45 protein-coding genes, 2 pseudogenes and 2 CRISPR repeat arrays are annotated in these 51,577 nt (G+C 36.6%); of the genes and pseudogenes, 26 read left to right on the top strand and 21 right to left on the bottom strand.

The annotated features are described in order from the left end of the window. Nucleotides 1-686: pseudogene (locus A9G24_RS12450) on the bottom strand (transposase); the annotation flags it as partial. 156 nt (nt 687-842) lie between these two features. Further along, nucleotides 843-1,607 carry a triose-phosphate isomerase gene (gene tpiA / locus A9G24_RS03920; protein WP_065637858.1) on the bottom strand — a complete coding sequence of 255 codons (765 nt, stop codon included), beginning with the start codon at nt 1,605-1,607 and terminating at the stop codon, nt 843-845. A 100-nt stretch (nt 1,608-1,707) separates the two neighbouring features. On the opposite strand from tpiA, the gene zapB reads away from it, so the two are divergent. The 4 genes from zapB (at nt 1,708) to A9G24_RS03900 (ending at nt 5,180) form a co-directional block, all read left to right on the top strand. Continuing rightward, nucleotides 1,708-1,953 (top strand): cell division protein ZapB, encoded by a 246-nt coding sequence (gene zapB / locus A9G24_RS03915; RefSeq protein WP_065637857.1) that lies wholly within the window; start codon nt 1,708-1,710, stop codon nt 1,951-1,953. A 78-nt stretch (nt 1,954-2,031) separates the two neighbouring features. After that, nucleotides 2,032-3,339, top strand: coding sequence for a DUF2868 domain-containing protein (locus A9G24_RS03910; RefSeq protein WP_065637856.1), 1,308 nt, complete (start codon nt 2,032-2,034; stop codon nt 3,337-3,339). 1 nt (nt 3,340) lies between these two features. After that, nucleotides 3,341-4,699, top strand: a complete 1,359-nt coding sequence (locus tag A9G24_RS03905; protein WP_065637855.1) for a DUF3482 domain-containing protein — start codon at nt 3,341-3,343, stop codon at nt 4,697-4,699. Then, nucleotides 4,647-5,180 carry a C40 family peptidase gene (locus tag A9G24_RS03900; protein ID WP_081303071.1) on the top strand — a complete coding sequence of 178 codons (534 nt, stop codon included), beginning with the start codon at nt 4,647-4,649 and terminating at the stop codon, nt 5,178-5,180. The genes A9G24_RS03905 and A9G24_RS03900 overlap by 53 nt, the downstream gene beginning before the upstream one ends. An 83-nt stretch (nt 5,181-5,263) precedes the next feature. Here A9G24_RS03900 and A9G24_RS03895 read toward each other — a convergent pair whose 3' ends face one another. Continuing rightward, entirely contained in the window at nt 5,264-6,451 is a 1,188-nt protein-coding gene (locus A9G24_RS03895; protein WP_081303070.1) for a pyridoxal phosphate-dependent aminotransferase, read from the bottom strand. Between the two features lie 258 nt (nt 6,452-6,709). Beyond that, nucleotides 6,710-10,252, bottom strand: a complete 3,543-nt coding sequence (nifJ, locus tag A9G24_RS03890; RefSeq protein WP_065637854.1) for a pyruvate:ferredoxin (flavodoxin) oxidoreductase — start codon at nt 10,250-10,252, stop codon at nt 6,710-6,712. Between the two features lie 606 nt (nt 10,253-10,858). On the opposite strand from nifJ, the gene A9G24_RS03885 reads away from it, so the two are divergent. Further along, entirely contained in the window at nt 10,859-12,463 is a 1,605-nt protein-coding gene (locus A9G24_RS03885; RefSeq protein WP_065637853.1) for a hypothetical protein, read from the top strand. 176 nt (nt 12,464-12,639) lie between these two features. Here the strand turns inward: A9G24_RS03885 and purM are convergent, their stop codons facing one another. From purM to rsmE, 6 genes are all read right to left on the bottom strand, one after another. After that, on the bottom strand, nt 12,640-13,677 hold the full coding sequence (purM, locus tag A9G24_RS03880; protein ID WP_065637852.1) for a phosphoribosylformylglycinamidine cyclo-ligase: 1,038 nt from the start codon (nt 13,675-13,677) through the stop codon (nt 12,640-12,642). Between the two features lie 100 nt (nt 13,678-13,777). Beyond that, a complete protein-coding gene (ruvX, locus tag A9G24_RS03875; protein ID WP_065637851.1) occupies nt 13,778-14,188 on the bottom strand; it encodes a Holliday junction resolvase RuvX in 411 nt (136 codons plus the stop codon). Between the two features lie 3 nt (nt 14,189-14,191). Beyond that, nucleotides 14,192-14,749: a YqgE/AlgH family protein gene (locus A9G24_RS03870; protein WP_065637850.1), complete on the bottom strand. Its 558-nt coding sequence runs from the start codon at nt 14,747-14,749 to the stop codon at nt 14,192-14,194. Nucleotides 14,750-14,770: 21 nt separating this feature from the next. Further along, nucleotides 14,771-15,223, bottom strand: a complete 453-nt coding sequence (locus A9G24_RS03865) for a GNAT family N-acetyltransferase (RefSeq protein ID WP_065637849.1) — start codon at nt 15,221-15,223, stop codon at nt 14,771-14,773. A 3-nt stretch (nt 15,224-15,226) separates the two neighbouring features. Continuing rightward, a complete protein-coding gene (gene gshB / locus A9G24_RS03860; protein ID WP_065637848.1) occupies nt 15,227-16,183 on the bottom strand; it encodes a glutathione synthase in 957 nt (318 codons plus the stop codon). 178 nt (nt 16,184-16,361) lie between these two features. After that, nucleotides 16,362-17,087 carry a 16S rRNA (uracil(1498)-N(3))-methyltransferase gene (gene rsmE / locus A9G24_RS03855; protein ID WP_065637847.1) on the bottom strand — a complete coding sequence of 242 codons (726 nt, stop codon included), beginning with the start codon at nt 17,085-17,087 and terminating at the stop codon, nt 16,362-16,364. 97 nt (nt 17,088-17,184) lie between these two features. Here rsmE and folB point away from each other — a divergent pair, with 97 nt between their 5' ends. The 4 genes from folB (at nt 17,185) to A9G24_RS03835 (ending at nt 19,290) form a co-directional block, all read left to right on the top strand. Beyond that, nucleotides 17,185-17,556, top strand: a complete 372-nt coding sequence (gene folB, locus A9G24_RS03850) for a dihydroneopterin aldolase (RefSeq protein ID WP_065637846.1) — start codon at nt 17,185-17,187, stop codon at nt 17,554-17,556. 28 nt (nt 17,557-17,584) lie between these two features. Continuing rightward, nucleotides 17,585-18,589 carry an MBL fold metallo-hydrolase gene (locus tag A9G24_RS03845; protein WP_065637845.1) on the top strand — a complete coding sequence of 335 codons (1,005 nt, stop codon included), beginning with the start codon at nt 17,585-17,587 and terminating at the stop codon, nt 18,587-18,589. A 64-nt stretch (nt 18,590-18,653) separates the two neighbouring features. Next, complete coding sequence (locus A9G24_RS03840; protein WP_065637844.1) at nt 18,654-18,860, top strand: hypothetical protein; 207 nt, start codon at nt 18,654-18,656, stop codon at nt 18,858-18,860. Nucleotide 18,861: 1 nt separating this feature from the next. Then, nucleotides 18,862-19,290 carry an EamA family transporter gene (locus A9G24_RS03835; RefSeq protein ID WP_065637843.1) on the top strand — a complete coding sequence of 143 codons (429 nt, stop codon included), beginning with the start codon at nt 18,862-18,864 and terminating at the stop codon, nt 19,288-19,290. A gap of 51 nt (nt 19,291-19,341) precedes the next feature. Here A9G24_RS03835 and A9G24_RS03830 read toward each other — a convergent pair whose 3' ends face one another. Both A9G24_RS03830 and A9G24_RS12445 read right to left on the bottom strand, forming a co-directional pair. Continuing rightward, nucleotides 19,342-19,575 (bottom strand): integrase core domain-containing protein, encoded by a 234-nt coding sequence (locus A9G24_RS03830; protein ID WP_065637842.1) that lies wholly within the window; start codon nt 19,573-19,575, stop codon nt 19,342-19,344. Between the two features lie 417 nt (nt 19,576-19,992). Next, nucleotides 19,993-20,326: direct repeats of the CRISPR family, unit length 29 nt; unit sequence CTGTTCCCTATGCACATAGGGATAAACCG. A gap of 71 nt (nt 20,327-20,397) precedes the next feature. Further along, a pseudogene (locus A9G24_RS12445) lies at nt 20,398-20,601 on the bottom strand (IS3 family transposase); the annotation flags it as partial. A 1,130-nt stretch (nt 20,602-21,731) separates the two neighbouring features. Between A9G24_RS12445 and A9G24_RS12655 the strand changes: the two are divergent. Further along, the gene (locus tag A9G24_RS12655) at nt 21,732-22,148 is read left to right on the top strand and encodes a hypothetical protein (RefSeq protein WP_141673051.1); all 417 of its coding nucleotides are present in this window, start codon (nt 21,732-21,734) and stop codon (nt 22,146-22,148) included. Nucleotides 22,149-22,441: 293 nt separating this feature from the next. Here the strand turns inward: A9G24_RS12655 and moeA are convergent, their stop codons facing one another. The 3 genes from moeA to rsmI all read right to left on the bottom strand — a co-directional run bounded on the left by moeA (nt 22,442) and on the right by rsmI (nt 26,579). Continuing rightward, entirely contained in the window at nt 22,442-23,668 is a 1,227-nt protein-coding gene (gene moeA, locus A9G24_RS03820; RefSeq protein ID WP_065637840.1) for a molybdopterin molybdotransferase MoeA, read from the bottom strand. A gap of 165 nt (nt 23,669-23,833) precedes the next feature. After that, the gene (ychF, locus tag A9G24_RS03815; RefSeq protein ID WP_065637839.1) at nt 23,834-24,925 is read right to left on the bottom strand and encodes a redox-regulated ATPase YchF; all 1,092 of its coding nucleotides are present in this window, start codon (nt 24,923-24,925) and stop codon (nt 23,834-23,836) included. 826 nt (nt 24,926-25,751) lie between these two features. After that, on the bottom strand, nt 25,752-26,579 hold the full coding sequence (gene rsmI / locus A9G24_RS03810; protein WP_065637838.1) for a 16S rRNA (cytidine(1402)-2'-O)-methyltransferase: 828 nt from the start codon (nt 26,577-26,579) through the stop codon (nt 25,752-25,754). A 410-nt stretch (nt 26,580-26,989) separates the two neighbouring features. Here rsmI and nlpD point away from each other — a divergent pair, with 410 nt between their 5' ends. From nlpD to A9G24_RS03770, 8 genes are all read left to right on the top strand, one after another. Beyond that, nucleotides 26,990-28,075: a murein hydrolase activator NlpD gene (gene nlpD / locus A9G24_RS03805; RefSeq protein WP_065637837.1), complete on the top strand. Its 1,086-nt coding sequence runs from the start codon at nt 26,990-26,992 to the stop codon at nt 28,073-28,075. Nucleotides 28,076-28,195: 120 nt separating this feature from the next. After that, entirely contained in the window at nt 28,196-28,948 is a 753-nt protein-coding gene (gene gpmA / locus A9G24_RS03800) for a 2,3-diphosphoglycerate-dependent phosphoglycerate mutase (RefSeq protein WP_065637836.1), read from the top strand. Nucleotides 28,949-29,063: 115 nt separating this feature from the next. Then, nucleotides 29,064-29,642 carry a thymidine kinase gene (locus A9G24_RS03795; protein WP_065637863.1) on the top strand — a complete coding sequence of 193 codons (579 nt, stop codon included), beginning with the start codon at nt 29,064-29,066 and terminating at the stop codon, nt 29,640-29,642. Nucleotides 29,643-29,822: 180 nt separating this feature from the next. Then, nucleotides 29,823-31,031: an aldose 1-epimerase family protein gene (locus A9G24_RS03790; protein WP_065637835.1), complete on the top strand. Its 1,209-nt coding sequence runs from the start codon at nt 29,823-29,825 to the stop codon at nt 31,029-31,031. A gap of 266 nt (nt 31,032-31,297) precedes the next feature. Beyond that, complete coding sequence (locus A9G24_RS03785; protein ID WP_065637834.1) at nt 31,298-31,906, top strand: UbiX family flavin prenyltransferase; 609 nt, start codon at nt 31,298-31,300, stop codon at nt 31,904-31,906. Continuing rightward, the gene (locus A9G24_RS03780) at nt 31,890-32,354 is read left to right on the top strand and encodes a hypothetical protein (RefSeq protein WP_081303068.1); all 465 of its coding nucleotides are present in this window, start codon (nt 31,890-31,892) and stop codon (nt 32,352-32,354) included. The genes A9G24_RS03785 and A9G24_RS03780 overlap by 17 nt, the downstream gene beginning before the upstream one ends. A 942-nt stretch (nt 32,355-33,296) precedes the next feature. Continuing rightward, entirely contained in the window at nt 33,297-35,519 is a 2,223-nt protein-coding gene (gene dnaX, locus A9G24_RS03775) for a DNA polymerase III subunit gamma/tau (RefSeq protein WP_065637861.1), read from the top strand. A gap of 32 nt (nt 35,520-35,551) precedes the next feature. After that, on the top strand, nt 35,552-35,890 hold the full coding sequence (locus A9G24_RS03770) for a YbaB/EbfC family nucleoid-associated protein (protein ID WP_065637833.1): 339 nt from the start codon (nt 35,552-35,554) through the stop codon (nt 35,888-35,890). Nucleotides 35,891-35,955: 65 nt separating this feature from the next. Here A9G24_RS03770 and A9G24_RS03765 read toward each other — a convergent pair whose 3' ends face one another. Then, entirely contained in the window at nt 35,956-36,762 is an 807-nt protein-coding gene (locus A9G24_RS03765; RefSeq protein ID WP_065637832.1) for a cold-shock protein, read from the bottom strand. 270 nt (nt 36,763-37,032) lie between these two features. On the opposite strand from A9G24_RS03765, the gene ruvA reads away from it, so the two are divergent. Both ruvA and ruvB read left to right on the top strand, forming a co-directional pair. Continuing rightward, entirely contained in the window at nt 37,033-37,641 is a 609-nt protein-coding gene (gene ruvA / locus A9G24_RS03760; RefSeq protein ID WP_065637831.1) for a Holliday junction branch migration protein RuvA, read from the top strand. Between the two features lie 13 nt (nt 37,642-37,654). Beyond that, nucleotides 37,655-38,659, top strand: coding sequence for a Holliday junction branch migration DNA helicase RuvB (gene ruvB / locus A9G24_RS03755; protein ID WP_065637830.1), 1,005 nt, complete (start codon nt 37,655-37,657; stop codon nt 38,657-38,659). 94 nt (nt 38,660-38,753) lie between these two features. On the opposite strand, the gene cysK is transcribed toward ruvB, so the two are convergent. After that, entirely contained in the window at nt 38,754-39,719 is a 966-nt protein-coding gene (gene cysK, locus A9G24_RS03750; RefSeq protein WP_065637829.1) for a cysteine synthase A, read from the bottom strand. 595 nt (nt 39,720-40,314) lie between these two features. On the opposite strand from cysK, the gene A9G24_RS03745 reads away from it, so the two are divergent. Both A9G24_RS03745 and A9G24_RS03740 read left to right on the top strand, forming a co-directional pair. Next, nucleotides 40,315-40,533, top strand: a complete 219-nt coding sequence (locus A9G24_RS03745; protein ID WP_065637828.1) for a DUF7710 domain-containing protein — start codon at nt 40,315-40,317, stop codon at nt 40,531-40,533. 107 nt (nt 40,534-40,640) lie between these two features. Next, entirely contained in the window at nt 40,641-41,027 is a 387-nt protein-coding gene (locus tag A9G24_RS03740; RefSeq protein ID WP_065637827.1) for a hypothetical protein, read from the top strand. A 309-nt stretch (nt 41,028-41,336) separates the two neighbouring features. Here A9G24_RS03740 and priC read toward each other — a convergent pair whose 3' ends face one another. After that, nucleotides 41,337-41,843, bottom strand: coding sequence for a primosomal replication protein PriC (priC, locus tag A9G24_RS03730; RefSeq protein ID WP_065637826.1), 507 nt, complete (start codon nt 41,841-41,843; stop codon nt 41,337-41,339). 5 nt (nt 41,844-41,848) lie between these two features. Further along, complete coding sequence (gene yfbV / locus A9G24_RS03725; RefSeq protein WP_065637825.1) at nt 41,849-42,310, bottom strand: terminus macrodomain insulation protein YfbV; 462 nt, start codon at nt 42,308-42,310, stop codon at nt 41,849-41,851. Between the two features lie 193 nt (nt 42,311-42,503). Between yfbV and A9G24_RS03720 the strand changes: the two genes are divergently transcribed. Together A9G24_RS03720 and pta are read left to right on the top strand one after the other, a co-directional pair. Then, a complete protein-coding gene (locus A9G24_RS03720) occupies nt 42,504-43,709 on the top strand; it encodes an acetate kinase (RefSeq protein WP_065637824.1) in 1,206 nt (401 codons plus the stop codon). A gap of 66 nt (nt 43,710-43,775) precedes the next feature. Beyond that, nucleotides 43,776-45,926, top strand: a complete 2,151-nt coding sequence (gene pta / locus A9G24_RS03715; RefSeq protein ID WP_065637823.1) for a phosphate acetyltransferase — start codon at nt 43,776-43,778, stop codon at nt 45,924-45,926. Nucleotides 45,927-46,149: 223 nt separating this feature from the next. Here pta and A9G24_RS03710 read toward each other — a convergent pair whose 3' ends face one another. Together A9G24_RS03710 and A9G24_RS03705 are read right to left on the bottom strand one after the other, a co-directional pair. Further along, the gene (locus tag A9G24_RS03710) at nt 46,150-46,617 is read right to left on the bottom strand and encodes a MarR family winged helix-turn-helix transcriptional regulator (protein WP_065637822.1); all 468 of its coding nucleotides are present in this window, start codon (nt 46,615-46,617) and stop codon (nt 46,150-46,152) included. Between the two features lie 3 nt (nt 46,618-46,620). Then, nucleotides 46,621-47,052: a hypothetical protein gene (locus A9G24_RS03705; RefSeq protein WP_065637821.1), complete on the bottom strand. Its 432-nt coding sequence runs from the start codon at nt 47,050-47,052 to the stop codon at nt 46,621-46,623. 257 nt (nt 47,053-47,309) lie between these two features. Between A9G24_RS03705 and guaA the strand changes: the two genes are divergently transcribed. Continuing rightward, entirely contained in the window at nt 47,310-48,893 is a 1,584-nt protein-coding gene (guaA, locus tag A9G24_RS03700; protein WP_065637820.1) for a glutamine-hydrolyzing GMP synthase, read from the top strand. 391 nt (nt 48,894-49,284) lie between these two features. Further along, nucleotides 49,285-49,679: a CRISPR direct-repeat array (repeat unit 29 nt; unit sequence CGGTTTATCCCTATGTGTATAGGGAACAG). Between the two features lie 587 nt (nt 49,680-50,266). Further along, nucleotides 50,267-51,577 (top strand): type VI secretion system Vgr family protein (locus A9G24_RS03695; protein WP_141673050.1); only part of this gene is annotated, 1,311 nt, incomplete at its 3' end.

Genomic DNA, 51,577 nt, shown 5'->3' with positions numbered 1-51,577 from the left:
CTGTGACATAGGTATCGGTAATTAAATTATGTTTGCCATCAACCGTTCGGTGATCTAAGTAGAAGAACCCTTTAGGCTTGCCTTCCCGATGCATAAAGCCACTGTCTGGATCTGTTGTACTGACTTTAACCTCCTTGTATTTCTCTACCGTCGATGGCTTTAAGGCTTTTTTCCGTTTAATTCTCTTTCTGCGTTGATGGCTTGATTAAGCGCATCAATATATTGACTGGGCTCAACAATACGCTGCTCATTACGTGCTTTGCCTTTATTGGCATTTGCTTTTAGGTGAGTACTGTCCGTATATAAAACCCGACCACTTATCAACCCTTTGGCAATGGCCTGCTCAACAATATTATCAAAAATCTGTTGATAGATTTCACTGTCATTAAACCGACGGCGACGATTTTGGCTTCAATCACTTTTTCGGTTAATCCCATTCCCAGAAACCAGCGGTAAGCTAAATTGACCTGAATTTCCTGAACCAGACGACGTTCACTGGGGATACCGAAAAGATACCCCAATAGCATGATTTTAAACAGTCTGACCGGATCTTCTGCCGGACGACCGTTATTCGGGCAATAAAGTGGTGCTACCGCTTCTCGAATAAATTCAAAATCAATGACTTTAGCTATTTTACGAACAAGATGATTTTGAGGGACAAGCGCATCTAGCGAGATTTGCTCTATTTTTTCTGGTGTCGCTGGAGTTGGTTTTTTAGCATAGAAGAACTTCTCTTATAATGGACTCCTCTCTATTAGATCAAAGAACTCGCCAAAAAGCGAGTTCTTTGTCATCAATCTGACGCTAATAAGCGTCTTTTTATTATTGGTTATGTTTGTGATTTATTTTTTAGCTTGTTCAGCAGCTTTAACGATTGCGGCAAAAGCATCGGCTTTTAATGATGCTCCACCAACTAATGCACCATCAATGTCTGGCTGAGTAAATAGTTCGGCAGCATTTTTATCGTTAACAGAACCACCATATTGAATGATCACTTGTTGTGCTACCTTTGTATCTTGTTTGGCAATATGATCGCGAATAAATTTGTGGACTGCTTGCGCCTGTGCTGGAGTTGCTGATTTACCAGTTCCAATAGCCCAAACTGGTTCATAAGCAATAATAGCACAGTTAAATGCTTGAACGCCAAGCGCTTTAATAACTGCATCAATTTGGCGCGCGCAAACAGCTTGTGTTTGACCGGCTTCGTTTTCGGCTTCGGTTTCACCAATACATAATACAGGTACTAAACCAGCCTCTTTAATTACACCAAATTTTTTAGCAATAAATTCATCAGATTCTTTGTGATAAGTGCGACGTTCAGAATGACCAATGATAATGTGAGTTACGCCAACTTCTTTGAGCATATTGACTGATACTTCACCAGTAAAAGCACCCGATAAGTTAACTCCTACATCTTGTGCACCTAAAATAATATTAGATTTACCTAATTGATGTTTGATAAAGTCTAAATAAACAACTGGTGGGGCAATGGCAATATCGCATTGAGTATTGGTTGATAGCTCATTTTTTAGCTCTGCCACTAAGTTTTTTGCCATTTCAATACTACCATTGAGTTTCCAGTTACCCATAACGAGAGGTTTTCGCATAATTTTCTCCAACTTAAGATTTAAAAAGGTGTTGATTTCAGAATGAATTGGTTATAATACTATCTATTATACATCAAATAAATTGAGCTTGAGGAAAAATATGTCATTAGAAATATTAAATCAATTAGAAAGTCGAATCCAACATACAATTAATACTATCACTACATTACAACAAGAGATTGCTACTTTAAAGCAAGGTAATCAAGAGTTGGAGCAACTGATTAATGATAGTTCTGATGAAATGAAAGCGTTACGCGACGAAAACGAAAAACTGAAACAAGATCAGCAAGTATGGCAACAACGTATTCAAACTTTACTAAGCAAGATTGGTGAAATAACACAGTAATTGATTCGATTTTTTTAACGCGACTTAGGTCGCGTTTCTTTTATATTATATTCATCATAATGGCGAAGATTAAATCTAATGCGACAAAAGCTAAAATCTCTCTGGCTGACCGAAACCATCCATTTAATTGAAACTGAGTCTGGACGATTTGCCGACCAAGATATTAACCGACAAGTAAGAGCAGAACAAATATCGCTTACAGATCGAATTGTGATGCGAGCAACCATGTTGTCTAAACAAAATGGGCTATATTCGGCGCAAAAAATACTGTTGCGATCTGTTAAATTCTCTTTTGTGCTATTACTGTTGTTATCTGTGTTTTTGGGGAGTTCTTTAGCATTGGGGGCGTTAAGCCAAAATCCAATCAATTTGTATTGGGTACTTTTTAGCTTATTAGGTGTGCATCTAATTACATTATCTATTTGGTTTGGTTCGTTCTTATTTTTTGCTAATTTTGGTGGAAGTTTATTGATTCATTGTTGGTTATGGTTAGCTAAAAAGCTTTCTCAAAAAAAGACAGTGCAGCAACTTATACCGGCGTTTGTTGAGCTGTTTGGATCGCGCATTCGTTGGCTTATCGGTTTTGTGCTTAATCTGTTTTGGACTGTGATCTTAAGTAGTTCGTTATTGGTGTTAGTTGTGCTATTTTCAACCAAGCATTATAGCTTTGAATGGCAAACAACGCTGCTTAGTTCTGATACTGTTATTGCTTTAACTCACTATTTAGGTTACTTACCATCATTATTTGGTTTTGAAATTCCTAAGGACGAAGTCATAAAACTAAGCGAACATGCGCTAAGCGCTGGTGAAGTACGTTCATCATGGGCTGTTTGGTTGCTTGGCGTGTTTATTGTCTATGGATTGGTGGTACGATTTTTATGTATGGTATTTTGTGGTGTTAATTGGTTGGTTAGTTGCCGTCGAATTACGCTAAATACTACACACCCTGATTATCAGATATTAGCAAATCAATTACAGCCACTGTCTGTTAAGATTGAGGATGCAGATCAATTTGGCAGTACTAGCAATCAATGGTATTTACCAATACATTCAATTGAAAACGGCGAGGGTGCATTTTTGGTTGCAATAGATGTGCAAGAAAGTTGGCATTATCCAGAATCTGTTTCATTTTTAGGTTTTTTAAATACTCGTGAGCAGCGTAGCAAGATTTTAGATTATTTACAATTGACACCAGCCAAAAAACTGTTAATAGCGATTGATACCGATAGATCGCCCGATCGGGGGGTATTGAATTTTATTCATCAGTTGATTAATAAATCACTGCAAACTCGTATTTGGTTTATTAATCAAGGCAAACAGTATCATAATTGGCAATTGCTATCTTTTCAGTTAGCTCAACCTGATTGGCTAAGCGAGGACCTTTAATATGCTATCAACGTTAAAATTAGCAGTAGTCGGTCATGCTAATGTTGGAAAAACGTCGTTACTTCGTACTTTGATTCGTAACAGTCATTTTGGTCATGTGTCTGATAGCCCCGGTACTACAAGACATGTTGAATCAATAACATTGCCACTTGAACATAATAAATCGATTGTTTTTTATGATACCCCAGGGTTAGAAGACAGCTTAGCGCTTTATGATTACATTAACCAACTTGTTCCCGCTAATTCAAAACTTGATGGTATTGATAAATTAACATTTTTTTTACAAAGCCCAGAGTCCGAAAACGTATTTAATCAAGAAGCTAAAGTGATCAGACAATTGTTAAATAGCGATGCAGCCATTTATGTCATTGATGCACGCGAGCCAGTATTGGCCAAGTATCACGATGAATTAGCTATTTTAGCCAATAGTGATAAACCCATATTAGCCGTTTTAAATTTTATCTCTGGTAGCGATCAGAATGAAAAGGAATGGAAAAAGTTACTGTCACGCATTGGGATTCATGCTATTATACGCTTTGACGCTATATTTCCTCCCCTAGATGGTGAGGAGCGTTTATATTATAGCCTTGCTTTACTGGTTGAGCCAGCTAAAGAAATATTAGATAATTGGCTAGATAAAGTCGCACAAATTCGTGAATCTCGCAATCAAACCGCTAATCAAATTATTGCTGAAACTCTTGTTGATGTCACGGCCTTTTACGAAATGGCTAAATTAAATGATAATCAAGCAATTACTGATATGCAAAATAAAGTCAGAAAGCGAGAACAAATAGCGATTAACGAATTACTAAAGTTATATCAATTCGATTCAACTCAAGAGAGTGAAGAAAATTTGCCTTTAATCAAAGGTCGTTATAATGCTGACCTTTTTAATGTTGATGCATTTAAAACAATGGGTATTCATTTGACTAAAGGCTTTGTGTCTGGCGCAACGATAGGTGCAAGTATTGACTTAGCAACCGGAGGAATTTCGCTAGGCTCGGCTGCGTTAATTGGCGCAGCTGTGGGTAGTTTAATGCAAACTGCAAAACATTATGGTGCTAGAATGCGGTATCAGCTTTCTGGTTATAGTAAATTAAGTGTTGATGATGTTATTATTTGTTTTCTTTCTTTGCGATTAATTCGCCTAAAAGAAAGTCTAAATCATCGCAGCCATGCGGACATGAGTCCTGTTAAATTATCTAAATTAGATAAAAGTGAATGGGAAAAGGGAATATTACCTAAAAGCCTAAAGGTAGCAAGACGTTATTCGCATTGGTCGACTTTAAATAAAGGAATAAAAAGAAATGACAAAAAAAGACAATCGACTATTAGGGACGTTGCTGAGCAATTGCATTAATTTACAGCAACTTTTTTTAATAACTACGTTGATCTTTTCTATCTTTATGTTATTTGGTTGTAGTACTAGCCAAGGTCAAGTTGCTGTTAAGAGTACTAAACCTAGCCCAACTATGTTAGCTAAAATAGAATCTCACTATAAAAAATGGCAAAATACGCCATATCGTTATGGAGGTACAACTTTAGCGGGTAGTGACTGTTCTGCTTTGGTGATGAACTTTTTCAAAAATAAACTTTCAAAAACCTTACCGAGAAGTGCTGCAGAGCAAGCTAAATTAGGTGTCAAGGTGAAGAAGCCTAAAGCAGGTGATTTGGTGTTCTTTAAAACGGGTCGTAGCCGTAGTGGTTTACATGTAGGTATTTACTATGCAGATGGTAAATTTTTGCATGCTTCAACGTCGAAAGGGGTTACCTATTCTAACTTAAATGAAAGCTACTGGAAGAAACATTACTGGATGGCACGCCGTTTAACTGGTAGCTAACATTGAGATTTATCTAGTATTTAAATTAAAGCGTTCTCAATTTAATTGATTTAGAGCGCTTTAATTATTAATTTGGTTTATGATTAAATCATCGCTTTTTCTCTTAATTCCCGCATTACATTAGCTATATAAAGCATTTCACTTGGTGTGCCGAGTGATATACGACACCAATTAGTTGCCGGGGAAAAATCTCGACCTACTAATATAAATTTATGTTTCATTAATTCACGATAATCATTTAACTTGATAGGTACTTTATGAAACATAAAATTAGTTTCTGATTTAAGATAATGTAGTCCCAATTCTGACAATACTTTTTCCATAATCTCGCGTGACACATCAACTACTTTTTTGGAGTAGGTCAAATATTGAGTATCATTTATCGATGCTAATGCGGCACAAACACCACAATAGTTCAATTTTTCACCTGCTACATACTGTTCTATATTTTTAATGTTAGCCTCTGTGCTAACAATGTAGCCTACACGTAAACCAGCCATTGCATGAATTTTAGAAAATGTTTTAAGTAATACAATATTTTCATATCCTTGTGTAATAAATTTGTCTGCTGATTCAAAAGTAGGATCATTAACAAATTCAGCATATGCTTCGTCGAAAATAAAAATTGTGTTTCTAGGTTTACTTGATATCCATGATTCGATCTCATTAATGCCAAACACAGTCGAAGTTGGATTATTTGGATTAACTAAATAAACAATAGAAAATCCTTGATAATCTTCAACCGCTTTTTTTAATCCTGCTATATCAATTTTCCAATCAGTTAAACATGGAACTTTGGTTATTTTTAAATTAAAAATTTTTGCAAAATGCTCACCATCACCATAAGTAAGTTCTGGTATAACTAGTTGTGTATCTGGTTTTACAAAAGCGGATATAGTACTGCGGATTCCTTCTGACGAGCCAGCAGTTAATAATATTTGACTTTCTACCACTTGGTGATGTTTAGCTAATGCTTTATTTAAAAGCGGCATCTCGGCTTTTGCATATCTATTAGCTTTAGGTATGGCATCAATAGCTGCTTGTTTGGCTCTTGGTGACATGCCAAGTGCATTTTCGTTAAAGTTAAGTCGAACAGGATTAGTGGCATCTGGCGTGACAACTTTATCAAGCATAGGTAGTGAGAATGAAATTGATTTTTGTACTTCTTGTGCATACGCTTTTGCTAACAATTGATTAACCGATAATCCGGCTATTGCTACACTTGAAAATGTGATTAATTTTCTTCTACTGATATTTAAGTTAGACATCATGATTCACCTCATGTTTAATTGATCCTTATTGGGTCAATTATTAATTAAGCAAAAATAATACCAAGTTTTTAATGTTCAATGGATAGCTTGATTTATGTGGTAACAACGGCGAAAAGTAGGAAATGATGTTGTTGCTATCAGTACATGTTGATTTGAATATGCACAATATTGGTGCTTTATTGCTCAAGAACGTGTATAAAAAAGGACCGTTATAAATAACAGTCCTTTGGAATGTTTTGTTAAGTAGCGTGGTTACTGTTAGCTATCTGCCGGTGTTTCAATATCTGAATAGGTTGCCAGCATCTGCAAAAACTTATATTTAGAATTCACCATTTTGGTTGAACGCTCATGCAAGGTGTTGGCAATCACGGGTTCAAGTGTTTCTAAACGGCGAAAACGCTGTTCTTTTAGTAAGATACCGGTTAATGACTCGCTGTTTGGCGCTTTTGAATCTAATACCAAAGCTGGTTTATCTTCTGCCATACGGCGTGGATCGTAACGATACAAAGGCCAGAATCCTGATTTAACTAAATCCTTCATCTGCTCATGCGATTTAGCAAGATCATAGCCATGTTCTTCACAAGGGCTATAAGCAATAATGAGCGATGGTCCATCATATGCTTCGGCTTCTTGTAAGGCTTTGAGAGTTTGATTTAGCTGTGAGCCTAACGCAATTTGTGCCACGTATACATGCCCATACATCATTACACTCACACCAAGATCTTTACGGGCTTTATGCTTACCTAAATCAGCAAATTTTGATACCGCGCCCATTGGGGTGGCTTTTGATTGTTGACCTCCTGTATTAGAATAACACTGGGTGTCTAACACCAATACATTTACGTTATCGGTTAAGCTCATGACATGATCAAGCCCGCCAAATCCAATATCGTAAGCCCAACCATCACCTCCAATGGCCCAAACTGATTTATCTATCAAGTAATTTGCATCTTGCATCAATTCTTGCGCTTGAAATGAGTCGAGATGCGCTAGCTGTTCACATAATAACTCGACTTGTTGCCGTTTTTCAGCGATAGATGTCTCTGATGATTTTAATGCTATGACAATTTCGGGCGAAATGTCACCAGCAACATAATCAAGTAAACGCAATGCCCGTTTTTTATGTTGATCATAAGTAATACGATACCCTAATGCAAATTCAGCATTATCTTCAAATAGTGAATTTGCCCAAGCCGGCCCACGACCAGCATTATCAGTAGTGTAAGGTGATGATGGAAGATTACCGCCATAAATGGATGAACACCCAGTGGCATTAGCAATCGCCAAATGGTCGCCATAAAGTTGCGTTAACAATTTAATATATGGCGTTTCACCACAACCAGCACAAGCACCTGAATATTCAAATAGCGGTGTAAGTAATTGCGATGTACGCACATCAATGCGTTCAAGCGTATTAATATCGCGATCTGGCAATGTCGTAAAGTAGTCAAAATTGGTGCGTTGAGTATCAAGGTTGTCGATACGCGATTGCATGTTAATTGCTTTAATTGCAAAATTATTGCGATCGCGGGCAGGGCAAACTTCGACACATAAGTTGCAGCCAGTACAATCTTCTGGTGCAACTTGCAACACATAGCGTTGACCTTTCATATCACGGGCTTTGACTTCAAGCGAGCTTAATGAGTCTGGTGCATTAGCCATATCATCGGGCGCAACAACTTTTGCACGAATGGCAGCATGTGGGCAAGCAACAGCACAATGATTACATTGGGTACACAGTTCGGGTTGCCAAATTGGAATTTCTTCAGCAATGTTACGTTTTTCCCATTTAGTTGTGCCTATTGGCCATGTACCATCGGGTGGGAATGCTGATACTGGTAAGCTATCACCCAAACCAGCTAACATAGCAGCAGTGACTGTTTTAACAAAATTAGGCGCGTTAGCTGGCACAATTGGTGGCATCATGGCACTACTTTGGTCAACACAGCTAAGAGGAATTTGCTCAAGTGAGGCTATAGCTAAATCGAGTGCTTTCCAGTTATTTTCAACCAAATCTTGTCCTTTACTGCTATAACTTTTTGCAATGACTTCTTTTAATTGGGTAATATTAAAATCATTTTTAAAAATTTCAGCTAGGTGAAAAAACGCCGCCTGCATAACAGTATTAATTCTTGCTCCTAAATTACATTCACGTGCAATTTTTGCTGCATTAATGATATAAAAATGTGCTCGTTTTTGAATTAATTGCACTTGGACTTCTTTCGGAAGGCGATGCCAAATTTCATCTTTGCTATATGGCGTGTTAAGCAAAAAGATACCATCGTCTTTTAATTTATTAACAATTTGATATTTATCGATAAACTGATCTTGGTGGCACCCAATAAAATGGGCACTGGTAATTAAATAAGGGGAATCAATTGGCTCTAAGCTAACTCGTAAGTGCGAAGTAGTCAAACCACCTGCTTTTTTAGAGTCATAAACAAAATACCCTTGTACATAAAAAGGTGAGCTATCACCGATAATTTTAATATTATTTTTGGTTGCCGACACTGTGCCATCACTACCAAGCCCATAAAATAGGGCTTCAAGAGCGGATTTTTGTGGAATGGATTGTTCGGGTAATGGTAAAGAAAGCCCTGTTATATCATCATAAATACCAACGGTAAAACGTGATTTGGGTTTATCTAATCCCAGTTCGCTAAAAATGGCAAGTACACAACGAGGATCAAATTCTTTAGATGATAACCCATAACGTCCACCTATAATAAGAGGCATAGTTGCGCGTTCTTTGCGCGATAGACTTTCAGCAAATGCGGTCATAATATCTAAATAAAGCGGTTCGGCTTGTGCTCCCGGCTCTTTGGTTCTATCAAGAACGGCAATTTTATTAACAGTACTTGGAATAACTTCGAGCAGATGATTGGCTGAAAATGGGCGGAATAGCCTAACGATCACAACCCCGACTTTTTCGTTTTGTTTAAGTAAAACATCGACTACTTCTTTGGTGGTGCTCGCACCAGATCCCATAACTATAATAATATGCTCCGCATCACTAGCACCATAATATTCAAAAGGTTGATACTTTCGGCCAGTTTCTGCTGCAAAAGCATCCATAGCATCAACAACATGTTGATAGACATTATCATAATAGGTATTTATTGCTTCACGACATTGAAAGTAGGTATCTGGATTAGCTGATGTACCGCGTGTTACTGGGTTATCAGGTGTTAAAGCACGCGAGCGATAGGCTTTAATGGCTTCGTGTGGTAATAAGTTACGGATTTGGTCATCGCTAATTGGATAGATTTTATTAACTTCGTGTGACGTTCTAAATCCATCAAAAAAGTGAATAAAAGGTACGCGACTATTAAAGCTGGCCATTTGCGAAATTAAGGCGAAATCCTGCGCTTCTTGCACTGAGCTAGAACAAAGCATCGCAAAACCAGTTTGCCTAATTGCCATCACGTCAGAATGATCGCCAAAAATTGAAAGAGCATGCGTTGCAACGGTACGCGCTGCAACATGCAAAACAAAAGGAGTCAGTTCGCCGGCTATTTTGTACAGCGATGGGATCATTAAAAGCAAACCTTGTGATGAAGTAAACGAAGTTGCAAGTGCACCTGTCATTAATGAACCATGAACGGTTGCAATTGCACCTGCTTCGGACTGCATTTCAATCACTCTTGGTGTATCACCAAATACGTTTGGCTTGTTAAATTCTGCCCATGTACTAGCCTGCTCTGCCATAGTTGAGCTTGGTGTGATTGGGTAAATAGCAATGACTTCGTTTGCTCGATAAGCGACGGATGACACCGCACTATTAGCGTCTGATATGATCATTAAAAAACCTTTTATTTTATAGTGTTATGACATTACTAACTTATTATAAATTTGTATTATTGTATCAGAAACTAACATAGCTTTTCGTTATTTTTATGTTAAATTTTTTATCATTACAACTCTAGATAAAAATATCGATAAAAACTAAAGTCAATTAACTTAAACTTTAGAAATTATTCACGTTGTTTATTATAATTTGAGTTATTACTTATAAAAGTAAAGATCTTGTAATGTATTAAATATATGATATTTCTAGAATATAAGATATTAAAACAAATACCATAATTTTCTACGTAAGTTGTGTATTGATTACGGGGGGAATTTATACAACTATGATTTGCTTTTTAGATTATACTTTTATAAAAAGTATTTAAGAGTATATACCGCTTAAAGCTAAAAAACTAATTATTATCAAAAAATATCTCAAAGATAGATACTTTTATCTCAAGCCTAACAAAGTATTACAAACAGTAACAAAAAAACTAGCGAAGTCATTTTAAGTAGTCTATAATTCAGACACTTTTGCAGTATTAATTGCTCATTAAATAAGCGATTAATTATTAAAAATTCAAATAAAACAAAAATTTACTTTACGGGTGGAATGTTGTGCGCTATCGTATTAGGCACAAGCATTGGCAATCTTTTTCCCTAAATCTTTCTAATTATCACAGTAGTCAAAAACAGACACTATTCTTATTTTTGTCATTGAAGCTGGCAAAATATCTCAAATTTTCGCTAAAGCGCAAATTTTTATCAAAATCGTTGTTGTTTTTTGCTCCATTGTTATTATTACCGTATTCGCTAAGTTTACAGGCATTATCAGCGCAAACTTCAGGCGTTATTCAAGGTACAGCACCGTATTTAATGTTTGATGGTGGAGCAACCAAGGTAAAAAGCGTTGAAGGGTTGTTAGGCATAAAACTACCGAATAGCAGTTATATACCACCAGGTATAAATAGCGTTCTGTACCCAAATGCGACAGTAGATATCTCAAGTGTAGACAACCCAATAGAGATGCCAAATATAACCAATATTTTTGCTGATATTCAAACCATAGTGCCTGTTTCAAATTATCCTGAAGTTTCGTTAACTAATTTGGTTAATGCACCATATAATTATGGTCGAGATGATGACGGGGATAGAGGTATTAATGCAACAGGTATTTTGACGATTAAATGGCAAGATAGCAGTGGTAAAGATATTACGGAGGATGTTAAAGCTAACCCAAATATGAAATTAGATTTTTGCAATGCACCTTATCAGCTCACATTAAGTGCAACGGAGGGCTATTTATCAACTGAATACGGTATACCTAAAACTACTTACTTTAATAATGCGAGCCATAGTTACTATATTAATCCGAATCGAATAAATGCAAAAGTCTGTTTTGCACAGCCAAGTTTACATGCACAACAAGGTGATGAACAAAGGGAATATTGGGTTAGAAAAAAAGGTTTTAAAGTGCAACCATTTAACAACCCAACTAATAATTTTCCAATGACAGGCTCAAACAAAATGTTTTTCTATCTGCTGTTGGTAGGTATTACACCAGAGCAAGTTATTGCAGTCAATGGCTCAACAGTACAGGGAATTGAAGGGAACGTAAGATTGCAATTAAGTGCGGCAACTACGCATGGTTGGGGAAGTATTAGCTATCCAGAGAGGGTGTGGGATCTAAAAGTTGAACTAATTGGACCGACTCTAAGCTGGGAAAATAAAGAATTCTTATCAACAGAATTTAAATTATATTCTGATAATATTGGCGGTCACTTAATTTATAATTTTAAAATAGAGCGTTGGTTTATCCCTCTCCCTGGAGAAGCAAACGGGTATTGGAATGCACATAATTTTTGTAACAGTTTAGGATATGGTTATCGGATTCCTGGTGTTGAAGATTATACTAATGCGAATCGTCCAGATATTGGTTGGAATAGTGGGATACCAGGCAGAAATATCGATATGTACCGAAGAGCTTTAAGTTACCGAGACGGTAACCACTGGGTTGGAGGATTCTTTAATGAGTGGGGCGTTATGAGCGACGCAAATAGTGGTTATCCTGATACTGACTGGAATGTCTACGACTATTGGGCTTATCAAACGCGAAGTAGGAATGAATGGTATAGCGTTGGTTCGGGTGGTGGTAACATTAATACTATTGCTATTTCTAGTCATTTATATAATACAAATAGAGTAGCATGTGTAAGTCCTTAATGTGATAAAGTAATTCGATCGTTTGTCACAAAATAATAGCTAAAAAAGATTTATTAAATGATACAGTTAGACGTTTGCAAATTGTTACGAGCTGGCAATAACGATCTGAAAAAGTAGCATATTATCCATCTAATTTATTATCTTAATGGATTAGATGGATAATATGAAAATACAATTTATTTTATTACAACGCGCTCGCCTGATGTAGCGTGTTTAATTTCACCTAATAACCACGCTTTTTCACCATGGTTATTTAGTAAAGTAATTGCTTTATCGGCTGATTGTTTAGGTAATGCGATAATTAAACCGACACCACAGTTAAAAGTGCGGTACATTTCGTAACGACTAACATTACCAGCTTGTTGTAGCCAATCAAATATGGCTGGCCATTGCCAACTTGATTCATTGATGACTGCTTGAGTATTGTCAGGTAAAACACGCGGAATGTTTTCCCAAAATCCACCACCTGTAATATGGGCAATGGCGTGCACTTCAACTTGAGCGATAAGATCAAGAACAGACTTAACATAGATCTTAGTTGGTGCAAGTAAGTGATCGGCAAGAGGTTTGCCATTTAGCTCTTCGGTAGCAGGGTTTACGCCACTGACTTCAATAATTTTACGTACTAATGAATAGCCATTAGAATGAGCGCCGCTTGAAGCTAATGCAATTAATGCATCGCCATCTTGCACTTTGCTACCATCGATCATGGCTGACTTTTCAACAACGCCAACACAAAATCCAGCTAAATCATAATCATTATTATGGTACATACCCGGCATTTCAGCCGTTTCACCGCCCACTAAAGCACACCCTGATTGTTTACAACCCTCAGCAATACCAGTTACCACAGTGGCTGCAACATCAACATTAAGTTTACCTGTAGCATAATAATCAAGGAAAAATAAAGGCTCAGCACCTTGTACAATCAGATCGTTAACACACATTGCTACTAAATCAATACCAATTGATTCATGATGGTTTAAATCCATTGCAAGGCGTAATTTAGTCCCTACACCATCAGTGCCGGATACTAATATCGGCTCTTTGTATTTTTGAGGAATAGCACATAGTGCACCAAAGCTGCCTAGTCCACCCATAACCTCTGGTCGTGTAGTTTCTTTAACAATAGATTTGATGCGATCAACAAGTTCATTGCCAGCATCAATATCGACACCAGCATCTTTGTAACTGAGAGATTTATTATTTGACACAGCAAGCAATCCTTACAATAGAAAGTAGATGATTATTTTAGCAAGGATGAAATTTAATGGCGATTAATTATTGATAAAATAACCAATTTATTAAAAATTGCTAATTATTTTCAAACCAACTTTCTAAAATAATGATGGCTGAAGTTGCATCTACATGACCTTTTTCTAATGCACGATAACCACGAGAAGCAAAAATGTGGGATTTTGCTTCAACGGTTGATAACCGTTCATCTTGTAAATGAACTTGATAACCAAACATGCCATGTAAACGATTGGCAAATTTACGCGCTCGGGCTGTTAAAGGTTGCTCGGTTCCATCCATATTTAAGGGTAAACCAACGACTAAAAAATCGGGTTTCCACTCTTTTAAAACCTTTTCGATAGCTTGCCAGTTGGGAATGCCATCACGCGCTTTAAACGAGCACAAAGGATTGGCAGTTTTAGTAATATCTTGACCAATAGCGGCACCAATACTTACGGTGCCAAAATCAAACGCAATAATGGTTGCCATGGATTATGCATTTCCCATTTGGTGCGAGATAGTATTCATATTGACCCCAAGCGTTTGAGCAGCTTTTTGCCAGCGCTCATCGATGGCAACTTCATAAATAATTTTGGGATCAGCATTGGTAACTAACCAATCATTACGAGCTATTTCGTCCTCAAGTTGTAATGACTGCCAGCTTGAATATCCTAATGCCAAAAAAATATTTTGGGGTTGTTCAGGGGAGCCAATTGATTTAAGCGCATCGAGCGAAGTACTAATCATCACATCATCCGAAATTTGAATGCTAGAAGCAAATCCTTGCTGAGGTGTATGTAAAATAAATCCTTGCTCATCAGCGATTGGTCCACCACAAAATACAGGATACTCTAATTCAGCACAACTTGTTGGCGAAGTAATTTCTAATCGTGTAAGGACGGTTGCCACGTTAAGTTCCATAATTGGTTTATTAATTATAATGCCCATGGCACCATTGCGATTATGTTCACAAATATAAATAACCGAATGGCTAAACAACGAGTCATCAAGTGTTGGCATAGCAATAATAAAATGATCTTTTAAATTCATAGGTTCACGTTTCGGTAAATTTTATAAAGCACATTTGCCAATTTTTACGTTGTGTTCAACATGACAGCGCATTAATAATTCAGGTTCATTGGTTTCTTCATTGATCGATTCAGAAACAATATCAAAATTCTGAGCAAGATAAAAATCAATTGCCGCACTATTTTTTTTATAAACATGCACTAATAATTCGTTATGGCGTTGTTTTGCCTTGTTAACTAATGCGTGACCGATTCCTTGCCGGCGGTGATCTTGATCAACAAACAGTCCTGAAATATAGTTTTCGGTTAAACCAATAAATCCTTGTACGCCGTTAAGATCTTGCACGTATAAAGTGGACATTGGAATGAGCATTTTTACTAAATCATAATTTTGTTTAAAAAATTCGGGATTGATAAATTCATGAGCTTGCAAATTACCTTGCAACCATATTGCCATTACGCTGTTTAAATCTTCGGGCTTATATTCTCTAATCATTGCTTAACTCTTTTTATTTAATCGATGTTCAATTGCGTCCATTAACATACCGGTGATTGACAGGTCGGGATTGGCAGCTTCTATTTCGCGAACGCAGGTTGGGCTGGTAACGTTAATTTCGGTTAACTTATCACCAATAATATCAAGTCCTACAAATAGAAGACCTTTTTCTTTTAAAATAGGAGCAATGCTTTTAGCTATATGCCAATCACTATCGCTTAATGCTCTAACTTCACCATGGCCACCGGCAGCAAGGTTGCCTCGTGTTTCGCCTTTTTGTGGAATTCGCGCTAAACAATAAGGTACAGGCTCGCCATCGACGACTAAAACACGTTTATCGCCGTCTTTAATCGCAGGAATAAAGTTTTGAGCCATGCAATAACGAGTGTTATGTTCGGTTAAAGTTTCAATAATCACTGAAACATTAGGATCGTCTTGTTTGATTCTAAATATAGATGAGCCACCCATACCGTCAAGAGGTTTTAAAATGATATCATGATGTGTTTGGTGGAATGCTTTAATATGCTGAGTTTGACGAGTAACCAGTGTCTCAGGGGTAAACTCGGCAAACCATGCAGTAAAGAGCTTTTCGTTACAATCGCGCAGACTTTGTGGTTTATTAACTACCAACACACCTTTAGCTTCAGCACGTTCTAAAATATAAGTAGCATAAATATATTCAGTATCAAAAGGGGGATCTTTTCGCATTAAAATAACATCAAGGTCAGTTAATGGTATGCTCTGTTCTTCGCTTACATCAAACCAATGATGATTATCGTTATAAACCGTTAATGTACGTGTTGTTGCATAAGCTTCACCATTTCGTAAGAAGAGATCATTCATCTCCATATAAAAAAGTTGATATCCACGTTTTTGTGCTTCATGTAGCATGGCAAAACTGGAATCTTTTTTTATTTTGATATGACTAATGGGATCCATTACAATGCCCAGCTTTATCATGATGACTCCTTACTGATGTTATCTTGTTTAATTAGATTTTATACTAAAACGTTGATATTTTCTGAAACTTCTTAACAGATGTTTTATGGTGATACTCAACGCAGTGCTTTCTGATATCATACTCGCTACAAGCGCAGTTGCAAAGTAATCATTACTTATCATCTGTATTTTGATGTATTTATCCAAGATCACCTAAATGCACTTGCAAAGCCGTTAGGGCGGTTAGTGCTGCCGTTTCGGTACGCAAAACGCGTGGGCCGAGCAAAATATCGGTAAACTGATAATTATGTGTCATGCTAATTTCATTAGCGGACAACCCGCCTTCTGGCCCAATCAGCAAATGGATTTGTGTATGTTCATTGCAGAGCTGTTTTATACCATGTTTTGCTTTAGGATGTAAATTAAGCTTTAATCCAGTAGTTAAGCTAGCACACCAACTTTCTAATTTCATGACAGGTTTAATTTCAGGGATTATGTTGCGACCACACTGTTCACAGGCAGAAATAACGATTTTTTGCCATTGTTGAACTTTTTTTTCTAGCCTGCTTTCATCAAGCTTGACACCACAACGTTCAGAAAGTAGGGGAGTAATACTACTGACACCCAATTCAACCGATTTTTGAATAGTAAATTCCATTTTTTCACCACGAGAAATAACTTGCCCTAAATGAATTTCTAATGGCGATTCACGATTATCCAAAATTCTTGTTGCTGTTTTTACCGTAACTGATTTTTTATTGATTTCCTGTATAACAGCAGGAATAATATGGTTTGAACCATCAAATAGAATAATATTTTCACCTACTTTCATGCGTAATACGCGAATAAGATGGTTAAATGCATTATCATCTAAAGTAATAACGCTATTTTGTTCAATAGTAAAAGGCTGAAAAATTCGAGTCATAATTACATATATATTATATTATTTGAAATAAATTATAGCGTAATTTATCAAGATTCGGTAATCTCTATTTACTGTAACTAGGCTTTTGGAATCAGGTATGAACAGATATAGCAAAGATAGAGTATTAATTGAAGGATTAACGGTTTTAACCACCATTGGTGTATATGATTGGGAAAAGACCATTAAGCAAAAGTTAATTCTCGATCTTGAAATGGCATGGGATAACCAACCAGCTGGAGAAAGTGACAATGTTTCTCTTTGTTTAGATTATTTTAAGGTTAGTCAAAGCATCACACAATTTATTGAGTCCTCGAAATTTGAACTTATTGAATGTGTAGCAGAAAAAGTTGCTGAAATGATTATTAAACAATTTGCTGTTAACTGGCTTAAAGTTAAAGTATCTAAACCAAATGCGATAGTTAATGCTCAAAATGTTGCCGTACTCATTGAGCGGACGGCAAATAAATAAACTAACTAGTGGTAAAAATACTGTAACAATGATAGATAATAAAAAGCAAGATTTAATTACTAACAAAAAGCATCATACAGCTAAAGGGTTTAGGCACGACGAATCTTTTAAAATAAAAATAAGTGAGTTTCTGCGTTGGCGTTTAGCGCGTAAAGTGTTACCGCCTAAAGTAGGTTATCAAACCTTTAATCAGACATGGTTTGAACCAATAGACTTTAGCTTATCAGGCGATAGGGTTTGGTGGATTGGCCATTCAACAACCTTGATTCGTTTAGGTGGCAAAATGATATTGACCGATCCTATTTTTTCTAAACGGGCTTCACCCTCACAATTAATTGGGCCCAAACGCCGAACACCGCCAGCTTTAAACATCGATCAACTACCACAAATAGATTTTATCGTGATTTCACATAATCATTATGATCACCTTGATTATCACAGTATACGCCAATTACTTGTGCGTTTTCCTCATATTGTGATGATGGTTCCTCTTGGTTTAAAACGAACATTATTAAGATGGGGGGCCAAGTGTGTTAATGAACTAGATTGGTGGGAGCGGGTAACTGTTGATGGGCTTAGTTTTTCGGCAACACCTGCTATACACTGGAGCAATCGTGGGTTATTGGATGTAAATAAGGCATTGTGGTGTGGTTGGATGATTCAATCTAATAGTGATAATCAAAATCAATTAACAACAGTCTATTTTATGGGGGATACATGTTATTCTTCTGAACTAAAAGCAATTGCCCAGCATTTCCCTTCAATTGATTTGGCACTAATTCCCATTGGTGCTTATGCGCCACGTTGGTATATGCAATCACAGCATATCGATCCAAAACAAGCTGTACAATTGTATGATGAATTACAATGTCTTTCAGCTGTTGCTATCCATTGGGGGGCATTTGAACTTGCAGACGAATCGTTAGATGAACCCCCTGAATTATTAAGTGAACTTCGAGAAGCGCGCACTTTTCATCTTGTAAAAATAGGCGGTTCTTTAGCTATCAATCGCATCAATTCTGGATTAAAATAATCTAAATAAAAACAAACGTAATACGGTTAATTTTTTATACGTTTGCCAAAAAAAGGAGAAAGAAATGAAAACGGTAGTTATTGGATTATCTTGTTTAATGTTTAGCTTAACGTTAGTCGGATGTGGAGGAAAAAACGACAAAGGCAAAACCTATCATTGGTCAAAAGCTCACGGAGTTTTAGAAGATTGTCGTGGCGTTATGAATAAATCACAACAATGTGCAGCTAATTCAAACAATCAACAATATCTATTTAAAATCGATAAATACTAATATGAGCGCATGGCTTATTTATGCATTGCTTTCCGCTATTGCTGCGGCATGTGTTGCTATTTTAGGAAAAATTGGCTTACAGCATCTTGATGCCAATACGGCAACAGCCATCCGCGCTATTGTGATGGCTATTTTTTTAGTGGGTGTGGTTGCTATTCAAGGTAAACTTAACCTTATCAATACCTTTTTTAATGATAAAAAGGCATTACTCATTATTGTATTGAGCGGTATTGCTGGCGCGCTATCTTGGCTATTTTATTTTATGGCGATCAAAGAAGGCAAGGTGTCGCAAGTTGCACCAATCGACAAGTTAAGTGTGGTTTTTGCTGTTGTGTTTGCCGCTGTTTTATTTGGTGAAAAGATCTCGTTGTTAGCTGGCGTTGGTGTCGCTATGATTGCAGTTGGTGCGATATTAGTGGCGTTATTTTAATCATGCGCCAATTTGTTGCTATAGCTAAATTGTAGAAAAACGCCAAGTTGTTTACACTTCATGGCTAAAATAATCCTCTAAAAACGCATAAGGCGTTTTCCCTGAAATCGCCTTATGCGGTTTAACGGTATTATAAAAGTTAATAAATCGCTTAAATTTTTGTTGCCTATCTTTTGAATCTTCGAAAATTTGCTGATTATGCCACATTGCCATTAAAGTACGTATGGCTCTTTCTGCTTTCCTATTCGTTTGCGGGTAGGCAGGTTTTGTAAATTTTTGATTGATGCGATGATTATTACCTGTTTAACAAATAGGTGTTCACTTGTGCCTTGATATTCACGCTCATTATCGGAATAAATACATTAAATGGTATATTATTCTTCATCAATAAAATTTATTAACTCATTAAATTTAAAGTAATTTTATGCTGAAACGGTATAGAATCCTGAATATTTTTAACAAGAATTGCGTCTTTTTTAATAAAGAAATAATCTGTTTTATCACTAACTATGTTATAACTATAAGAAATTTAAAGATTAATTGGTAGAATAAAAAAAGTGCAATATTTCCTATTTTATTTTTAATATTAATTTAATAAAAACAATGTTTTATAAAATCATTGTTATTTTAAGAATAATTAAAAAAGTTGGTAGAAATTTAAACTAAAATATTTTAATTATAAAACAAAATGTTATAATTGGTCTGTTCCCTATGCACATAGGGATAAACCGCTGTTGATAGCGTGCTATCAATGGCTTTTCAACTGTTCCCTATGCACATAGGGATAAACCGCTTTATTCATCTAAAAAATTTAATTCACCGAGCTGTTCCCTATGCACATAGGGATAAACCGTATATAACAATAAGTGGCGGTAAAATGGCGGTCTGTTCCCTATGCACATAGGGATAAACCGAATTCGAGCTCGAATTCGGTGTCGACCTCGAACTGTTCCCTATGCACATAGGGATAAACCGATAACGCTAAAGGTTTTTATATCTTATTGCAACTGTTCCCTATGCACATAGGGATAAACCGTACGAATGATGTTGAAGCAACTTCTTTGGGATAAATATTTAGAGTATAAAGAATGGAATGGCAACACATTTTCAAACAAAAAATGAAGGGGGTAAATGTTTTTTTAATTCGACGGGAGGCAAGTAGCCTAACGAAGAATGTAATCGTTTCTGATTATACCAATAGGCATAAGCCGAAAAATCGCGTTGTAACTCAGCTGTTGAGCTGAAACGTTGGCCTTTTACAAACTCGGTTTTAATTGTTTTAAATGTCGCTTCCGCTACCGCATTGTCATGTTAGGGAATTCGCTATAACTCCCTAACTCGGACTGGTCACTATAGCTATTTTGAACATCTAAGCTGCACATGCCTGAAATCACTATACCCAATCCATTCCACCAACCTAAACAAAAGCCTCAATATTAGGCAAAAAATTGTCAGGAAATATATTGATTTCATTTTATTTTTTGCTTATTAATAATATTTCAATCTATTAAAGCATTTCATAAAACTTAATTGAAGTCACACCTAAATAATTTTCACCCAAAAATCTCCCAAAAAAGCTAGCCAAGTTTTTTTAAAACGGTTATACTTTCACCGATTTTTAAAAATCAGCTTATTTAATAAGCAAATATATATAGAAAATCGAAATAAAACATAAATTTACTTGACAGGTGAACAGTAATGCATTATCATTTTAGACACCAGACACCAGACACCAGCACTGGCAAACCAATGTCTTAAATTTATCAAATAGACGCATCAGATGCGTTTTTCCTCTTGCCTCGTTTATATTCTCGAAGTTATTTCTCAAATCACTATCAACATTATCCCGAAAAGTCCTGTTGGCATTGTTATTATTGTCATGTTTATGGCATTTGCCAGCATTGGCAGGTCAAAATGGTCGAGGGGATAATCGTAGTGATGCCATAATACTACCACCGTCACAATGGGGAGAGCTCAAGTATGTAAGACCTATTCTTGAATCCTACAGACAATTCAGGTTTACTATCCCTGGTATATGGGATCCAGATTATGGAGCCTTAGTCCAATCAACCAATCCGGCATCATATGCGTTAAATTTTCCAACTACGGGAGCTGATGGACTTTATTTTTATTTACTCATGGTTGGAGAGGTTGATGAATTGATATGGGAGCCAGCCACGCATGAGGGGATCACCACCATATTGGAAAGAGTAACAAAAATACAATGCTTCGAGATCGAATTTAATTTGTGTAATGGTATAAATAGAAGCATGTCTTTTCTTAAGGTTACGCTAAAAGGCCCAGAGGCAAACTCTCAATGGCAGAATCCGTACCCAAGTCGAATTGCTGTGCCAAGGTTACCACAGACCTTTGAGATAATAGGTAGAGATAGTGAGGGGAACGAGGTAATTAAATATGGGTTTGTCCTGCAGAAGTGGTTTGTGATCCGTGGAGATTATAAATATGATCCGAGGAAAGGGTGGGGGGGGACCTTTCAAGAGCAAGAAGCTTGGTGTCCTAGTTTGGGGTATCGTTTGACACAGGTCAAAGACCTGACCAACGCAGTCTGTATTGATCGGGGTGATGGTAAGGATTCTACCAACCCCTACTTTGAGTGTCCAGGTGGTAAGGTTGGTGCCATGCCATCGTCACCTTATAATCGTGCCCAGCGCCGAATAGGGGCTGGATTTATAACTGAGTGGGGATGGCCGATGCATTATACTCATATCAACTCCGCTATGTGGATTTGGACGAGTGATTCAGATGGGGACTATGCGTACACAACGGGCACGGGCAGTGGAATGGTGGATAGAGTGTGGAAAGGTAACTATAGAAATACTGTTTGCGTTACTCCTTAGTCTTTATTTGTTAATCTGCAGGAACACGCCGATATTCTTACTGGTTAAAGGAACAAAAGGTTCAAGCGAGCTTTCTTTAGCTCGCTATAAATGGCCTAGCGACTGACCATAAAGCGGTTAGCCAAATCAATTGCGGTTATTTTTTCTTTATGATATAGACGCCATCTTTCTTGTCTATGATAAGGCGTTAATTTTGTTTTTTATTATATTTTCTCAAATTACTGAAACAACGCGAGGAATTCCTATAGCTAACTATTAGACACATAATAGTTAGCTATAGTTTACACCACAACTTAATGAAGTAACTGATTAAACAGCTCAACTGTCACCATTTCGCCTTTGTTGACATGACCACGATCTTGTTCAAGCACAATAAAACAGTTAGCTTGGTTAAATGACTGCGTAATATGAGAACCTTGTTGACCGGTTGTTGTTACTTCTAACTCACCTTGTTCATTAATTTGTAATATTCCTCTTTGAAAATCTAATCGCCCGATTCTTTTTTTGACGCTAGTTGCAATTTTTACTTTGAAAGATAAATCGATTGATGTGAGTTGTTGTCCTGAAAGCACTAAAATTAGTGGTTGTACCAATTGATAAAAAGTCACTAAAGTTGAAACGGGATTACCAGGTAAACCACAAAATAGCGCATTGCCAATTTTGCCAAAGGCGAAAGGCTTGCCTGGTTTCATTGCAATCTTCCAAAAATTAATTTGTCCTAATGTTTCAAGTGCTGTTTTGGTATAATCGGCATCCCCCACCGAAACACCACCACTGGTTATCACTAAATCCGCTTGGTTAGATGCGGTTATTAGCGCTTGTTTGATTTGAGTTGGATCATCAGGAATAATGCCGAGATCAACGATTTCACAATTAAGTTTGGTTAATAATAATTTTAGTGTGAAGCGGTTGCTGTCATAAATAGCGCCATTGTCAGATAATGGCTGACCAATTGGTGTTAATTCATCGCCAGTTGATAAAATAGCGACTTTTAACTTTTTAAAGACAACAAGATCACTAATGCCGAATGTTGCAAGTGTCGATAGTGTTGGTATCGTTAATTTAGTCCCTTTGTTGACTGTGATCGCACCTTTTTTAACATCTTCACCTATACGACGAATATTATCGCCAGCTTTTATATTACCTAAAAAGGCAATCCCCAAATCAGATTTTTCAGTCTGCTCTTGCATAACAACGGCATCAGCATCATTAGGCACAGGCGCACCTGTCATAATACGCAAACAAGTACCTTTTGGCCAATTAAGATTGCTTATATCATCGCCCGCAAAAATCGCCCCTGCTTGTGGTAACAACGTTGATTGTTTAAGATCCGCTAATCGAATCGCATAACCATCCATCGCAGAATTATCGAACCGTGGCACATTAATCGGTGAGATCACATTCTCAGCAGTGATTCGATCTAGCGCATCAAATAGTCCGACTTTTTCGCTAGTGAGTGATTTTACGGTTGATACGCTTTGTAGTACTTGCTGTTTAGCTTGTTGAAAAGTGAGTAACATAACAGTGGGCTGTCCTTATATTTACCAATCTATTATTGGAACAGTTGACAAGAAGTTTCAGGTAACAATACGTTTAAGTAAAAAAATAGATTTTATATCAATATTAATTAGTTATTATGAACATCAATATAACAACGTCGCCAAAAGGCGACGTAAAATAATCAACTATACATTAAATAAGAAGTTCATAATATCGCCATCTTGTACGATATAATCTTTACCTTCAGCGCGCATTTTGCCTGCTTCTTTAGCGCCTTGTTCGCCACCGTATTTAATAAAATCATCAAAAGCAATGGTTTGAGCACGAATAAAGCCTTTTTCGAAATCAGTATGAATTTTTCCTGCTGCTTGTGGTGCGGTATCGCCAACCGAAATTGTCCACGCACGAACTTCTTTAACACCTGCGGTAAAATAAGTTTGCAGGTTAAGTAAGCTGTATCCTGCGCGAATCACTCGATTTAAGCCTGGTTCGGTTAAGCCTAAATCTTGCATAAATTCATCACGATCGGCATCATCCAGTTCGGCAAGCTCTGCTTCAATTGCCGCACAAACAGGGACTACCACAGCTTTTTCTTGTTCAGCTATCGCTTTGACTTTATCTAAATAAGGATTGTTTTCAAAACCATCTTCATTCACATTAGCGATATACATAGTTGGTTTTAAAGTTAAAAAGCTCAAGTACTTAATTGCATCAAGTTCTTCTTTACTTAAATTCAGTAACAATAACTTTTTACCTTGTTCTAAATGTGGTAAACACTTTTCAAGGATTTCTAACTCAAATTTAGCGTCTTTATCGCCACCTTTAGCGCGTTTTTGCAGGCGTGTCATTGCACGTTCGCAAGCTTCAAGGTCGGATAGGGCAAGTTCGGTGTTAATAATTTCGATATCTTCAGCAGGATCTATTTTGCCTGCGACGTGAATAATATTGTCGTTTTCAAAGCAACGCACAACATGACCGATCGCTTCGGTTTCGCGAATGTTAGCCAAAAATTGATTGCCTAAACCTTCACCTTTTGATGCGCCTTTAACTAAACCAGCAATATCAACAAATTCCATGGTGGTTGGCAACGTGCGCTGAGGTTTGACAATTTTAGCCAGTTCATCTAAACGTGGATCGGGCATTGGTACAACCCCAGTGTTTGGCTCGATAGTACAAAATGGAAAGTTAGCTGCCTCAATACCTGCTTTGGTTAGTGCGTTAAAAAGCGTTGACTTCCCCACATTGGGTAGTCCGACAATCCCACATTTAAATCCCATACTGTTTGTTACCTTTTATCATAAAATGTCTGAAAAATAAGGGGCGATTATATACTAAATTGTGCTATTTGTGCCAATATTCTTATCGATAGATCAACCAATAAATGTCAGAATTACTCACGTTATTTACAGTAATTTGAGAAACGACTGTAATGAATATCCATAAAACAGTATCCCAGACAATAGATAAAGTGTTTAAATTATAAAGAAAATAATTGTCACCGATTTGGCTAAACGCTTTATGGTTAGGCATCCAACCATTTATCGCACGAAAGACCTTAGAACACATTAAATAACAAGACGCCCATTGCATATAAAACACGAAAGCAGGTGGCGCTATTTTCTAGGTGATTTGTGTGCTCAGATGGAGTAGTTACATAACTATTCATTTTTTAAGTTATATTTTTGTAAAAAATATTCAGGATTCTATACCGTTTGGTACTTAATTGAGCATTTGCGGTTTTTTATTTGTTAAAATGTATATTCACCTAATATCAATTAAAAATTCACAAAACCTACCATCTTTCAAATGAAATGAATGGGTAAGTGGTAAGCGCGATACCGACTTTAATGATGATGTGGTATAATCAGCAAATTGTTAGCGGTTCAAACGGAAGACAGCAAAAGTTTGAGCGATTTTTTGCAAAACGCCTTATGAGTTTTTAGATGATTATGTTAATCATGAAGTGTAACAGCTAGACGTTTTGCTACACATTAAACAGATTGGCAATAATCATCTTACTTGTACTCAGTTATGGCTTGCCATAAATCGTTGTTAAAAATTTTGGTTATAAATGTTTTTTATAAGCACTGTTTAGCGGTTTCATTATTGCTCTGCATTTAAACCAATTTGGTAAAGTTGGTTTTTTTTCAGTCCATAGATCTCAGCAGTGATAGCGGCTGCTTTTTTGAGTGGTAGCTCTTTTTGTAATAATTTAAGCGTACTAATTACCTTTTGGTCGATATCATTCTCTGTTTTTGCATGGCCTTCAACGATCAGCACAAATTCACCTTTTTGTCTGTTAGTATCTTCATTTAACCATTCAATTAACTGGCTAACGGTAAAACTGACAATGGTCTCCCACGTTTTGGTCAGTTCTTTAGCTAATACAATGTGTTTATTAGCGCCAAAAATAGTTTGCATATCACTAAGCGAGTCTAGTAGACGGTGTGTTGATTCATAAAAAATCATTGTTCGTGGTTCGTCTAGTAATTTTATAAGGCAATCTTGGCGGGCTTTGCTTTTAGCCGGCAAAAATCCTTCATAAGTAAACTTATCTGAGGGGAGTCCAGCAACTGATAAAGCAGCTATTGCAGCGCAGGCACCAGGGACAGGGACAACGTTTATTCCATTGTCTCGACAGGCTTTAACTAGATGATATCCCGGATCATTAATTAACGGCGTACCGGCATCTGAAATCAAAGCAATTGATAATCCTGATTTAAGTTTTTCGATCAAAAAATTGGCTTTGTCTTGTTCATTATGGTCATGCAAGGCAAATAACTTTGCTTTAATGCCAAGATGTTGTAAAAGTAATCCGCTGTGGCGAGTATCTTCAGCCGCAATCAGATCGACACTTTTAAGTGTATTGATGGCTCTGAGCGTAATATCATCTAAGTTTCCAATGGGGGTGGCAACAATATATAAAGTCATTATTTTAAATCACATTAAATTTTTATAGAAATACGGTAAAGATACTGTACGAAAGCCTATTTTATTGTATATACTCACTACTTTCAAAATAAATCCGACAAAGCCAAATAAATAGTTAATCAATAGCTGCAAAAAATAGCTCGTTTGTAGCAAAATTGCTCAGGTACAGATTTAGCTGATATTTTGATTAACAATGGATTAACATAGATTAACAAATAGTGGCATTATGCTAACATAAATTGAATGCCAGCGGTTATAAATCACCAAATTTTGGATGAATTTATTGATTTAAGCTATAAGTCATCAATATAATAGCTTTTTGCCATAAAACCGCTAAAATGTGCTAATAAAACAGTATATATAAAAACGCTATTTAATACTAAAAATAGCGGAAAAAACAAAATTCACGAATGAAAGGTGTTGCTTTGAAAAAAATACTTACATTAAGTTGCTTAAGTTTATTGATTGCTGCGTGTACACAAACAGAACAAGCTGAAATCGAAGATATTTCTGGCGCAGGGGGGGCATCAACGTCTTCTGTTTATACCAAACCACCAGCAAATATTTCAACGAGTGGTCGATCTGTTCCTACGACTTATAATCCACCATCATCAAGACAGCCAACTGCGTCAAATTCTCATACCGCTAACAGCACTAGCAGTAATGGTACGGTAATTAGTAATGAGCGTATTGTTTATAACCGTAATTATGATGACATTCCAAAAGGTGGATATCAAGGTGACACCTATACGGTTAAGCGTGGCGATACTTTATTTTATATTGCGTGGGTAACTGGCAATGATTACCGCTCATTAGCAGCTAAAAATAATATCAAAGAACCTTTTGCCGTTAATGTTGGACAAGTATTAGATGTGAGTGGTGGAACTGTTGTGGTAACCAAACAAACCACAACAAACCATACACCAGCAAATAAAACAAATAGCGATAACTCAGCTATTGCAATTGGGCAAGCCAAAACCAAACCAACAATAACCAAAACAACAACCACTTCGATTACCACAACGGGTAAAAATCAAAAACCGACTACCACTCAAACAACTGAAACCATCATTGAACCTTTAGATGATTCCTCTAGTAGTGCAGCTGCAGCAAGCACATCAAAATCAAAAGTTTCTAATATTGCATGGCGATGGCCTGCACGCGGTAAGATTATTGAAAAATTCTCGAATGCAAGCAAAGGTATTGATATATCAGGCTCAGTTGGCGATAAAGTTATGGCCGCAGCTGATGGGCGGGTTGTGTATTCAGGCAATGCGTTACCGGGTTATGGAAATTTAATCATCGTTAAACATAATGATGACTATTTAACGGCGTATGCGCACAATCAATCGATATTAGTAAAGGAACAGCAGTTTGTGCGAGCGGGTGAACAAATTGCCACAATGGGGGCAACAGGCACCTCGTCGGTCAGATTGCACTTTGAAATTCGCTACAAAGCACAATCCGTTGATCCATTAAAATATTTATCAAAATAATAAACGTTTTGGGTTAATAGAAAGGTTAACGCAAAACAGATGACATGCACGAAAATCACAGAGCATGTCTATAAACAAAATACACTAAAATTAAATTTACGTAATAAAGGAGTGATATTCATGGCTGTTAAAAAATTAGTGCTAATTCGGCATGGAGAGAGTGTTTGGAACCAAGAAAACCGTTTTTGTGGTTGGACTGATGTTGATTTATCTGACAAAGGTAATAAAGAAGCTGCTGAAGCAGGTAAATTACTAAAAAAAGAAGGTTTCACATTTGATTATGCTTACACTTCAGTATTAAAACGCGCCATTCACACATTATGGCACGTTTTAGATGAAGTCGATCAAGCATGGTTACCGGTTGAAAAAAGCTGGAAACTAAACGAACGTCACTATGGTGCATTACAAGGCTTAAACAAAGCTGAAACGGCAGCAAAATATGGCGATGATCAAGTAAAATTATGGCGTCGTGGTTTTGCAATCACACCTCCAGCGCTTGAAAAATCAGATGAGCGTTTTCCGGGGCACGATTCACGTTACAGCAAATTACCTGAATCAGAATTACCGTTAACTGAAAGTTTAGCATTAACGATTAAACGCGTATTACCTTATTGGGAGTCAACCATTGCGCCACGCGTTGCGAAAGGTGAACGTGTTATTATTGCCGCTCATGGTAACTCACTACGCGCACTTGTAAAACATTTAGATAACATCAGCGATGATGATATTATCGAACTTAATATCCCAACGGGTGTACCATTAGTGTATGAATTTGACGACAACATGAAAGTCATTAAACACTACTATTTAGGTAATGCTGACGAAATCGCTGCCAAACAAGCAGCTGTTGCAAATCAAGGCAAAGCAAAATAATTATTCCCTAAACAAATAAAAAGGTAGGTTATTTAACTTACCTTTTTTATTGTCTACATTATGGCTTTTTATTCATTCAATTTTATTGATTTATTTTCATTTTGAGAGCGTTATTTTGTCTAAAATCTATTATATCTATGGCGTAATGAATGCCGGGAAATCCACCGAACTGTTGCAAATTGATCACAACTACTTAAGTAATAATATGCAAACGTTACTGCTCAAATCATCGGTCGACACGCGCGATTCGGCTGTCGAAATCGTCTCTCGTTTAGGATTACGTAAAAAGGCGTTACAGCTTGATGACACAACGGTTGATGATATTATTGATCATATCAAACAAAGCAACTATGCTTGTATACTCATCGACGAAAGCCAGTTTTTATCGCGCAATACCATCTGGAAGTTATCAGATGTGTGCGACGAATATGGCGTGCCAATCATGTTCTTTGGCATTAAAACCGATTATATGGGACATCTGTTCGAAGGATCTAAAACGCTACTTGAAATTGCCGATAATTTTAGAGAACTCAAAACCGTATGTTGGTGTGGCAAAAAAGCGACTATGATCTTATTAGAAGGGCAAGATGGGCAAATTGTTAAATTTGGTAACTCCATCCATCTTGGTGACAGTGAATACCACTCGGTTTGTCGAAAACATTGGAAGGCTGGACAAATAAGACCTAAAGACTGATCATCTAAATATTTCACACTTATTTTGGTCTATAAATCACATTTATGCGTGTGATGCTATAATATTGAAAAAGTGTGAATGATCTCTCATTTTTACGATTTTCTTTTATTGATTCTTTTTATTTTATGTCATATTAACTGAAACGATTCAGTGCTATTTTGTTAACCATGAGGGATCACCATGAAAATCAAAATTGTTTCATTAGCTGTAATACTTAGTTTGGCTAGTTATAACGCCAATGCTAAAGAATTTGTATTAACTGATAACGAAAAAGATATCGCCAAAGGTAATTGGTCGGTTTCGAGCCAAGATTTAGGTGTTAAAGGTCAAAAATTCACTATTCAAAATACCGTACTTAAAGGCGGTAAACAAGATGGAACCGAACTTCTAACGATTTCTAGTGATAATTTCACGATTAAATTAATTCCAACGCGAGGCTTAGGTATCTTGTCTGTCGTTGGTGATGGTATCCGTATGGGATGGGACTCACCGGTAAATGAAGTTGTCAATCCTAAGTATATCAACTTAGAAAGTCGTGGTGGGATTGGATGGTTAGATGGCTTTAACGAAATGATGGTTCGCTGTGGTTTTGAATGGACAGGTCATGCAGCGCAAGCTGATGGTATGATGTACACCTTACACGGTCGAGCTCAAAATACGCCGGTCTCTAAACTCATTGTGAATGTATCTGACAAGGCACCCTACACCATAACGGTTAAGGGGTTAATTAAAGAAAATACTTTCAAAAAAAGCAATCTCGAAACTTGGGCATCACTAAGTTATGTACCAGGAAGTCAAGAATTTACGGTTCATGATGTTGTCACCAATAAGAGTGATTATACCCGCGATTATCAGATCATTTATCATAGTAATTTTGGTACGCCCATTCTTGAAGAAGGCGCAAGGTTTGTTGCCCCAGTTAAGGAAATCTCACCATTTAATGACTATGCGAAAGGGGGGATTAATACATGGCAAACTTATCTAGGTCCAACTAAAGGCTTTGACGAAATGGTATTTAATGTCTATCCGTTTGCTGATGAAAATGGTCAAACACAGGTGATGGTAACCAATAAATTGGGTGATAAGGCCGCAGGTATTGCCTTTAATACTAAACAGTTACCCGTACTATCATTATGGAAAAACACCGATACTCTTAAACAAGGCTATGTTACAGGCTTAGAGCCAGGCACCAGTTTTGCTTATCCAGTAACTATCGAACGTGAGCAAAAACGTGTTCGTCAGTTAGAGCCAGGGCAAAGTACAGAATTTACCTTAACTTATAGCTTATTGTCTAGCAAAGATGCTGTCACAAAATATGAGCAAAAAATCAAAGCTGTTCAAGGTAACCAAGAAACTAAAGTAGTTAATGAACCCATGGCTAAAGAGTAAACCATTACAAATGGCTATCGATCTATTGGTAGCCATAAACATAATCAAATAGGCTAATCCATCATTCCTTAATTTACCTATTATTAATGTAATAGCCATGCAAGTAGCCATCAGCTACTTGATTCGCTACCAATAGATAGGTATAGTCGTCTACTTTATAGCTAGCTTTCATATGGCTTATTATTAAAATAAGGTTTCATTTGGTGACTGCTTAACATAATGATTAATGATTTTTATTGTAATTTGATATTAATATAGAGATAGACATGGCAACGCAGCGAATAATTATTGGCATTAGTGGGGCAACGGGTTTTGCTTATGGGATAAAAGCGTTAGAGCTTTTAAAACCGCTTGATATTCAAACACATTTAGTTATATCAAAAGCGGCACAAATAACGCGCGCTTACGAAGTTCCCAACACCAGCTTAGCGCAAATTGAATCACTGGCTGACAAAGTCTATCCTGTCAACAATATTGGCGCAGCCATAGCAAGTGGATCGTTTAAAACTATGGGTATGCTAATTACACCTTGTTCAATGCGAACACTTGCTTCTATTGCACAAGGATTATCAGATAATTTACTTACCCGTGCTGCTGATGTTGTTTTAAAAGAGCGCCGCCGCTTGGTATTAATGGTTCGTGAGTCGCCCCTAAATTTAGCTCATCTAAAAAATATGGAAACAGTCACACTTATGGGGGGGGTAATTTGCCCACCGGTGCCAGCACTATATCAGCATATTGCTAGCATTGATGATATTATTACACACAGCGTCGCCAGAGCACTTGATTTATTTGGCATTGATATCCCATCCCTACCACGTTGGGGCGAAGATTTGCACCTGAACACTAAACCGAATAATGCCAGTAGAGCTTAAAGATATCATGCAAGTCGATCCTAAAATCATCAAATTTATCAAAAAGCAGCATGTATTATCGCTTAGCGTTATCTTGCCTGATGACAATCTCTGGGCATGTAATACCTTTTATGTGTTTGATGAAAAGTTAATGAATTTGTATCTACTCTCGGAATTAAAAACCGATCATGCCAAAGCCATGTTAAAGCATCCACAGGTTGCAGGTACGATTAACATAATCCCTAAAACAGTTGCACAAATTCAAGGTATCCAATTTCAAGCCACAGCAACGCTTTTACAAAAAGAGCAAGCCGTACATGCTTATAGGTTATATTATCAGGCATTTCCCTTTGCAAGAGTGATAAAAGCACCGATTTGGTCATTGCAGTTGCAACGTATAAAGATGACAAGTAATTTATTGGGGTTTGGTAGGAAAATTCATTGGCTAAAAGGCGAGAATAATTTTTAGTGTACTGTCCTGTTAGTTATGGTGTGTTTTTTTTGGGGAATAAAGGGGGGCTATCTTGCCTTAAAAACAGCAAGATCAAAGTTAATTTAAATCAATGCGGTATCTGAATATCTTTTAATGGCCAAATTGACATATTATTGAAATAGCCAAAATCCAGCCAACCCTTTTTTTAATCAAAAAATTAAAATAAATAAAAACAACAAATTAAAAATACCTTATAAAAAAGGGTTTTTGAAAACAAAAATCCTATTTGCCTTTTGCCAAACAATGTTTATAGTATATCGGCTTCTAGTTCACCGCCGTATAGGCGGTTTAGAAAATGAATATATCTGCCAACTTGATGATGATGGGGTTCACCGCCGTATAGGCGGTTTAGAAAAATCACAGCAGAAAGCAAGACTAAAGCCAGCTGTTCACCGCCGTATAGGCGGTTTAGAAAATAAAATCGGTGGGGGTTGAATGTGCGTTGATGTTCACCGCCGTATAGGCGGTTTAGAAAGAGATTTCTCGGGCTTCACCACCCATTTCTAGGTTCACCGCCGTATAGGCAGTAAGTCTCAAAAAAGCAGAAATCATGATATAACTTATTGATTTATATAAAAACAAAATAAAAACCAAATAAAAACCAAATAAAATCAGCACCCTGTCTAAACAATTCTATAGAGGGGGGAAGATACCGCTTTTATAACAGCCAGAGGTTAATATTGACATTAATCGGCGTCAGAGTGAGGAGACAATTGAGTAAGGTTAGCACGTCAAATAAGGGGCGCTGGGTTATATTTGTCAGAAATAAATTCTAGTTGTGCTGTATAACCGAACTAAGACCGCCGCAAGCTGATTTGTATTGTTTAATATTGCATCGATTATTGACCGTATAAAGACTATTTTGCCTGTTTATGGTATGATTAGTGCCAAATTCAATGGCAATAATTTATGGTGATGATGAGTTATCAAGTTCTAGCACGCAAATGGCGACCAAAATCATTTTCTGAAGTTGTAGGGCAGCAGCACGTCCTAAAAATTCTGTCCAATGCGCTTTCGCTTGGGCGGGTTCATCATGCTTATCTGTTTTCGGGCACGCGAGGTGTGGGTAAAACCTCGATTGCCCGTTTGTTAGCAAAAGGGTTAAATTGCGAAACGGGCATTACCGCAACGCCGTGTGGAGTTTGTGATAATTGTCGCGATATTGAGCAAGGACGATTTGTTGATCTGCTCGAAATTGATGCGGCCTCGCGCACCAAGGTTGAAGATACGCGTGAAATCCTTGATAACATTCAATATTTACCAAGCAAGGGGCGCTTTAAGGTTTATTTGATTGACGAAGTACATATGCTATCGCGCAGTAGCTTTAATGCACTCCTAAAAACCCTAGAAGAGCCCCCTGAGCATGTTAAGTTTTTATTGGCGACTACTGATCCGCAAAAATTACCTATAACAATATTGTCACGCTGTTTGCATTTGCATTTAAATGTGCTTGATACCGCATTAATTGGACAGCAACTTGAGCATATTTTGCAATTAGAACAAATCAACAGCGATGCTAAAGCCATTGCGTTATTAGCTAAAGCTGCTAATGGCAGTATGCGCGATGCGCTAAGTTTGACCGATCAAGCCATTGCCCTTGGTAATGGTAAGGTCGATGCCGAATCGGTGGCGGTTATGCTTGGCACGCTTGATAAGTCGATTCCGTTTGCTATTGTTGAAGCATTGCATAATGGTGAGGGTAATGCCCTAATGCAACAAATTGAAGCCGCCGCTGTGCAAGGTGTTGATTGGGATAATTTGTTAGCCGAAACCATTACTTTATTGCATCAAATTGCGTTATTGCAAGTGGTGCCAACCGCATTAGGGGATTATACCGATAACGAAGAGCGAATTCGTTTTTTGGCACAATATATGGCACCTAACGATGTGCAGTTGTTTTATCAAATTTTGTTAATGGGGCGTAAAGAACTTGCTTTTTCGCCCGATAAAAAAATTGGCGTCGAAATGAGCTTTTTACGCGCTTTGGCTTTTATGCCAAAGGTAGTTGATGCGGTGCCGGCTGTGGTTAGTTCGGTGTCTGTCCAAGGCAATAGGCCGCAACAGGTGCAACCCCAAACCAAAGCACAGCCCGAACGGCAATCGCAAGTTCAAGCCTCTGAGCATACAAATTTTCCAAAGCAAGCAGAAATTAATCATCAGGTTGAAAATCAACCTCATATTCAACAATCTCAGCCCATTCGCGCTACAAGTTCAACTGTGAACCAGCCGGTTAAGACCCATAAATCAGCTATATCACAAAAAGTTGTGGCTAGTTCACCGTTAACATCCAAGGTGAAAAGCCAGCCCCAAGACACAAATAATTTGGCACCCGTTGCGCCATCAAAAATGGAACAAATAGCTGATGGCAAAACTGCAACGGATGATCTAGCGATTCCTGATGAAGTTTCATCGATAACTAAAAGTGTTTTAGAAATGCGTATGCAGTTGATGAAAGGGGAACAAAATCCAAAAAAGTCTGAATCGGTTGATAAGATTCAACCAAAAAGTTCAGTCATGCGTGAATCACTGACAAGAATTAAACAGAACGTCGCGATCGTAGGTGATGCCAATGCTGATAGTCACGATAGTGGTTGCGATGATGACAAAGAAGAAATCACCGCCGAAAACTATCAATGGCAAGCCAGTGGTTTGATTGCCATGAAAGAAGAGCTAGTGGTGAATACCAAAGCTTTTCGTGAATCACTTAACGGTGATAAAACCCCCGAAATGGCAAAAAAATTGATTACCGAAATGGCACAAAAAGATGCGTGGTGTGCCGAAATTGAGCAATTAGATTTGTCACCTTTGATTAAGCAAATTGCGGTCAACTCTGGGTTTGAACAGATCGACAATAACACTATTGTGCTACATCTGCGTTCAGCTGTTAAACATTTGATTAATTCGGCCAATAATGTGGCTAAAGTGCAAAAAGCACTTTGTAAACATCGCAAGCAAGAGCTTGATGTAAAGATTATTGTTGATGATAATCAAGACTATAAAACGCCCATTGAAATGCGTGAAGAGTTATATCAACAAAAACTAGCGCAAGCAAAGATAACTATTGCCGAAGATCCAAAAGTGGCAACAATTTGTCGATATTTTGATGCCAAGATTGATGAATCAAGTGTTCGTCCTGTATAATCATGGCGATATTTTTTTAACGAGGAATTATTATGTTTTCAGGTGGAAAAGGTGGTTTGGGTAATTTAATGAAACAAGCCCAACAAATGCAAGCAAAAATGCAACAAGCCCAAGAAGAGATCGCTAAATTAGAAGTGACAGGCGAGTCGGGTGCAGGTTTAGTTAAGGTAACTGTTAATGGTACACATAATTGCAAACGTGTTGAAATCGATCCGTCACTTATGACTGAAGATGATAAAGAGATGTTAGAAGATCTTATTGCTGCGGCTTATAACGATGCAGCTCGTCGTTTAGATGATGCACAAAAAGAAAGAATGGCACAAGTTACTGGCGGCATACAATTACCGCCAGGTTTTAAAATGCCGTTTTAAACGTAGATTATTTTGATAGTAGGCGGAAAGGCAATCATATTTCCTTTCCGCTTTTTTCGCTAAAATTATTTTCCAATAAAAATAAAATCGTTTACTAATTTTTCATTATCATAAGTAATATCGCTTAATCGCTTTTTGTAAATTTCACACAAATCATATATCGAAATTTCTTTGACTTTTACATTATCAAAATCGCTTATCTCCTTGCTTTCCCCTTTGGTAATGATCCAAACTTGTTTATTTTTGCCCGTTAATGGAATCGTTTTAGGGGTGATTCCGCCGTCATTTTTTTTAATGTTGAAGGTTAATTGTGCTTTTTGGTTCAGTTTATTGATGTAGTTTTCTATTTGTTCTTCTTTAAACGATTCAAAGTTTTTTTGTAGCGTACAGTCATACATTACGGCTAAATTTTCGATAATAAAAAAACCATCGGCCTTAACCGCTTGATTATCACGATCAAATTGAAATATTTTGTTTAAACCAATCACTTTTAATAAATTGAAGACTGAATCTTCAAACGCTAGTGGATCATCAATGTATTTGATCTGTTGGACTGAATTTATTAAGAGTGTTTGATAGCCTTTGGCATCAATTTTATTTGCCAAAGATTTATTATCAGACAAACTCTGTTCATTGTTTTCTGCTGTTTGAGCTTTGATAATTTTGATATTTGTTGCAAATCGTTGACCTGAATCTTTTTCATTAGCAGTAAATGCCACTCGTAGGCCTATTTCTATTTCATCTATAGGTAAATTATCAAAATCCTTTTTAGCAAAATAATAATCTTTTCCTTCATCCAAAGCTCTTATAAATCCATAATAGGCATCTTCATTATTTTTATCTTTACAAAGTTTTTTTATTTGACTAATCATATATAACGCTCCTTAATGGAATAAATTATGTCTTCAAAACATCATTTTTGATTATTGAATAATTACAACGTCTATAAACAAATCGACCTTTTTTACCGGTATTATATATAAATTCACTCCAAATATCATTTAGTAAAAATGATATTTGCTATAATTAACATTTTATTTAACTGTCTATTTATACAGTTTTTCTTTATTATTTTTTTGCTATCAGGTAAACTACACCTTATTATTTGCTTATTTGTTACGCTTTATTATTAAGGATATATTGTGATTGGTCGTTTACGTGGCACCATTATTGAAAAGCAACCCCCTAAAGTGCTGATTGAAGTCGCTGGCGTTGGTTATGACGTGTTTATGCCGATGACCTGTTTTTATGAATTGCCCGAAAACGGGCAAGAAGTCATTGTATTAACCCATTTTGCTGTGCGTGAAGATGCGCAAGTATTGTATGGTTTTAATCAAGAACAAGAGCGTGAATTGTTTCGTGAACTCATTAAAGTTAATGGCGTGGGGCCTAAATTGGCATTAGCCATTTTATCAGGCATGTCAGCGTCGCAATTTATTAGTGCTGTTGAACAAGGTGAAATTAAAACCTTAGTTAAACTGCCAGGCGTGGGCAATAAAACTGCACAGCGGTTAATTGTTGAAATGAAAGATCGCATTAAACGTTTTGGTGAACAATCGTCAAGTTCTAGTTCGATTGTTGAAACAGGTAGCATTCAAAAAACGGCTAATCAAATTGAAAGTGAGGCGGTTTCGGCTTTAATTGCATTAGGTTACAAACCACAAGAAGCTAGTCGTATTATTAATAAAGTGATTATTCCTGACATGGATTGCGAAACGCTGATTCGTGAAGCCTTAAAATCAGCATTATAAATAGGGATTGATTATGATTGAAGCGGATCGTTTAATTGCCCCACAAGTGCAAAAAGAAGAAGAATCATTAGATCGTGCAATTCGTCCTAAATATTTGGACGAATACATAGGTCAACCGCAAGTTCGCGAACAGATGAAAATCTTTATTCAAGCCGCTAAACAGCGTCATGATGCGCTCGACCATGTGCTTATATTTGGTCCTCCAGGTCTTGGAAAAACAACGTTAGCCAATATTGTGGCGAACGAAATGAATGTTAATTTACGCACTACATCAGGCCCTGTGTTGGAAAAAGCTGGCGATTTAGCCGCCATGCTGACCAATTTAGAACCTAACGATGTACTGTTTATTGACGAAATCCACCGACTGTCCCCAGTAGTTGAAGAAATCCTATACCCTGCGATGGAAGACTACCAATTAGATATTATGATTGGCGAAGGACCAGCTGCGCGTTCAATTAAAATCGATCTTCCTCCTTTTACATTAATTGGTGCAACAACCCGTGCTGGATCGTTAACTTCACCGCTGCGGGATCGGTTTGGTATTGTGCAGCGCCTTGAGTTTTATCGAGTTGAAGATTTGGAGTATATTGTTAGCCGCAGCGCTAAATTTTTAGGTATGGATTTGTCAGATGAAGGCGCACATTTAATTGCTAAACGTTCTCGTGGTACACCGCGAATTGCAAATCGTCTTTTGCGCCGTGTACGCGATTATGCCGATGTAAAATCAAAAGGGATTATCGACAAAAGAATCGCAACTCAAGCGCTGGATATGCTCGATGTTGATAATGAGGGTTTTGATTATATGGATCGCAAATTGTTGCTGGCTATTATCGAAAAATTCATGGGCGGTCCAGTCGGATTAGATAATATTGCTGCTGCAATTGGTGAAGAGCGCGAAACGATAGAAGATGTTCTCGAACCGTTTTTAATTCAACAAGGTTATATTCAACGAACACCTCGTGGCAGAATCGCAACACCACATGCGTATCGCCATTTTGGCATTATTCAGGATAATTAGGTTAAGGTTGAGAGCGATTTAATATGAATAAAAAACGTGATTATTGGATGAATCACGTTTTTTTTATTACTAATTTTATATTACTAATTTTGACTTAACCAAGTTCTTTTTCAGTAAAAATACCACTAAATAAATCGGTACTTAAATAACGTTCGCCAGAAGATGGCAAAATCACCACAATGGTTTTGCTGGCATATTCAGGTAATTTTGCTAAGCGATCCGCAGCAAAAACGGCAGCACCCGATGATATTCCAGCTAATATACCTTCTTTTTCCATCAATTCGCGAGCTGTTTCGATAGCGTCTTCGTTTGATACTTTTTCGACTATATCAATTAAACTTAAATCAAGATTTGCAGGAATAAAACCAGCTCCAATGCCCTGAATTTTATGCGGTCCTGGCTTAATAGTTTCGCCTGCTAGTGCTTGGCTAATGACGGGTGAATTGGTGGGTTCAACGGCAACCGCAGTAATATTTTTGCCTTGGTTTTTTTTGATGTAACGCGTTACGCCAGTGAATGTACCACCCGTTCCGACACCAGCAATAAAAATATCGATTTGACCATTGGTATCTTGCCATATTTCTGGTCCCGTTGTTTTTTCGTGGATTTCTGGGTTAGCAGGATTACTAAATTGCTGTAGCATGAGGTTCTTTTTAGGATCACTTGCCACAATTTCTTCGGCTTTTTCGATTGCGCCTTTCATCCCTTTGGCTGCTTCGGTTAAAATTAAATTTGCACCTAAGGCTTTTAGCAGTTTTCGACGTTCAATGCTCATGCTTTCAGGCATGGTTAAAGTTAATTTATAGCCACGAGCAGCAGCAACAGCCGCTAGCGCAATACCTGTGTTACCGCTTGTGGGTTCGATTAATTCAACATCAGAGGTTAATAAACCACGTTTTTCGGCATCCCAAATCATGTTTGAAGCAATACGACATTTAACACTAAAACTGGGATTGCGCGATTCGACTTTAGCTAATATGTTACCATGACCAAAATGTTTTAAACGAACCAGTGGAGTATGACCAATGGTTTGTGAATTATCATCAAATATTTTACTCATATTAGAATCCTTGTTAATTGCTATAAAGGAAATAGCATGGCGTTGTTTTGCTAATAACACTTATTATAAATAGAACGAAAAAAGATGGTACTAATTAATCATTATAACAATATTCATTTTGGGTATAAGAATAATGTCTATTTTTGAATATCAATAGTTAAGTAAAGTTACTATTGCTTATAATATAAGTAGAAGTGATGAGTGAAAATGATCGTTTTTAGCTTAGACAATTGACTTGCTTTTAAATAAAATCAATTTTTGCTTTGAATATAAAAAGCATATCGTTTATATGTTGTAGAATAAAGCAATGCAATCCATTTATTACGAGGTTGCATTAGGAATAAGACGGTATTTAGTTCGAATATTTACAGTGAATGAAAACTAGCAGCGATTTTATTAAAAATTTTCTTTATGAGGAGCATCAATTAAGATGCTTTTAAATAAAAGAGTATATAAGTAGATTATTGAAAAAGATTCAACCCAAGACGGTTTATTAGCATAAAGACAAATTTGTGTATAAACTTATGCGTGATTATTTGGAAGGTTATCTTTACTAAGTTGGAAAATGAATAGATAAGTTATTAGGTGAAATAGTATGAAAGAATATCGTTGGGTGTGGGTTTTTAAGCGAGATGACGTTTCAATGGTGTCTGCGGTATTTTCGTCTCTTGAAAATGCGGATAACTGGGTAAAGCTTAATAAATTAACTGGTGTTTTAACTAAAATGCCAATAGATATTGGTGGTTATGATTGGTGTATACAAAATAATGAGCAAATGCTTGAACACTATCATTACCAAAAAGGTATTAGATAAAATTATAGTAAATAGCTAGGTTAAGGTTGTTTAAATCATTTTATTTTGGATAATGTTAAGAGCATATAATTACAAGCACTAATGTAAATGTTATCAAGAAACACGACATGAAAGAAAATATAACGAATAGTGAAATAAAATTTTTAGCAAATACTATTAACTGTTATACCGAAAATGAGGTGTTTATTATTGGCATCAGTGACGATCCAATATCCCCCAACCATTACTTAATCTTATCTCGATATGATGAGGATGATGTAGATGAATCAATCGGTATTCAAACGCATCTAACTGGGATGGAAGTGGCTAAAGCAATTAAACGTATTGTTTTGAAAGCAAACATACTTACCATAGAGATAAATAAGCATAACACCGAACAAGTACGGGCTAAAAAAATGATTATTGAATTTAGTGAAATTGATAAAACGTTGTTAATAACATATATTAACAACATTTTTTTAAACAGTTCGGTAAAGGTAATCATTAGTGGATAAAAACCTGAATGATAACATGCTTTATCAACAAACATTTATGGATTGTATCGCACAACAAATATCTGAAAATCACAACCTATTAGACATTAGAAAAACACTGGTCTATTTCAAAAATAAAGGTATATCAAAAGATTGCATGTATGCATGTTTGCAAAAATTAAGATATACGAATAATAAAGAGGTGATTTTAGAGTTAATGGATTTTGTAACAGGTTTTTGTCGATCTGATTTGGCTATATACTAATATACGCTTATAGGTGGTGCTTAGCTGTATTTTATCATCGAGTTTAATATAAATTTATCTTAAATTTATCCATCAATATCATTTTCAATTTCTAATTCAATCTTCTTAATCGCTTGTTCACAACGGTAAATTCGGTTATCAAGTGCGGCTATTTTGCTTTGGTTGATGACGTCTTGCGATAGTTCTAGCTCGTATTTCATTTCTTGTAATCGGCGCAAATAATCTAAATGGCGCATGTGTTTTTGGGCTAGGGTTTCTTCAATAATGGCTTTGGGTTCTTTTTTGCGCAAGTTATGGGTGGCAAGTTCGCGCGTTAGGGCAGCCATTTGGTTGACTAATGTCTCTGATAAAAAAGTCATTTGTTCGATTTTTTCTGATTCGATATTTGCGACTAATGCTTGATACGTTTGTTTGATTTTTTCAAGGTAAAACGTTTTATCTGTGACAATTTTATTGGTATGAAAAAGTTGTTCGTCAAAATAAGGCTCTTTAAATTTCTGTACGTTAGCCAAATGAACTTGTTGTTCTAATTGATCAATTTGTTTTTGTAGTGTAGTGAGTAAATTTGCCATTGCAGTTAGTCTTCGTTATAAGGTGGAGTATCATCATCTTGACCAAAATAATCGCCTAAGTGCAATTTGGCTAGATTGATAAGTTTCATAAATGCTTCAAATGTCAATTTGTTATCTTGTATACTATTTTCAGTGATGATTTTTTTAGCTATTAATTTTGTTTTTAACTGGTTATAACAGTCAATTAAGTTAAGGGGTAGGGGCGATAACGCACGTTTTCCTAACCAAAAAATCCCCTGTAGTGGCAGGCTTAAGGTAAATAGTATTGTTATTGCCGTGACCGCAATTTGTGCTGGCATGTAATATTGCCAAACCAATAAACCAATAACGATAGGGGGTACGTATTGAGTTGCGGTTTTTATGTGGTTAATGATTTTTAATTCAGGAAATGAATGCGCTAGTTGTTTGTCAGTTGGGCAAAGCTTCATATACCTTTGCCCAGCTTTAAATGTATTTATTAGATTCATATTTTTGTGACTCCTCGACATTCACTTCTTATTATCTTAAAATAGTACCATTCAAATTGGGGACTCTCTTTATTCTATCTCAAAAAACAAGATATCAGAAGTCACCTTAACGTAGTCACATTGATTTTAATCATGTGTTAAGTTACCAATTTTGATTGGTATATATCTTTTTATTCAATTTATAGGAATTACTATGTCATCAAGTAATAACGCTCTTGTTCTTAATTGCGGAAGTTCATCATTAAAATTTGCCATTATCAACCCTGAAAATGGTGATGAGTTTTTATCTGGATTAGCTGAATGTTTTCATCTTCCTGATGCACGTATTAAGTGGAAACTTGATGGTGTTAAGAACGAAGCTTCTTTAGGTGCTGGCGCAGCACACAGCGAAGCAATTCGTTTTATTGTTAATAGCATCTTCCCACAAAAACCAGAATTATTAGATAGTATAAAATCGATTGGTCACCGTATTGTTCATGGTGGCGAAAAATATACACAATCAGTGGTTATTGATGATTCAGTATTAAAAGGAATCGAAGATGCCGCTGCATTTGCACCATTACATAACCCTGCGCATCTAATCGGTATTCGAGAAGCCTTTGCTGCGTTTCCACATTTAAAAAATAAAAATGTGGCGGTATTTGATACAGCTTTCCATACTACAATGCCAAAAGAAGCTTATTTATACGCGATTCCGAATGAATTATACACAGAACACGGTATCCGTCGTTATGGTGCCCATGGTACTAGTCATTATTATGTTAGTCGCGAAGCGGCAAGATTATTAAATAAACCAGTTGAAGAAACTAATGTGATCACTTGTCACTTAGGTAATGGTGCATCAATCACTGCCGTTAAAAATGGTAAATGTGTTGAAACTTCAATGGGCTTAACTCCACTTGAAGGTTTAGTCATGGGTACACGAAGTGGTGATATCGACCCAGCGATTATGTTCTTCTTACACGACAATTTAAAAATGTCGGTTGCTGATATTAATAATCTTTTAAACAAAAAATCAGGTTTATTAGGTTTGACAGGTGTAAGTAGCGACTGTCGTTATGTTACCGATAATTACGAAACAGATGAAAACGCTAAAAACGCTTTAGATGTGTTTGTTCATCGTTTAGTCAAATATATTGGTGGTTATGCAATGCTTTTAGACGGTCGTTTAGATGCTATCATATTTACTGGTGGTATCGGTGAAAACGCTGAAGAAGTACGTCGTATGGCATTACAAAAATTAACTATTCTTGGTTTTGAACTTGATCAAGAGCGTAACTTAGCTGCGCGTTTTGGTAAAGGTGGCACAATCACTAAAGAGGGTTCAGCTATTGCGATGGTAATTCCAACTAATGAAGAGCTTGTCATTGCTCAAGATGCTGCGCGCCTAACTGCGTAATAAATATTTAAAACCGCCTAAATGGCGGTTTGTTTTTTATATAAAAAGAATTAAGAGGTAACAATTATGTCTCGTACTATTATGCTCATTCCTACCGGTACCAACGTTGGTTTAACGGGGGTGAGTCTTGGTGTTATTCGAGCTATGGAGCGTCAAGGTATTAACTTAAACGTGTTCAAACCAGTAGCACAACCTAGATCGGGTGGCGATGCGCCAGACAATACGACAACTTTAGTTAGTCATAACACTTCAATCCCAACACTAAAACCGCTTAAAATGAGCCATGTTGAAAACCTATTAGGTTTAAATCAACAAGATGTGTTAATGGAAGAAATCGTAGCCCTTTATGCTGAAAACACGAAAGGTGCTGATGTTGTTTTGGTTGAAGGGATTGTACCTACGTCTGATTATCCTTTTGCTAATGAACTCAATAATAATATTGCTAAAACACTTGGTGCCGAAATTATTTTTGTGGTCAATATGGGCAAAGATACGCCAGAGCAACTTAGAGATCGCATTGAAATTGCTCGATCTAACTTTGGTGGCATTAAAAACGAAAAAATCGTTGGTGTGATTGTTAATAAAGTCAATGCGCCAGTTGAAGAACAAAGTCTTGCTCGTCCTGATGTCGCTGAAATTTATCACACACCTAAATTTGATGATAAAAAAATCACTATCGATGATTTAAATGCACATAGTCCATTGCCAATACTTGGGTGTATTCCTTGGAATATGGATTTAAGTGCTTGTCGTTCTATTGATATTGCTAAACATTTTGACGCTAAAATTATTAATGAAGGTGATATCAAAAATCGCCGCATTAAACATATATCTTTTTGCTCACGTAGTGTGCCTAACATTATCAGTCATCTACAACCAAATGCACTGTTAGTGACTTCTGCTGATCGGGCTGATGTATTAGTGACGATTAGTTTAGCTGCTATGAATGGTGTGGCTATTGGTGGTGTGCTTTTAACGGGTGGTTACGAAATCGACGAAAAAATCGCAAAATTATGCCAACCTGCTTTTGATACGGGGTTACCTGTATTTACAGTTAAAACTAATACTTTCCAAACGTCGATTAATTTACAACAATTCAATTTAGAAATCCCTGTTGATGATAAAGAACGTATGGAAAACACCCAAAATTATGTGGCTGACCATATCGATGCTAAATGGGTTAAATCATTAAATGAGGTGGTAAATTCTGCACGTCGTCTGTCTCCTCCTGCATTCCGTTACCAATTAACTGAACTTGCGCGCAATGCGAAAAAAGTAGTGGTATTACCAGAAGGTGATGAACCAAGAACAGTTAAAGCAGCCGCAATTTGTGCTGAGCGAAATATCGCTAAATGCGTATTAATTGGTAATCCGGACGAAGTGCGTAAAGTTGCCGCTTCTCAAGGTGTGACTTTAGGTCAAGGTGTTGAAATTGTTGATCCTGAATTAATTCGTGAAAAATATGTACCTCGTTTAGTTGAATTACGTAAAAATAAAGGTATGACAGAAGTAATTGCTCGTGAGCAATTAGCTGATAATGTAGTACTTGGTACAATGATGCTTGAAGCAAATGAGGTTGATGGTTTAGTGTCAGGTGCTGTGCATACAACTGCTAATACTATCCGTCCACCATTACAATTAATTAAAACTGCCCCAGGTAGTTCACTTGTTTCATCAGTATTCTTTATGTTAATGCCTGATCAAGTGTATATTTATGGCGACTGCGCAATTAATCCAGATCCAAATGCACAAGAGTTAGCCGAAATTGCGATTCAATCAGCTGATACAGCAATCGCCTTTGGTATTGAACCACGCGTTGCGATGATCTCTTATTCAACAGGTAGTTCAGGACAAGGTGCTGATGTTGAAAAAGTGAAAGAAGCAACCCGAATTGCTCAAGAAAAACGTCCAGATCTTATGATCGATGGTCCATTGCAATATGATGCTGCGGTAATGCCAGATGTAGCAAAATCGAAAGCACCAAATTCACAAGTTGCAGGTAAAGCAACAGTATTTATCTTCCCTGATCTTAATACGGGTAATACTACTTATAAAGCAGTACAACGTTCAGCCGATCTTGTTTCGATTGGTCCAATGCTACAAGGTATGCGTAAACCTGTGAATGATTTGTCTCGTGGTGCATTAGTTGACGATATTGTCTACACTATTGCATTAACCGCAATTCAATCAGCACAAGAACAAAACGCTGCAAAATAAGTTTAGCAAAACGTTCTAACTATAGATAAAAGGTGATGTAATATCACCTTTTTTAATTAAATTTAGTCAAGTAATGAGCTTTAACAGCTTGAGTTATAACGATTTAGTTTTAAAGTATTTTGTTCTAGAAATTCGAGACAAGATCTTCAAAAACTTATTTTAAGTCAAGTCCAAGCATTCAAAGTTGATAAAAACAATAAATAATAAAAATTTATAAATGATTTTATCCCTCTATGTTAGTTTTTAATAGTATTAATAACATTTTCATAAATTGTTCTTTATCACCTTGTAATGTCGAAAAAAAATCTTTATCTATTTGTTCAACCAAAGGTACAGTTTCATTTGCTTTATTCAATCCTTTTTGTGTTAATTGAATGGATTTTGCTCGACTGTCTTTAATTGAGCAAGAGCGTTTTATATAATCCTTTTTTTCTAAATTCTCTAATATTTGGGAAATTGTCATCACATCGATATTTGTTTTATTTGATAAAATAACTTGTGTTATTTCGTCTGGTCGTTGTGATAGATAAGCAAGCGTTGCAAGCACTATAAATTGAGGGTGAGTGATAGACTGTTTTTTCAAGCAATTTTTGATATTCGTATGCCAGGACGAATAAGTTTTCATAAAAACAAAACCAATAGATTCAGAGTCATTTTTGAATTGAGTCAAAAACTTATTGTCCTTTGTCATAATTTAACCTTCAACTAAGCCATTTAATTTGTAAGTTTTATCAATAATATCATCTGAAATCTGTTTTATAAAATCATAGGATGCTTTAGTATCCATTTTTGGTTCCGGTTTTAGAGAAATTTCTGATTTTAATGCATATTGATTATGCGATATTTCAATAATTTGATGTGAGAAAAACAGTAAACCTATTTCAGGCATATCAAATTGTTCTGTAAATTCTTGCTCATCAATAATCTTTGATAAAGTCACTTCCATTTCCGGTATATTTTGTAATTTGAAAATACCTTTAGACCCTGTTTTTAAGTCACCAAATATACGAAAGTCTTCAAGATCAGTTTCCCATAATTTTCTTAAATTAAGATCAGTATAGTATTGCCAAATTTGAGTTGGTTTAGCTTTGGTTGGTAATATGAAAGAAATTGAAATGGTATTCATAGTGTCTCCTTTTGATAAGTTGACTTATTATAAGTTTACTTATTAATTAAGTAAAGAGAATTCAATTTTTTTGATTTGTTGACCTATTACGAGGTTAATTTGACGACCATGATATTGAATTCTGTAATAAGATGATTTCAAAATTATTAATAACATAAAATATTTATAATTGTTTTTAATTAATGCTCTCAATTTAATTGGTAAATGGTACAATATCAGCCTAATTTTGTATTAGTCATAGTTTAGGAATAAAATTGATGAAAAAAGACATCCACCAGCAGCGTATTTTAATTCTTGATTTTGGTTCGCAAGTTACCCAATTAATTGCTCGCAGAATTCGTGAAATTGGTGTGTACTGTGAACTTTGGCCGTGGGATGTATCAGAAGAAAAAATTAAACAATTTAACCCTAAAGGTATTATTTTATCAGGTGGTCCAGAAAGTACCACAGAAGCTAATAGCCCACGAGCTCCAGAATATGTTTTTAATGCTGGCGTACCCGTGCTTGGGATCTGTTATGGCATGCAAACTATGGCGATTCAAGTTGGTAAGGGTGGTCAAGTGACTGGCTCTAACCAACGTGAATTTGGTTATGCTAAAGTGGATCTTGTGGGATCGTCAAAATTAACTGATGGCATATTGGATAACACAAGCCAACAAAGTATTCATCAACTTGATGTTTGGATGAGTCACGGTGACAAAGTAACAGCCTTGCCTGACTGTTTTAATCTGATTGGTCGTACTGAAACTTGCCCATTTGCTATTATGGCTAATGATGAAAAACAATTTTATGGTGTTCAATTCCATCCAGAAGTGACTCACACTGTTAAAGGTTTCGAGTTATTGCAACGTTTTGTGATTGATATTTGTCAATGCGAAAAACTTTGGACGCCATCTTCAATCATTACTGATGCTATTGCTCGAATTAAAGAACAGGTTGGTAATGACAAAGTCTTACTTGGTTTATCGGGTGGAGTGGATTCTTCAGTTACAGCATTGCTATTGCATCAAGCGATTGGCGATCAGTTAACTTGTGTCTTTGTTGATCATGGCTTATTACGCTTGAACGAAGCACAACAAGTTATGGAGATGTTTGGTAATAAATTTGGCTTAAATATTATTGCTGTAAATGCCGAAGAGCGCTTTTTAGCTGCACTAAAAGGTGAAGCGGATCCCGAAGCGAAACGCAAAATTATAGGGCGTGAATTTGTTGCTGTATTTGATCAAGAAGCAGCAAAATTAAAAGATGTAAAATGGCTGGCTCAAGGTACTATCTATCCTGATGTTATTGAATCGGCAGCTGCTGATACCGGCAAAGCCCATGTGATAAAATCACACCATAATGTTGGTGGCTTACCCGAAGATATGAAAATGGGCTTGGTTGAACCATTACGCGAATTATTCAAAGATGAAGTACGCAAAGTTGGTTTAGAACTTGGGCTACCTTATGACATGCTTTATCGTCACCCATTTCCAGGACCAGGCTTAGGCGTGCGAGTACTTGGTGAAGTAAAAAAAGAGTATTGCGACTTATTACGCAAAGCTGATGCTATTTTTATTGAAGAACTTTATAAAGCTGATCTATACCACAAAGTCAGCCAAGCCTTTACCGTATTTTTACCAGTACGTTCGGTTGGCGTAATGGGTGACGGTCGCAAATACGACTGGGTCGTTTCACTGCGTGCTGTTGAAACCATCGATTTTATGACAGCACACTGGGCTCATTTACCTTATGACTTTTTAGGGCGAGTATCCAATCGAATCATCAACGAAGTTGATGGTATTTCTCGTGTCGTATATGATATAAGCGGAAAACCGCCAGCCACTATAGAGTGGGAATAGCTAACCGTTCCTAAAAATAGTTTAAAAATTTAAAAAACAGCCTAAACAGCCTAAAAACAGGCTGTTTTTTTATTTTATAAATACCAAAAATGACCAGCTAGTTAGTTGGAGCAACTTCTATACAATAGGGCTGCTAAAAAAACAGAGTATTTGCTACGATAAAAAGAATTTAAATATAAATAAATCAGAAAGTATGCAAATTGTATCAACAAAAGTGACTGATTTTTGTCAAAAGTTTCAAGAAATACCCATGTTTTAGCAAAGACTGCATACTTAACCTAATAGAAAACATGCAACCTATATATTCTTTTGTGCATATTCAGTAATAACAAGCAAAAAACTATTTTTATAGGGGACAGTGGAGTGTTTTTTAAAAAAATCCAAAATCGGGCGGTTTATCCCTATGTGTATAGGGAACAGATGAACATTTATTCAATAATGAATTACCCAATCGGTTTATCCCTATGTGTATAGGGAACAGTGCAGAACCTTGGTTTCAGTTGCCATGTAATTCGGTTTATCCCTATGTGTATAGGGAACAGTTTCTGTCATATGTATTAACCTGAGCCTCGGTCGGTTTATCCCTATGTGTATAGGGAACAGAAATCGTGAACGATATAGAAAAACAGTACTATCGGTTTATCCCTATGTGTATAGGGAACAGCAGGAGGACTAAAAAATAATGAGTAATTAGGGCGGTTTATCCCTATGTGTATAGGGAACAGCAATGCGTTGATTTCATCGTTTTCATTGTAATCGGTTTATCCCTATGTGTATAGGGAACAGACCAATTATAACATTTTGTTTTATAATTAAAATATTTTAGTTCAAATTTCTACCAACTTTTTTAATTATTCTTAAAATAAAAGTTATTTTATAACATATTGTTTTTATTAAATTAATATTAAAAATAAGATAGAGAATATTGCGTCTTTTTTATTCTACCAATTAATCTTTAAATTTCTTACAGTTATAACATAGTTTGCAATAAAGCAAGGTGTTTTTTTATTAAAAAAACGCAATTCCTGTTAAAAATATTCAGGATTCTATACCGTTTCAGCGTGAAATTATTTTAAATTTAATCATTTAATCAATTTCATTGATAAGCCATTGAGTTGCTTAAATCGCTTGTTTAATAAAGGGATTAAGCCGCTATCAGTTACTGGTTTAACTCACTGAAATTATTCATATTAAACAATAGTTATTTAACATTTTTTTAAAAAAGGTTAAATTTCACACTAAAACAGTGTACAATTTTTAGCTCAGCTGTCTGTTATTTGAACTTAATGATGAAAATATCAGTGTTAAATAAAAAAATAACTAAAAATAACACTGATTAATTTTTATAAAATGGATATAAGGAGGAGGAAAACATGTCAAATGAATTTAATCGTCTTCTGAGCCAGCTCGGTGACGGGTTTAGTGATTTAATGGCGGGCTTAGGGGGCGTTAACCATAATCGCTATACCTTAACGGTTGACGGGCTGGGGGCGCCGATTTCGGTTTTACATGTTGAGGGTAATGAGTCATTAAACCAGCCTTGGCGTTATGTAATCTCCTTTACCAGTACTGATAAAACCTTATCGCCTGATTCCTTTCTTAATCAAAAATCGACCTTCTCCTTTAATCCAGTTATCAATAAACCATTAACTTCCGCTATCCGCTCATTAAGTGATTTGCCCACGTTGACGAATAAACGCACCTTGCATGGGGTGATTACTGAGTTTAGTCAGTTATCGGTCAATAAAGAGGAAGCGCATTATCAGGTGGTGTTATCCTCGTGCTTAGCACGGCTCGCAGTGGGGCAACATAGTGCCATATTTCAACAGCAAAGTGTGGTGAGTGTAGTTGAAGAAGTGCTACGCAGTCATGGTTTGACGGGCATTGATTACCGTTTAGAGCTAAAAGATAGCTACCCTGAGCGGGAGTTTATCACGCAGTGGCAAGAAAGTGACCTTGAATTTATTCAACGCTTATTGGCCGATGTGGGTATCTGGTTTCGCTTTGAAACCCACGCCGAGCACCACTGTGATGTGATGGTGTTAAGTGATTATGAACAAGGCTATGCGCAGGTGGCTAATATTGACTATAAACCGCCCAGTGGCATGGCAGATAGTGGCGTTGAAAGTGTGTGGGATATCAGCCTGCATAGTGAAGTGGTGGTCTCCTCAGTCAAGGTACAAGACGATAACTACCGTGATGCCTTGGCACATTTACAAGGGGAAGTTAACACCCAACCTAAAGACCTTACCACCTATGGCAGCGACTATCGCTATGCTGAGCACTATAAAGGCTTAGAGAGTAACGGACAAAAAAAACCGCAAGATAGTGGCGATAATAACGATAACGATGATAACCATGTTAATCGTGATAACGGCAATAATCCTAATGAGAATCACAGGCATGACGAGAATCAGATTGAAAGCGGTCAGTGGTATGCCCGTATTCGCCATGAACAAGCTATTAGCCAGCAAATTATTCTCAAAGGCAAGAGTAATCACTATAACCTTGCTCCCGGCCAATGGATTAACCTCAACGGCAGTCCGCTGGCGGATATCAATGACGGTGTGATTATTTTAAGTGTACAAGGGCAGGGTAACCGCACTGATGCTTATGAACTCACCTTTACCGCCATTCCCTATCAAGCCTTAAAACCCTATCGCCCTGCGCCTATACGCTGGCCA

Source organism: Gilliamella sp. App6-5, from assembly GCF_001690525.1.
Lineage (GTDB): Bacteria > Pseudomonadota > Gammaproteobacteria > Enterobacterales > Orbaceae > Gilliamella > Gilliamella apicola_H.
This window is presented reverse-complemented; position numbering and strand designations above follow the sequence as displayed.

Coding starts and splice junctions, on each gene's coding strand:
- gshB (WP_065637848.1), bottom strand. CDS start 16,183: ATGATAAAGCTGGGCATTGTAATGGATCCCATTAGTCATATCAAAATA.
- ychF (WP_065637839.1), bottom strand. CDS start 24,925: ATGGGATTTAAATGTGGGATTGTCGGACTACCCAATGTGGGGAAGTCA.
- A9G24_RS03765 (WP_065637832.1), bottom strand. CDS start 36,762: ATGATTAGTCAAATAAAAAAACTTTGTAAAGATAAAAATAATGAAGAT.
- A9G24_RS03905 (WP_065637855.1), top strand. CDS start 3,341: ATGCTATCAACGTTAAAATTAGCAGTAGTCGGTCATGCTAATGTTGGA.
- A9G24_RS03710 (WP_065637822.1), bottom strand. CDS start 46,617: ATGACAAAGGACAATAAGTTTTTGACTCAATTCAAAAATGACTCTGAA.
- zapB (WP_065637857.1), top strand. CDS start 1,708: ATGTCATTAGAAATATTAAATCAATTAGAAAGTCGAATCCAACATACA.
- rsmI (WP_065637838.1), bottom strand. CDS start 26,579: ATGACTTTATATATTGTTGCCACCCCCATTGGAAACTTAGATGATATT.
- A9G24_RS03785 (WP_065637834.1), top strand. CDS start 31,298: ATGGCAACGCAGCGAATAATTATTGGCATTAGTGGGGCAACGGGTTTT.
- A9G24_RS03845 (WP_065637845.1), top strand. CDS start 17,585: ATGATAGATAATAAAAAGCAAGATTTAATTACTAACAAAAAGCATCAT.
- A9G24_RS03720 (WP_065637824.1), top strand. CDS start 42,504: ATGTCATCAAGTAATAACGCTCTTGTTCTTAATTGCGGAAGTTCATCA.
- ruvX (WP_065637851.1), bottom strand. CDS start 14,188: ATGGCAACCATTATTGCGTTTGATTTTGGCACCGTAAGTATTGGTGCC.
- dnaX (WP_065637861.1), top strand. CDS start 33,297: ATGAGTTATCAAGTTCTAGCACGCAAATGGCGACCAAAATCATTTTCT.
- rsmE (WP_065637847.1), bottom strand. CDS start 17,087: ATGACTCGAATTTTTCAGCCTTTTACTATTGAACAAAATAGCGTTATT.
- nifJ (WP_065637854.1), bottom strand. CDS start 10,252: ATGATCATATCAGACGCTAATAGTGCGGTGTCATCCGTCGCTTATCGA.
- nlpD (WP_065637837.1), top strand. CDS start 26,990: ATGAAAGGTGTTGCTTTGAAAAAAATACTTACATTAAGTTGCTTAAGT.
- ruvB (WP_065637830.1), top strand. CDS start 37,655: ATGATTGAAGCGGATCGTTTAATTGCCCCACAAGTGCAAAAAGAAGAA.
- cysK (WP_065637829.1), bottom strand. CDS start 39,719: ATGAGTAAAATATTTGATGATAATTCACAAACCATTGGTCATACTCCA.
- A9G24_RS03790 (WP_065637835.1), top strand. CDS start 29,823: ATGAAAATCAAAATTGTTTCATTAGCTGTAATACTTAGTTTGGCTAGT.
- A9G24_RS03865 (WP_065637849.1), bottom strand. CDS start 15,223: ATGATTAGAGAATATAAGCCCGAAGATTTAAACAGCGTAATGGCAATA.
- tpiA (WP_065637858.1), bottom strand. CDS start 1,607: ATGCGAAAACCTCTCGTTATGGGTAACTGGAAACTCAATGGTAGTATT.
- guaA (WP_065637820.1), top strand. CDS start 47,310: ATGAAAAAAGACATCCACCAGCAGCGTATTTTAATTCTTGATTTTGGT.
- moeA (WP_065637840.1), bottom strand. CDS start 23,668: ATGTTACTCACTTTTCAACAAGCTAAACAGCAAGTACTACAAAGCGTA.
- A9G24_RS03895 (WP_081303070.1), bottom strand. CDS start 6,451: ATGATGTCTAACTTAAATATCAGTAGAAGAAAATTAATCACATTTTCA.
- priC (WP_065637826.1), bottom strand. CDS start 41,843: ATGGCAAATTTACTCACTACACTACAAAAACAAATTGATCAATTAGAA.
- folB (WP_065637846.1), top strand. CDS start 17,185: ATGAACAGATATAGCAAAGATAGAGTATTAATTGAAGGATTAACGGTT.
- A9G24_RS03900 (WP_081303071.1), top strand. CDS start 4,647: ATGACAAAAAAAGACAATCGACTATTAGGGACGTTGCTGAGCAATTGC.
- A9G24_RS03910 (WP_065637856.1), top strand. CDS start 2,032: ATGCGACAAAAGCTAAAATCTCTCTGGCTGACCGAAACCATCCATTTA.
- gpmA (WP_065637836.1), top strand. CDS start 28,196: ATGGCTGTTAAAAAATTAGTGCTAATTCGGCATGGAGAGAGTGTTTGG.
- A9G24_RS03745 (WP_065637828.1), top strand. CDS start 40,315: ATGAAAGAATATCGTTGGGTGTGGGTTTTTAAGCGAGATGACGTTTCA.
- A9G24_RS03705 (WP_065637821.1), bottom strand. CDS start 47,052: ATGAATACCATTTCAATTTCTTTCATATTACCAACCAAAGCTAAACCA.
- A9G24_RS03835 (WP_065637843.1), top strand. CDS start 18,862: ATGAGCGCATGGCTTATTTATGCATTGCTTTCCGCTATTGCTGCGGCA.
- A9G24_RS03740 (WP_065637827.1), top strand. CDS start 40,641: ATGAAAGAAAATATAACGAATAGTGAAATAAAATTTTTAGCAAATACT.
- A9G24_RS03840 (WP_065637844.1), top strand. CDS start 18,654: ATGAAAACGGTAGTTATTGGATTATCTTGTTTAATGTTTAGCTTAACG.
- A9G24_RS03780 (WP_081303068.1), top strand. CDS start 31,890: ATGCCAGTAGAGCTTAAAGATATCATGCAAGTCGATCCTAAAATCATC.
- A9G24_RS03770 (WP_065637833.1), top strand. CDS start 35,552: ATGTTTTCAGGTGGAAAAGGTGGTTTGGGTAATTTAATGAAACAAGCC.
- yfbV (WP_065637825.1), bottom strand. CDS start 42,310: ATGAATCTAATAAATACATTTAAAGCTGGGCAAAGGTATATGAAGCTT.
- pta (WP_065637823.1), top strand. CDS start 43,776: ATGTCTCGTACTATTATGCTCATTCCTACCGGTACCAACGTTGGTTTA.
- A9G24_RS03870 (WP_065637850.1), bottom strand. CDS start 14,749: ATGAATTTAAAAGATCATTTTATTATTGCTATGCCAACACTTGATGAC.